45 protein-coding genes and 3 pseudogenes (1 of these 48 running past the window's edge) are annotated in these 57,529 nt (G+C 71.5%); 32 read left to right on the forward strand and 16 right to left on the reverse strand.

Annotated elements, in window-relative coordinates; translation table 11 throughout:
* Positions 1–578: APC family permease (locus tag ABT245_RS02270; protein WP_351727790.1), on the forward strand; the 578-nt coding region annotated here is incomplete at its 5' end.
* On the opposite strand, the gene ABT245_RS02275 is transcribed toward ABT245_RS02270, so the two are convergent.
* Complete coding sequence (locus ABT245_RS02275; protein ID WP_351727791.1) at positions 538–990, reverse strand: ATP-binding protein; 453 nt, start codon at positions 988–990, stop codon at positions 538–540. The two genes, ABT245_RS02270 and ABT245_RS02275, sit on opposite strands and share 41 nt — an antisense overlap.
* A 762-nt stretch (positions 991–1,752) precedes the next feature.
* Positions 1,753–2,565: a PaaX family transcriptional regulator gene (locus ABT245_RS02280; protein ID WP_351727793.1), complete on the reverse strand. Its 813-nt coding sequence runs from the start codon at positions 2,563–2,565 to the stop codon at positions 1,753–1,755.
* A 190-nt stretch (positions 2,566–2,755) separates the two neighbouring features.
* Here ABT245_RS02280 and ABT245_RS02285 point away from each other — a divergent pair, with 190 nt between their 5' ends.
* The gene (locus tag ABT245_RS02285; RefSeq protein WP_351727794.1) at positions 2,756–3,187 is read left to right on the forward strand and encodes a DUF6299 family protein; all 432 of its coding nucleotides are present in this window, start codon (positions 2,756–2,758) and stop codon (positions 3,185–3,187) included.
* 112 nt (positions 3,188–3,299) lie between these two features.
* On the opposite strand, the gene polX is transcribed toward ABT245_RS02285, so the two are convergent.
* Entirely contained in the window at positions 3,300–5,060 is a 1,761-nt protein-coding gene (gene polX, locus ABT245_RS02290) for a DNA polymerase/3'-5' exonuclease PolX (RefSeq protein ID WP_351727796.1), read from the reverse strand.
* A gap of 231 nt (positions 5,061–5,291) precedes the next feature.
* Between polX and ABT245_RS02295 the strand changes: the two genes are divergently transcribed.
* Complete coding sequence (locus ABT245_RS02295) at positions 5,292–5,507, forward strand: hypothetical protein (RefSeq protein ID WP_351727797.1); 216 nt, start codon at positions 5,292–5,294, stop codon at positions 5,505–5,507.
* Between the two features lie 401 nt (positions 5,508–5,908).
* On the opposite strand, the gene ABT245_RS02300 is transcribed toward ABT245_RS02295, so the two are convergent.
* The 4 genes from ABT245_RS02300 to ABT245_RS02315 all read right to left on the reverse strand — a co-directional run bounded on the left by ABT245_RS02300 (position 5,909) and on the right by ABT245_RS02315 (position 11,850).
* Positions 5,909–7,312, reverse strand: a complete 1,404-nt coding sequence (locus tag ABT245_RS02300) for a VanZ family protein (protein ID WP_351727798.1) — start codon at positions 7,310–7,312, stop codon at positions 5,909–5,911.
* An 87-nt stretch (positions 7,313–7,399) separates the two neighbouring features.
* A complete protein-coding gene (locus ABT245_RS02305; RefSeq protein WP_351727799.1) occupies positions 7,400–7,753 on the reverse strand; it encodes a hypothetical protein in 354 nt (117 codons plus the stop codon).
* Between the two features lie 329 nt (positions 7,754–8,082).
* Positions 8,083–8,370, reverse strand: coding sequence for a hypothetical protein (locus tag ABT245_RS02310; RefSeq protein WP_351727801.1), 288 nt, complete (start codon positions 8,368–8,370; stop codon positions 8,083–8,085).
* Between the two features lie 90 nt (positions 8,371–8,460).
* A complete protein-coding gene (locus tag ABT245_RS02315; protein ID WP_351727802.1) occupies positions 8,461–11,850 on the reverse strand; it encodes an AfsR/SARP family transcriptional regulator in 3,390 nt (1,129 codons plus the stop codon).
* A 182-nt stretch (positions 11,851–12,032) separates the two neighbouring features.
* Here ABT245_RS02315 and ABT245_RS02320 point away from each other — a divergent pair, with 182 nt between their 5' ends.
* From ABT245_RS02320 to ABT245_RS02335, 4 genes are all read left to right on the forward strand, one after another.
* Positions 12,033–12,581 carry an SDR family NAD(P)-dependent oxidoreductase gene (locus tag ABT245_RS02320; protein WP_351727804.1) on the forward strand — a complete coding sequence of 183 codons (549 nt, stop codon included), beginning with the start codon at positions 12,033–12,035 and terminating at the stop codon, positions 12,579–12,581.
* Between the two features lie 337 nt (positions 12,582–12,918).
* Positions 12,919–14,196 (forward strand): MFS transporter, encoded by a 1,278-nt coding sequence (locus ABT245_RS02325; RefSeq protein ID WP_351727806.1) that lies wholly within the window; start codon positions 12,919–12,921, stop codon positions 14,194–14,196.
* Between the two features lie 580 nt (positions 14,197–14,776).
* Positions 14,777–16,003: an IS701 family transposase gene (locus ABT245_RS02330; protein ID WP_351727808.1), complete on the forward strand. Its 1,227-nt coding sequence runs from the start codon at positions 14,777–14,779 to the stop codon at positions 16,001–16,003.
* 20 nt (positions 16,004–16,023) lie between these two features.
* Positions 16,024–16,722 carry a response regulator transcription factor gene (locus tag ABT245_RS02335; RefSeq protein ID WP_351727809.1) on the forward strand — a complete coding sequence of 233 codons (699 nt, stop codon included), beginning with the start codon at positions 16,024–16,026 and terminating at the stop codon, positions 16,720–16,722.
* A 43-nt stretch (positions 16,723–16,765) separates the two neighbouring features.
* On the opposite strand, the gene ABT245_RS02340 is transcribed toward ABT245_RS02335, so the two are convergent.
* Positions 16,766–17,521: a maleate cis-trans isomerase family protein gene (locus ABT245_RS02340; RefSeq protein ID WP_351727810.1), complete on the reverse strand. Its 756-nt coding sequence runs from the start codon at positions 17,519–17,521 to the stop codon at positions 16,766–16,768.
* Positions 17,522–17,857: 336 nt separating this feature from the next.
* Here ABT245_RS02340 and ABT245_RS02345 point away from each other — a divergent pair, with 336 nt between their 5' ends.
* The 12 genes from ABT245_RS02345 to ABT245_RS02400 all read left to right on the forward strand — a co-directional run bounded on the left by ABT245_RS02345 (position 17,858) and on the right by ABT245_RS02400 (position 30,753).
* Complete coding sequence (locus ABT245_RS02345) at positions 17,858–19,015, forward strand: hydroxymethylglutaryl-CoA lyase-like TIM-barrel protein (protein ID WP_351727811.1); 1,158 nt, start codon at positions 17,858–17,860, stop codon at positions 19,013–19,015.
* A 34-nt stretch (positions 19,016–19,049) separates the two neighbouring features.
* Entirely contained in the window at positions 19,050–19,235 is a 186-nt protein-coding gene (locus ABT245_RS02350) for a lysine biosynthesis protein LysW (protein ID WP_351727812.1), read from the forward strand.
* A 1-nt stretch (position 19,236) separates the two neighbouring features.
* A complete protein-coding gene (locus tag ABT245_RS02355) occupies positions 19,237–20,091 on the forward strand; it encodes an ATP-grasp domain-containing protein (RefSeq protein WP_351727813.1) in 855 nt (284 codons plus the stop codon).
* Entirely contained in the window at positions 20,088–21,143 is a 1,056-nt protein-coding gene (argC, locus tag ABT245_RS02360) for an N-acetyl-gamma-glutamyl-phosphate reductase (RefSeq protein ID WP_351727815.1), read from the forward strand. Before ABT245_RS02355 ends, argC begins: the two co-directional genes overlap by 4 nt.
* Positions 21,140–21,970 carry an amino acid kinase family protein gene (locus ABT245_RS02365; RefSeq protein WP_351727816.1) on the forward strand — a complete coding sequence of 277 codons (831 nt, stop codon included), beginning with the start codon at positions 21,140–21,142 and terminating at the stop codon, positions 21,968–21,970. The genes argC and ABT245_RS02365 overlap by 4 nt, the downstream gene beginning before the upstream one ends.
* Positions 21,967–22,530, forward strand: a complete 564-nt coding sequence (locus tag ABT245_RS02370) for a type 1 glutamine amidotransferase (RefSeq protein WP_351727818.1) — start codon at positions 21,967–21,969, stop codon at positions 22,528–22,530. The genes ABT245_RS02365 and ABT245_RS02370 overlap by 4 nt, the downstream gene beginning before the upstream one ends.
* Before the next feature lie 79 nt (positions 22,531–22,609).
* A complete protein-coding gene (locus ABT245_RS02375) occupies positions 22,610–23,728 on the forward strand; it encodes a Glu/Leu/Phe/Val dehydrogenase dimerization domain-containing protein (RefSeq protein ID WP_351727819.1) in 1,119 nt (372 codons plus the stop codon).
* Positions 23,725–25,479: an AMP-binding protein gene (locus tag ABT245_RS02380; RefSeq protein WP_351727821.1), complete on the forward strand. Its 1,755-nt coding sequence runs from the start codon at positions 23,725–23,727 to the stop codon at positions 25,477–25,479. The genes ABT245_RS02375 and ABT245_RS02380 overlap by 4 nt, the downstream gene beginning before the upstream one ends.
* Positions 25,480–25,553: 74 nt before the next feature.
* Positions 25,554–26,855, forward strand: coding sequence for a pyridoxal phosphate-dependent aminotransferase (locus ABT245_RS02385; RefSeq protein ID WP_351727823.1), 1,302 nt, complete (start codon positions 25,554–25,556; stop codon positions 26,853–26,855).
* A gap of 36 nt (positions 26,856–26,891) precedes the next feature.
* Complete coding sequence (locus ABT245_RS02390; protein ID WP_351727825.1) at positions 26,892–27,857, forward strand: fumarylacetoacetate (FAA) hydrolase; 966 nt, start codon at positions 26,892–26,894, stop codon at positions 27,855–27,857.
* A gap of 126 nt (positions 27,858–27,983) precedes the next feature.
* Positions 27,984–29,426, forward strand: a complete 1,443-nt coding sequence (locus tag ABT245_RS02395; protein WP_351727826.1) for an NtaA/DmoA family FMN-dependent monooxygenase — start codon at positions 27,984–27,986, stop codon at positions 29,424–29,426.
* 97 nt (positions 29,427–29,523) lie between these two features.
* The gene (locus tag ABT245_RS02400) at positions 29,524–30,753 is read left to right on the forward strand and encodes an LLM class flavin-dependent oxidoreductase (RefSeq protein WP_351727827.1); all 1,230 of its coding nucleotides are present in this window, start codon (positions 29,524–29,526) and stop codon (positions 30,751–30,753) included.
* A 326-nt stretch (positions 30,754–31,079) separates the two neighbouring features.
* Here the strand turns inward: ABT245_RS02400 and ABT245_RS02405 are convergent, their stop codons facing one another.
* The 4 genes and pseudogenes from ABT245_RS02405 to ABT245_RS02420 form a co-directional block, all read right to left on the reverse strand.
* The gene (locus ABT245_RS02405) at positions 31,080–32,318 is read right to left on the reverse strand and encodes a cytochrome P450 family protein (RefSeq protein WP_351727828.1); all 1,239 of its coding nucleotides are present in this window, start codon (positions 32,316–32,318) and stop codon (positions 31,080–31,082) included.
* Between the two features lie 160 nt (positions 32,319–32,478).
* A pseudogene (locus ABT245_RS02410) lies at positions 32,479–32,655 on the reverse strand (8-amino-7-oxononanoate synthase); the annotation flags it as partial.
* On the reverse strand, positions 32,656–32,835 hold the full coding sequence (locus ABT245_RS02415; protein WP_351727830.1) for a hypothetical protein: 180 nt from the start codon (positions 32,833–32,835) through the stop codon (positions 32,656–32,658). It lies immediately after the preceding pseudogene.
* A gap of 743 nt (positions 32,836–33,578) precedes the next feature.
* On the reverse strand, positions 33,579–35,108 hold the full coding sequence (locus tag ABT245_RS02420) for a helix-turn-helix domain-containing protein (RefSeq protein ID WP_351727831.1): 1,530 nt from the start codon (positions 35,106–35,108) through the stop codon (positions 33,579–33,581).
* A gap of 389 nt (positions 35,109–35,497) precedes the next feature.
* On the opposite strand from ABT245_RS02420, the gene acnA reads away from it, so the two are divergent.
* The 3 genes from acnA to ABT245_RS02435 all read left to right on the forward strand — a co-directional run bounded on the left by acnA (position 35,498) and on the right by ABT245_RS02435 (position 40,437).
* The gene (gene acnA, locus ABT245_RS02425) at positions 35,498–38,230 is read left to right on the forward strand and encodes an aconitate hydratase AcnA (protein WP_351727833.1); all 2,733 of its coding nucleotides are present in this window, start codon (positions 35,498–35,500) and stop codon (positions 38,228–38,230) included.
* Between the two features lie 293 nt (positions 38,231–38,523).
* Entirely contained in the window at positions 38,524–39,177 is a 654-nt protein-coding gene (locus tag ABT245_RS02430) for an ATP-binding protein (RefSeq protein WP_351727834.1), read from the forward strand.
* 321 nt (positions 39,178–39,498) lie between these two features.
* On the forward strand, positions 39,499–40,437 hold the full coding sequence (locus ABT245_RS02435; protein WP_351727835.1) for a carbohydrate kinase family protein: 939 nt from the start codon (positions 39,499–39,501) through the stop codon (positions 40,435–40,437).
* A 266-nt stretch (positions 40,438–40,703) separates the two neighbouring features.
* On the opposite strand, the gene ABT245_RS02440 is transcribed toward ABT245_RS02435, so the two are convergent.
* The gene (locus tag ABT245_RS02440; RefSeq protein WP_351727836.1) at positions 40,704–41,084 is read right to left on the reverse strand and encodes a winged helix-turn-helix transcriptional regulator; all 381 of its coding nucleotides are present in this window, start codon (positions 41,082–41,084) and stop codon (positions 40,704–40,706) included.
* 77 nt (positions 41,085–41,161) lie between these two features.
* Here ABT245_RS02440 and ABT245_RS02445 point away from each other — a divergent pair, with 77 nt between their 5' ends.
* Positions 41,162–42,088: an NADP-dependent oxidoreductase gene (locus tag ABT245_RS02445; RefSeq protein WP_351727837.1), complete on the forward strand. Its 927-nt coding sequence runs from the start codon at positions 41,162–41,164 to the stop codon at positions 42,086–42,088.
* Between the two features lie 122 nt (positions 42,089–42,210).
* On the forward strand, positions 42,211–42,561 hold the full coding sequence (locus tag ABT245_RS02450; protein WP_351727839.1) for a winged helix-turn-helix domain-containing protein: 351 nt from the start codon (positions 42,211–42,213) through the stop codon (positions 42,559–42,561).
* Positions 42,562–42,595: 34 nt separating this feature from the next.
* On the opposite strand, the gene ABT245_RS02455 is transcribed toward ABT245_RS02450, so the two are convergent.
* Positions 42,596–46,399 (reverse strand): GH92 family glycosyl hydrolase, encoded by a 3,804-nt coding sequence (locus ABT245_RS02455; protein ID WP_351727840.1) that lies wholly within the window; start codon positions 46,397–46,399, stop codon positions 42,596–42,598.
* 339 nt (positions 46,400–46,738) lie between these two features.
* Here ABT245_RS02455 and ngcE point away from each other — a divergent pair, with 339 nt between their 5' ends.
* From ngcE to ABT245_RS02470, 3 genes are all read left to right on the forward strand, one after another.
* A complete protein-coding gene (gene ngcE, locus ABT245_RS02460; protein WP_351727842.1) occupies positions 46,739–48,190 on the forward strand; it encodes an N-acetylglucosamine/diacetylchitobiose ABC transporter substrate-binding protein in 1,452 nt (483 codons plus the stop codon).
* Between the two features lie 81 nt (positions 48,191–48,271).
* The gene (locus ABT245_RS02465; RefSeq protein ID WP_351727843.1) at positions 48,272–49,198 is read left to right on the forward strand and encodes a carbohydrate ABC transporter permease; all 927 of its coding nucleotides are present in this window, start codon (positions 48,272–48,274) and stop codon (positions 49,196–49,198) included.
* A 4-nt stretch (positions 49,199–49,202) separates the two neighbouring features.
* Positions 49,203–50,126 (forward strand): carbohydrate ABC transporter permease, encoded by a 924-nt coding sequence (locus ABT245_RS02470; RefSeq protein WP_351727844.1) that lies wholly within the window; start codon positions 49,203–49,205, stop codon positions 50,124–50,126.
* A gap of 157 nt (positions 50,127–50,283) precedes the next feature.
* Here ABT245_RS02470 and ABT245_RS02475 read toward each other — a convergent pair.
* Together ABT245_RS02475 and ABT245_RS02480 are read right to left on the reverse strand one after the other, a co-directional pair.
* Positions 50,284–50,841, reverse strand: a pseudogene (locus tag ABT245_RS02475) (phosphatase PAP2 family protein); the annotation flags it as partial.
* A gap of 31 nt (positions 50,842–50,872) precedes the next feature.
* Positions 50,873–51,241, reverse strand: a pseudogene (locus tag ABT245_RS02480) (hypothetical protein); the annotation flags it as partial.
* A gap of 242 nt (positions 51,242–51,483) precedes the next feature.
* Here ABT245_RS02480 and ABT245_RS02485 point away from each other — a divergent pair.
* From ABT245_RS02485 to dxs, 5 genes are all read left to right on the forward strand, one after another.
* On the forward strand, positions 51,484–52,683 hold the full coding sequence (locus ABT245_RS02485; protein WP_351727846.1) for an ROK family transcriptional regulator: 1,200 nt from the start codon (positions 51,484–51,486) through the stop codon (positions 52,681–52,683).
* A 133-nt stretch (positions 52,684–52,816) separates the two neighbouring features.
* Positions 52,817–53,920 carry a substrate-binding domain-containing protein gene (locus ABT245_RS02490; RefSeq protein ID WP_351728216.1) on the forward strand — a complete coding sequence of 368 codons (1,104 nt, stop codon included), beginning with the start codon at positions 52,817–52,819 and terminating at the stop codon, positions 53,918–53,920.
* A 182-nt stretch (positions 53,921–54,102) separates the two neighbouring features.
* On the forward strand, positions 54,103–54,894 hold the full coding sequence (locus ABT245_RS02495; RefSeq protein ID WP_351727848.1) for an ATP-binding cassette domain-containing protein: 792 nt from the start codon (positions 54,103–54,105) through the stop codon (positions 54,892–54,894).
* Positions 54,891–56,186: a sugar ABC transporter permease gene (locus tag ABT245_RS02500; RefSeq protein ID WP_351727849.1), complete on the forward strand. Its 1,296-nt coding sequence runs from the start codon at positions 54,891–54,893 to the stop codon at positions 56,184–56,186. Before ABT245_RS02495 ends, ABT245_RS02500 begins: the two co-directional genes overlap by 4 nt.
* A 461-nt stretch (positions 56,187–56,647) precedes the next feature.
* Positions 56,648–57,529: the 5' portion of a 1-deoxy-D-xylulose-5-phosphate synthase gene (dxs, locus tag ABT245_RS02505; RefSeq protein WP_351728218.1), read on the forward strand. It continues 1,047 nt past the right edge of the window; 882 of the gene's 1,929 nt are visible here — the first part of the coding sequence; the start codon lies at positions 56,648–56,650; its stop codon lies beyond the right edge, outside the window.

The raw sequence follows: 57,529 nt of genomic DNA on the forward strand, positions 1-57,529 counted from the left end.
CGCCTGACCGCCGCTTCCCGTGTTCCCGTTCGCCCGCGGCCCCGCCTGACCGCCGCTTCCCGTGTTCCCGTTCGCCCGCGGCCCCGCCTGACCGCCGCTTCCCGTGTTCCCGTTCGCCCGCGGCCCCGCCTGACCGCCGCACCCGCCTTCCGCGTGTCTTCGAGAAGGTCTCCCCGCGCACCGCAACCCCGGTCGCCGGAACCCTGGTCGTCGCCGTCGTCTTCGCGCTCCCGGCGGCCTTCGCCCCGCTGGACGCCGTGATGAACCTGTGCACCATCGGCACGCTCGCCGTCATGGCCGTCGTCAACATCGCGGTGATCGCCCTGCGCCGCCGGGAACCGGGACTCGCCCGCACCTTCCGGGTGCCGCTGCACCCGGTGCTCCCGCTGCTCGGTGTCGGCTTCTGCCTCTATCTGATGTACGAGACCGGCCGGCGGACCTGGATCCAGTTCGCGGTGTTCCTCGGCGTGGGGCTGCTGGCGTACCTGGGCTACGGCTGCCGGCACTCCACGCTCGCCGGGGCCGCCCGGGCCGAGGTCACACCCGACGCCACTGACGCGGCACGGCAGGCAGTCTGAACCACACCGCCTTGCCGGAGCCGGTGGGGCGGTGGCCGCAGGACGAGCTGAGGGTCCGGATCAGCAGCAGCCCGCGCCCGCCCTCCTGCCACAGGTCGGGCTCCTCGACGGTCGGACGGGTCAGGTTGCCGGGCGGCGCCGGGTCCGGGTCGTGCACCTCGACCTGGCAGCCGGACGGCCGCAGCTCCACCACCAGTTCGATCGGGCCCCGCCCGGCGGTGTGCTCCACCGCGTTGGCGACCAGCTCCGCCGTCAGCAGCTCCGCGGTGTCCCGGTCGGCCGGGTGCTCCAGCTCCGCGAGGGCGTTGCGCACCAGGGCACGCGCGACCGGCACGGCCGCGGTGGTGTGCGGCAGCGCGATGCGCCAGGAGGCCGAGGCGGAGGGGCGTTCGTGCACGGTGGTTCCGTTCATGGAGCAGGCTGTCCAGCTTGCAACCTCAGAAAGGGTACGGTGCCGGTTCCCGGAGAGACTGGACGGGTACCGTTCGGCCCCGCTACGAGCCGGCCTACCCGGGCCGACGGTCCACCCCGCGCCTCCGGTCAGGTTGTTACCGCGCTCTTGTCGAGCCGTGACCGATGTGGCCGAATCCCGACGCTTCACGGTCCCGCCCGCCCCGCTCTCTGTCGCGTTCTCCTGACGGCGGTCGGAAATCGGTGATGACTTCTTGGGGCGGAGCCACGTGCGGAACCGGCCGCGCCCGAGGAGGCCGCACCTCATGAGCCCCTTCACCGGCTCCGGCGCCCGCACCACCATCCGGGACCAGCACAGGGGGGACCGCAGGGAGGGCGTCGCGAACGTCACCCTCGCCCGCCCCTTGGCAGACGGCCGCCGTGACGTCCTGGGTGAGCGCGGGCCCGTCGGCACCCGCGGTGATCATGCCACCGCGAGACGTCCCGCTGGTCGGCCGGCCGCGGTCCGGTCGACCGCGGCGCGTGGGCCGCGGCGGACTCCTCGTCCAGCGCGTCGTGTGGGGGCCGCGGCGACCTCTTCGTCCAGCGCGTCGATCGTGGTGATCTCGGAGGCGACGTCCGAGGGACGGACCGTCACCCGGTCGCCCACGCGCAGCGGGCCGGACACCAGATGCCCGGCGTAGCGGCGGGCGTCGCCGTGCCGGACGACGTACCGGACCGGGCAGCCGGCCGGGACGTCGAGCGGGCTTTGCGGCGGCCCGGATCACGGCTCCGTGAACTCGGCGCCCGCGTCCCGCAGTCGGGCGTGCAACTCGTGGAACACCTCTGCCGAACGGGCGCCCGGCCAGCCCGTGGGCACCAGGTGCGCCGGCAGCCCGGGGTCGGTGTAGGGCAGGCGCCGCCAGGAGTCCAGGGCCAGCAGGTAGTCGCGGTACGCCTCCTGGGGCGGGGTGTCCGAGCGCCGCTGCCAGGCGTGCAGCACGGGCGCGTGCGCGTCCAGGAACGCCTCGTGCTCCTTGGCGATGGCGGCCAGGTCCCACCAGCGGGTGACCGCCTCCACGGTGGGCGCGAAGCCCAGGTGCTCACCGCGGAAGAAGTCGACGTACGGGTCGAGGCCCAGCCGCTGGATGATGTGCCGGGCCTCCATGTGCAGCCGCGCCGGAGCGATCCACACCCCGGGCGCCGCCGTGCCGAAGCCCAGGCCCGCCAGCCGTGAGCGCAGCACATGCCGCTTCTGCCGCTCCGACTCCGGCACGGAGAACACGGCGAGCACCCAGCCCTCGTCACCGGGCGGCGCGGACCCGTAGATGCGCGGATCACCGTCGTCGAGCAACTGCCGTGCCTCCGGGGAGAGTTCGTACCCGGCCGCGCCCTGCTCCGTACGGGCGGGCAGCAGCAGCCCGCGCCGTTTCAGACGGGACACCGACGAGCGCACGGACGGCGCGTCCACACCGACCGCGGCCAGCAGCCGGATCAGCTCGGCGACGGGCACCGGACCGGGCATGAAGCGGCCGTACGCGCCGTAGAACGTGACGATGAGGGACCGGGGGGCGTGCTGCTCGGACACGTTGATCATCTTAGGTGTTCTTGATCATTGCGGGTCACCTTGGGTACGGAGGGTACGGAGTGAGGGCTGGCCGCGCAGTTGCTCGCGACCCGGTGGGGGTGTGACGCGCCACTGGTTGGGTGATCTCGCCGCAGCGGGTCCGGGCAGCCGGTATGACCTGAGGCAACCCCCACCACTCCACGATCTCGGGAGGTACCCCATGCCCGTACGCCCCGTTCTCGGCGCGGCCGTCGGTGGCGTCGCGCTGCTGCTCGGCGCGCTCGCGCCGGTGACCGCATCCGCCGCCCCCGCCGAGCGCGTCACCGTCGGCTCCGTCGGCCGGATCGCCGCCGACGGCACCGTCGTCCTCACCGGCACCTACCGGTGCCGCGCGGGCATCGGCCCCGTGTTCGTCAGCTCCTCGATCGGCCAGAGGTCCACGTCGGCCCGCTACGGCATCGGCGGCACCCGGGCGCTGTGCGACGGCGCCGAACACCGCTGGGTGAACTCCGGCACGGTGCCGTCGGACCGGATCGCCCCCGGGGCGGCGCACGTCGAGGCCACCGTCATGGAACTGCGCCCGCAGGGCGGCCTGCCGCTGCCGTACTTCCACGCCACCGGTCGGCAGGACGTGAGGCTCGTCGCGCGCTGACCCGCGTCGCCGGCGCCCGTCCGCCCCGGCTGGAGGCGCGCCGGTTCACGACTCCAGCCTCGACGGTGCGGGAGGCGAGCCGTCCTTCCTGCGGCTGCATGATCAGCCCTGGTCAGGCGTGGGGCTTTTGCTTGGTTCGTCCCTTGCGTAGGAAGCGCCGCAAGCGGGTCTCCGGCCAGGTGTTGATCACATCGTCCCGGGTGAGCCAGCCGCGCTGCGCCGTCCCCACGCCGTAGCGCATGTTGGCCAGGTGCAAAACGGAATGCGCGTCGCTGTCGACGGCGAACCTCACTCCGTGCCGCCGGGCCCGCAGGATGTCCTCGTCGCGCAGGTCCAGCCGGTCCGGATGGGAGTTGATCTCCAGGGCGGTGCCGGTGCGCGCGCACGCGGCGAAGACCTCGTCGAGGTCGGCGTCGAGGGGCGGACGCTTGCCGATGATGCGGGTGGTGGGGTGACCGATGATGTTGACGTACGGGTTCTCGCAGGCCCGCACCATCCGCCGGGTCAGTGCCCCGCGGGTCTGGTTGAAGTGCGAGTGCACCGAGGCCACGCACACGTCGAAGCCGGCCAGGAACTCCTCGGGCCAGTCGACGCCGCCGTCCGGGTCGATGTTCAGCTCCACGCCGTGCAGCAGCCGCATGCCGCGCCGCCCGCCCCGCCGGCCGAGCGTCCCGTCCAGCTCCCGCACCCGCTCGCGCTGGGCCAGCATCCGTTCCTCGGTCATCTGCTGCATGTACAGGTTCGGCCCGTGGTCGGTGATCGCGTAATAGGCGTAGCCGCGCGCGGCGGCCGCCTCGGCCATCTCCTCCAGCGGCGCGAGCCCGTCGGTCAGGTCGGTGTGGGTGTGCAGGTCACCCCGTAGGTCCGGCTCCCGCACCAGCTCGGGCAGCGCGTCGCGCAGCCCGGCCTCGATCTCCCCGCGGTCCTCGCGCAGCGGCGGCGGGATCCAGGGCAGCCCGAGCCGGGCGTAGACCTCCTCCTCGGTCTCGGAGACGATCTTCTGCCCGCTCTCGACGTCGAACAGCCCGTACTCGGACAGCTTCAGCCCCTGGTGCACGGCCAGCTCCCGGGTACGGATGTTGTGGGCCTTGGAGCCGGTGAAGTACTGCAGCGCCGCGCCCCAGGAGTCCGGCGGTACCACCCGCAGATCCACGGCCAGCCCCTTGACGGTGCGTACCGAGGTCTTCGCCCGGCCGTGCGCGATGACCTCGGAGACGTACGGCAGGCCGGTGAAGGCGTCCATCAGCGGGCCCGACTCCTCGGCCGCGACGAGGACGTCGATGTCCCCGATCGTCTCCCGCACGCGGCGCAGCGACCCGGCGTAGGTGCAGCGGCGGCAGCCGGTCACTCGGGACAGCTCCGCGACGATGTCGTCGGCGAGATCCATGGCCACGTCGAGCAGCACCCGGTCGCCGGAGGACTGCAACAGCTCCACGCCGTGCAGGATGTTCTCCTCCGTCCTGGGGCCGAAGCCCTTCAGGTCGCGCAGCTTCTCGGCGTGGATCGCGTCGACCAGCTCGTCGACCGAGGAGACGCCGAGTTCTTCGTAGACGGCCAGTGCCTTCCTCGGGCCGAGCGTCGGGATGGCCGTCAGCCGCCGGACCCCGGCTGGGATCTGCGCGCGCAGTTCGTCGACCGCGGACACACTGCCGGTGCGGAAGTACTCGGTGACCTTCTGTGCGATCGACGTGCCGACTCCGGGGATCTCCCGCAGCCCTTTGGCATCGAGGGTGGACACATCGGCGTGATAGCCGCCGATGGCACGCGCCGCCTTCTCGTAGACGCGTGCCTTGTAGGCGTCCCCGCCGGTGATCGAGATCAGGTCCGCGTACTCCTGGAACAGCGCCGCGACCTCGTCGTTGGACCGAGCCATGCGGTCCGAGTAGGCAGGAACGCCGGGTTCATTCCTTCCCGCGCGCGCCGGTCACGCCGGGGCGCGCGATGGAGCCCGGCGCGCCCGGTCGGTCCCGTCGATTTCCGCGTCGATGTCCGCCGTCGGTTTCTGCCCTCGATTCTCCCCTCCGACGGCGTCCCGAAGGCGTTCGACGGCGTTCGACGGGCGCGGACGGGCATGGGCGGGCGCGGCAGGGGGCATTCAGTAGCTATGGAAGGCGCGCCTGTGATTGTGCAGCCGCCGAGCCCTGACGGCGGCAGGCGGGTCACGATCCGCGGCGAGTACGTGGGCACCGCCTATCACCTCCTCGATCTGGTCGAGTTCCTGCGCCGGACCGGCCTGCCCGAGACCGACACGACGCTCGACGACCCGGACCTGATCGAGTGGCGCGGCGGCGGCCCGAAGGCATGGACCCCAGCCGAGTGACCTACCGCCCCGCTCCCCGCCCCCGGCGCTTGCGCGGCGCGGCTGGGTGGCACCACTCAGGAGAGGACTGAGAGATGAGCGAGCGGGTCAAGGTACAAGTACTACTGCTGTTCGGGGACCTCGCCGAGATCGTGGCGGACGCCCCCCGGAGGAGCGCGCGGAACCGTAGCGCCACCCGGCCGGGGAGATCGAGATGTCAGGGCGGGGGTGAGAGCCCCGCACCAGACGCCGGTCGAAAACTCCACAGAGATGAAAGCCAAAGGACGCGGACGCGGCCGATGTGCCCGGCCTTCCGGGCCTCCTGGACGAGGCGGGTGATCAGGATCCGGACAGGGCTGCGCTTGAAGTCCGATGTACACCAGGGGCGGCGGTCGAGGGTCGGGACTCATCGATAGTGGGCGTCAGCTGGCTTTGAGGGGCTCTCCGGCTGCGTCGTACACCTGCCCAGTGATGGCGTTCACGCGGTACATATCAACAGCCGCCTCCGCCTGCGAATCATCGCTCTTCCCATTGCTGGGCCACGTCACGTTCACAAGCCAATTCGGCTGCCAACTACCGTCCTGCTCGACCGCTTTTACAGTAACAGCTTTGGTGTTGAATTCTGCGCCAGTGTTTCCGTTGGCTCGGAGCAGTACGGCTACCGCCTCACTTACAGCCTTTTCGGCCTGCCTGGCGTCAAGCTTGGCTCTGGGGATCTCTGCCCGAGTCGGGCCAAGGGTGACGTCAATCTGAGATACATGTCCAGCCCTGTCTACCTGGACGTCCAGCATTCTGGGCATCAGAACATTGTTGTGAGTCCATCTCCAGTTCGTCATCCAGCCAAGTTCGGCATTTTCGCCCACGGCGGACGTTTGCTTCATGGTCGCACCCATAGCCCACGGATACTTTCGCTGGGCGTAAGACTTCGCGATTCGAGAGGCTTCTATATTGGTAGACGGGGCTTTCGCGCCTGCCACCGGATATCCCATGACAGTCGACCGGTCGCTGTTCTCCAACTGTACATTCAGGTGCTTTTTGTCCGGCCAGGAAAGGCTGCCGCTACCGAAGGCTTCAGGGTGTCCCTCTTCACGGCTGAGCAGGATGAAGGTGATGTTGGTGCATGAGGGGACCCCACAGGGCTGCTCGTACACCCGCCCGATCTTGTAACGGTCGCCGAATGCCTCTCTTACGGCGGTCTGAACGGCCTCCTTCTGCCCGGAGTCTGCGTCGGCGAGGCTGCTACCGTCCACGTTTATGAAGTCCAGCATCGGGCGCGCAACTCCCGTTCCCAAGAGGAGCAGTGCCGCGAAGGCAATCAAAGTCCCTTTCATGCCTGCCTGCCAGGCTAGCGAACTGCCGATTGTGAGGGAAATCGCAGCGATGGCGAGCCCTATCAAACCACCGATAATGTTCATCTCGGCGTCCGAGCTATCGCATACGCGCCCTAGGCCATTAACGGTGGCCTGAGTGAACTCAATGGCCAGGGGTAGCGCGACGACGCCGAACAGGACAGGAAGCGGGCGACGGATAGCTAAGAGCGCGCATGCCCCGACGGGCACCATCATCGCAAGGTTCCACAATCCTTGCGTGGTATGGAAGGGCTCGGCGAACTTATGGTTAAGGACGCATACGCCGCTAGCCGAGCCGCCGCCCATAAACGTGACCCCGAGGACGCCGGTGAGAGTAAAGACAAGTCCGGACCACCATGCGCCGTGAGGGTTTCTCCGTTTATGGGCGACCGTCCATGCCACGCCGCCGCAAATGAGGCCGATCAATGTGCACACGGCCAGATAGGCGATGTGGTGTTGGAAGATCGCGGAAAACATGGCGTGGTTCCTTGCGTGGTCAGGTCAAGGCGAGCGGTACTGGGGGCAAGGCCCCGCCCTGGCGGGCGGGGCCTGCAGGGCTCTGGTTCAGCAGTGCGAGGCAGGCGTCTGGTACGAGCCGCCGCTGTACTTAAGCAGGCCGATTATGCTCGAGCAGTAGGCCTCGGCCCCCAGCGACCACGTCTTACTCTTCTTCTGGCCCGCGCCGATGGAGACGGCGGCGGCGTAGTGGGCGGTTCCCCCGCGCGAGTAACCAAGCTGGGCGGAGATGGTAGATCCGCCCGTCTTGTCGTACGCGGTGCTGACGACGCCGTTCGAAGCCTGGTGGACGACCAGGACGCCGTTGGACAGAGTGGTGCACCGTTCGATGGGCTCGCCGATGGAGGTGTAGCCGGAGTTGTCGCAGTACGTGGCGGCCGAGGCGGCTGGCGCGCTGAACATGACAGATCCTGCTGCGATGGCGAGGGCGATGAGAGTGGCGTTGGCTCTGCGGCGCATGGAGTTTCCTTAGGTCATGGGCATGCCAACCTCTCGGATGTGGAGAGGTTGTGCCTAGATGGAACGTGTCGTGAGTATCTGATCACAAACCGTTCACTCAGTGGAGATCATCTATAGCCATTTTGGGATCATCATCTGAGGTTCCTCTGAGCTTTCTGTGAGTCTCGACTCGCCGACCCCGCCGTGGCCGCGGAGCGCGAACGGGTAATCGCCCCGTTGTCCGCGTTGGGGAGCATGGCCCGCTCTTCGATCCGGTCGATGAGGTCGCCGCATTACGGGCGACGGCTGGGTGCGTGTGTGGTCGTGTACGTGGGGCGTGAGGTCGCCGAGGTGGCGCAATCGAGCAGCAGGCGGGGGGCGAGCTGGATGCGGACGGGCAGGCTGCGCTGGGTGAGCGCCAGGCCGGCCTCGGTGTGGGGGACGGCGGTCGCGTGGTCGTCGTCGGGGGCGCGGATGATCGGGCCGGCCTTCTCCAGCGGTTCGGCCTGGTAGGGCAGACCGCTGCGGCTGTGGACGACGCCGCCCGCCATGCCCGCCCTCGGCCGCGCCGGGCGGATCACCCAGGCGCGGCGCTTCCTCGTGGTGGGGACCCCGTGCCGGGGGCAGGAACGAGTACCCGATCGCGCGTGGTCTGCCCGGATCGCCGGGGATCAGCCGCGCGGGGGGCCCGGCAGCGGCAGGGCTCCGGTCGTGCGGGCGTGCCGGACGGCCTCCTCCGGCGACAGTCGGGTACCGCGCGTGTACGCCTCCGTGAACGCGGACCCGCCCAGGACGGTGCGGGAAGCGGCGGTGACCCGGTCGACGTCGGTGCGCTCGGCGGGCGGCAGCGGCGCCCCGGCCCGGCCGCGGGCGGCGGCGGCCGCGCCCAGCAGGACGGCGGCGCCGGAGGCGCCCGGAACCGTGCGGGACAGGGCCGCCGCGCCTGCGAGGCCCTCCAACGACAGCGCCAGGGCGCGGGGCTCGGCGAGCGCGCGGGCGATCTCCAGCCCCTCCCCGTGGTGCGCCGCCGCGGCGTGAGCGTCTCCCCGCAGTTCGGCGACGAAGCCCAGCTCGGCCAGACGGAGGTGGTCGCCCGCCCGGGACGACACAGCGGCGTAGCCGTCGCGGATGCGCAGCAGATGCGCCTCGGCCCCGTCGAGGTCGCCGGAGCGGCGCGCGCCCAGCGCGAGGCCCATCTCGGAGTGGATCTCCCCGTACTTGTAGCCCTGCTCGACGGCGATCCGGCGCGCCTGCTCGTGCAGATCGCGGGCGCGGTCCCAGGCGCCGGCGAGCAGCGCCAGACGGCCGAGCCCCGACAGCCGGGCGGACACCTCGGCCTCCAGCCCCAACTCCCTGGCCATCCGCAGCCCTTCGTGCTGACGGCGCTCGGCCTCCGCGTAGGCGCCCTTGACCTCGGCGAGCGCGGCAAGCGCGGAGACCGTCTGCAACTCGCCCCACCTGTCGCCCAGTTCGCGGAAGATCAGGGCACTGCGCAGACCGTCGCGGCCGAGTCCGGCGAGGTCGCCGCGAACCAGTGCCAGCGTCGCGCGCAGCCCGAGTGCCGCGGCGGTGCCCCACTCGTCCCGCGCGGCGGTGAACAGGGCGAGGGCGTGGTCGTTCAGCTCCTCGGCCTCGCCCGCGTCGCCCGCGCTGAACAGGCCGTACGCGCACAGCCACAGCGCGCGGGCCCGGCGCACCGAGTCGGGTACGGCCTCGCCGACGGCGGCGAGCCGGCCGCCCGCGCCACAGCCGCCCGCCGGTACCGTGCCGCCGACCGCCGTGTGATCTCCGGTCAGCAGCGCGAACGCGGTGTGCAGCAGGCCGAGTTCGGCGTACGCGGGGGCGCCGGGGGACGCCGCCGGTACCGAACCCAGGCTGCGGCGGGCCTCGGTGAGCCGGCCGCGCAGCAGCCACCACCAGGCCAGGGCGGTGGCCAGCCGGACCGCCTCCTCGGGCTCGCCCGCCGCCGCGCGGCGCACCGCCTCGTCCAGCGCCGCCCGGAGGTTGCCCGCCTCGGCGTCCAGCCGGGCCAGCCACGACCGCTGCCCGGCGCCGCGCAACCGCGGCTCGGCCCGCTCGGCCAGCTCCCGGTAGTGGCGCAGATGCCGGTCCCGTACGGCGGTGAGGTCCTCCATCTCGTGCAGCCGCTCGGTGGCGTACGCGGCGACGGACTCCAGCAGCCGGTAGCGGGGGCCGGTCGGGCCGTCCACCACGACCACCAGGGACCGGTCGACCAGCCGGGTGACGAGGTCAGGTACCTCCTCCCGGCCGACGCCGTTTCCCGCGCAGACCGCCTCGGCGGCCTCCAGATCACAGCCGTCGCGGTGCGCGGCCAGCCGGCGCAGCACGATGCGCTCGGGCGCGCTGAGCAGCTCCCAGCTCCAGTCGATCATCGCCCGCAGCGTCTGCTGGCGCGCCGGGGCGCCGCGCCGCCCGAACGTCAGCACCCGGAAGCGGTCGTGCAGCCGCGCCGCCAACTCCCGTACGCCCAGGGCCCGTACGCGGGTGGCGGCGAGTTCCAGGGCGAGCGGGATGCCGTCGAGGCGGCGGCAGATCTCGGCGACGGCCCGCCGGTCGGGCTCGTCCGGGGCGTCGGGGTCGCGCGGGAAGCCGGGGGCCGCGGCGGCCGCCCGCTCCATGAACAGCCGCACGGCGTCGTCGGGCGACAGCGGCTCCACGAGGAACACCGCCTCGCCCGGCAGCCCGAGCGGTTCCTGCCCGGTGGCCAGGACCCGCAGGCCGGGGGCGGTGCGCAGGAGCAGTTCGGCGAGTTCGGCGGCGGCGTCGACCACATGCTCGCAGTTGTCCAGGACGAGCAGGGTGCGGCGGTCCCGCAGCACGACGGCGAGGCGGTGCGGCAGCGACGGGGTGGCGGTGCCGGTGCCCGGCAGCGGGGCGGGGGCGTCGTCCCGGATGCCCAGGGTGGCGGCGACGACCTGGGCCAGGTCGGCGGGGCTGCCGGCGCGGATGCCGGAGAACTCCACGAGCCATACGGCGTCCGCCGGTTGACCGGGCCGGGCGGTGCCGTCCCGCTCGCCGGTGGCCGCCGCCACGGCCAGCCTGGTCTTGCCGACGCCGCCGGGGCCGGTGAGCGTCACCAGCCGTGACTCCGCGAGCAGCAGGGAGAGGCGGGCGAGGGCGTCGCGTCGGCCGATGAGGGGGGTGAGGGGGACAGGGAGGTTGGAGGGGGCGCCGAGACTGACGGCAAGCCTCGCGGCTGCGGTCCCCGCCGCACCTGCCGAGCCGGAGGCGCCCGCTTCCGCGGCCCCCTTCGCACCCGGTGACCCCGAACCCCCGGCCGCGCCCGCGCCGCCCCCCGCGCCCGCGCTCAGCCGCGGGTCCTGGCGGAGTACCGCGCCGTGCAGGGCGGCGAGTTCGGGGCTCGGGTCGACGCCCAACTCGTCGGCGAGGCGGGCGCGCAGGTCGTCGTAGGACGCGAGGGCCTCGCTCTGGCGGCCCGCCGCGTACAGGGCCCGCATCTGGAGCGCCCGCAGGCGTTCCCGCAGCGGGTGCCCGGCCACCAGGTCGGCGAGTTCACCGGCGAGGAGCGCGTGCCCGCCCGCCTCCAGACGGGCCTGCGCCTGCGCCTCCAGCACCGACAGCCGCTGCTCCGCGAGCCGCTGCGCGGGCCCCCGTACGAACGGCTCGCCGGCGAAGTCGGCGTACGCCGGCCCCCGCCACAGCTCCAGCGCCTCGGTGAGCAGCGCGGCTCGGGCGTGCGGATCCCCGACGGTATGGGCCTCGGTCACCAGGGCGCCGAATCGCGCGGCGTCCACCTCGTCGCCGTCGTCGAGCCGCAGCCGGTAGCCCGGCGGCTGCCGCACTACCCGCTCCCGGCCGAGGACCCGGCGCAGTTGGGAGACCTTGGCCTGGAGGGCCCCCGAGGGGCGGCCGGGAGGCGCGTCGCCCCACAGGTCGTCGATGAGCCGGTCGGCGGAGACCGGCGCCCCGTCGTGCACGAGCAGGTCCGCGAGCAGCGCCCGGACCTTGGCCTCGGGGACCTTGACCTCCCGCCCCTCACCGTCCCACACCACCAGTGGCCCGAGCACCCCAAACCGCATGGGCGCCACCGTACCCGCCCGGCGACCGGCCGGCCCCCGGACACCACGACGGCCCCGTCCGGCCCGGCGGCGACCGTCCCGAAGGTTTTCCGAAGGTTCCCCGAAGCGCCCGGACGCAGAGTCGTCCCGTGGGCGGTACCACGCACCGGCGAGGACGGGCACCCGCGGAGGGAGCGGCAACCATGACCAAGTACGCGCGCACCGAAGCCCTCGTCGCCGGCGGGGCCGACGGTATCGGCCTGGCCATCGCCAAGCGCCTGGTGGAGGGCGGGGCCACGGTCCTGCTGACCGCCCGCACCGCCGAGGAGCGCGCGCACGCCGCCGGTGAACTGGGCTCGGCCGCCCGCGTCGTCGCCCCGTCCGGCGTCGAGGCCGCGCTGGCCGCGCGCGCCGGTGACGGTGTCGACCTGCTCTTCTGCGACGCCATCCCGATCGCGCGACCCCTGCTGGGCCACCTCCGGGACGGCGGCGCGCTGGTGCTCACCTCGCCCACCCCGTGCCCCGACGCCGTACGGGCGCTGGCCGCCGAGCTGGTGGCGCGGGGCATCCGCGTCAACGCCGTGGCGCCGGGCTGTATCGAGGCGCCGGGCGCCGGCGCCGCACCCCTGCCCCCGCTGGGCCGTCTCGGCGCCGCCGAGGAGGTGGCCCGCGCCGCGCTCTTCCTCGCCACCGAAGCGACGTTCACCACGGGCGCCCGGCTCCCCGTCGACGGCGGCCTCGGCTCCCCGTGAACTGGCCCCACCGCCCTGTGAACGGACCACCGCAGTCCTCTGGACCGGCCACGCCCGTACGCGAATCGCCTCCCACCGCCACCCGCGAACCGCCCATCCCGCGAGACGGCGACCGCCGCCCCGTGAGACGGCCGCAACCGCCCTGTGAACGGGCCACCGCAGTCCCCTGGGCCGGATACCGCCCGTACGCGAATCGCCCCCACCGCCACCCGCGAACCGCCCTCCCCACGAGACGGCCACCGCCGTCCCGTGAACCGGTCCCCACCGTGTTCGCCACCCGTCCCCGCCTCCCCACCGAGGCCCCCACCTCCGATCCGGAAGACCTGGAGCACATCCCATGAGCACCGCATCCGACACGGCACGCGACGCCGCGGCGGCACCGGACCCGAAGAGCAGCGCGGGCGAGGGCGGCGAGCAGAAGCTCCCGCTGTTCGCCCTGCTCGCCCTCGCCACCGCCGTCTTCATCACCAGCCTCACCGAGACCCTGCCCGCCGGACTGCTGCCCGCGATGAGCCGGGACCTCGGAGTGAGCGAGTCCGCCACCGGCCAGACCGTCACCGTCTACGCCATCGGCACCGCCCTGACCGCTCTTCCGCTCACCGCCGCCACCTCGGCCTGGCGGCGCAAGAAACTGCTGCTCACCGCCGTGGCCGGCTTCGCCCTCGCCAACACGGTGACCGCCGTGTCGTCCGTCTACGGGCTGACCATGGTGGCGCGGTTCGTCGCCGGTGTCGCGGCCGGCCTGGCCTGGGCTCTGCTCGCCGGCTACGCGCGGCGCATGGCCCCCGTGCACCTCCAGGGGAAGGCCATGGCCATGGCCATGGCGGGCATCCCCGTCGCCCTCTCCCTGGGCGTGCCCGCCGGCACCTTCCTCGGCGACTGGCTCGGCTGGCGCGTGGCGTTCCTGTCGATGACGGCGCTCACGGTGGTCCTGTTCGGGTGGATCCTGGCCGCCGTACCGGACTTCCCCGGACAGGCGCGCGGCGAGCGGCCCAGGATGCTGCGCACCCTGCGTATCCCCGGCGTCACCCCGGTCCTCTTCGTCACGCTCGTCTTCGTCCTCGCCCACACCATCCTGTACGCCTACATCGCCACCTACCTCGACGACATCGGCCTCGGCGGCAGCACGGGCCTGGTGCTGCTCGTCTTCGGCGGGGCCTCGCTGGCGAGCATCTGGATCGTCGGCGCGCAGATCAACCGCCGGCTGCGCGGGCTGACCGTCGGCGGCGCCGTGCTGGTGGCCGTGGCGGCCGCGCTGCTGGCCGTCCTGTCGGACAGCACCGCCCTCGTCTATGTCGCGGTGGTGCTGTGGGGCCTGGGCTGGGGCGGTGTGCCGACGCTGCTCCAGACGGCCGTGGGCGACGCCGGCGGCGACCACGCCGACTCGGCGCAGGCGATGCTCGTCACCCTCTGGAACGTGGCCATGGCGGGCGGCGGCATCGTCGGCGGCATCCTGCTGGACGCGGTGGGCAGCGAGTCGTTCCCCTGGACGGTGCTGCTGCTCCTGCTGCCGGTGATCGCGGTCGTCCTGTACGCCCGCCGGGCGGGCTTCCCGGAGCACCGTCCGGTGGCCCCGGCGGAGGACGCGGTACCCGCCCCGGACCCGGCCGCCTGACGCCTCGGAGGCCCGAGGACCGACCCCGGAGAGCCGGCCGCACGGCCCACCCTCCGGGGCCGACTCGGCACCCAGCACACACCCACCACCCGCCCACCACCCGCCCATGTTCGTCCGCCGCTCGCCCACCACCCGCCCGCCGCTCGCTCGGCCGCACGCCCACCGTTCGCCCGCTGGCCCGCCCGCCGCTGGCTCGACCACAAGCCCACCGTTCGCCCGGCCGCACACCGACCGTTCGCCCGCCGGCCCGCCCGCCGCTCACCCCACCACACACCCACCGCTCGCCCGTCGGCCGGGCCGTCGCGGTTCGGGTGGTCGCAAGTTCATGATTTGTTGACACTTCACCCTGCGACCCGCCGAGCAGCGCTCCGGTACTGGTAGAGCCGCTCCCGACCCCCCGCACGCGCTCTTCGCACACGCCCGGTGACAGAGCGTTTTTCGCAGGTCAGGGCGCGAGTTCGCGAAATCGGACGGCGAACCGGGCAAACCCCGGCCCGGACGGTACTTTCGCCTCGTACGTGTGTGCCATGCAGCCACCCGGATACGGACGGCGGCGGGGAACGAGGGGGAGTGACGACACATGTCGTCGAGTGAGGTGAGCGCGGCGGTGCCCGGAGAGGGCGCGGGTATGCCGAGCTTCATGGACGAGGTGTTCCAGGCGTTCCAGCGCTCCGAGCAGCGCCGCTGGGCCCAGGCGTACCTGTGGGCGCTGCTCCACGCGTCCGGCAAGAAGACACCGCGGAGCATGGCGCTGGCGACGTCCTTACCGCCGGCCGCGGCCCACGGCCTGCACCAGTTCATCAACGCCAGCCCGTGGGACTGGACCCCGGTGCGCCGCCGCCTCGCCCGGCGGGTGGCCGCGAGCACGACGCCGCACGCCTGGACCGTCGCCGAACTCATCATCCCCAAGCGCGGCGAGCACTCGGTCGGCGTGCACCGGAGGGTCGACCGGACGACCGGACGCACCGTCAACTGCCAGCGCGCGCTGGGCCTCTTCCTGGTCACCGGCGGCCACTGCTACCCGGTCGACTGGAGTCTGGTGCTGGGCGGTGGCTGGAACGCGGACCGTGAGCGCATGCGCCGCGCGCGCATCCCCGCCGCCGAGGCGGGGCGCACGGTCGTCGACCATGTCTTCGGATACGCCGCCGGCGCGGCCGCGCAGCCGTACCTCCCGCGCCTGCCCTGGGTGCTGGACCTGACGCGCTGCGACGACGCGGCCGGCGTCCTGGCCGGCCTCGCCCGGCAGGGCGCCGACGTGGTGTGCGAGGTCACCCCCGACCAGCCGGTGCTGGCGGGGCGGCACAGGCCCGCCGCGACCACCGTGCGCGCGCTCATGGAGGTCCGGCACGCCCGGCAGACGCACGTACTCCTGCGCCAGGCCCCCGACGGCCGGGTGCGGGCGGTGCCGGTCCACACATACGCGGGCACGGTGGGGCTGCCGGGGCCCGGCGGCGGGGACGACGCCGGCGCCCGCCCGTACCGCACGCTGGAGCGGCCCGATGCGGAGGGGCGGCCGGCCCGGTACTGGCTCACCACGCTCATGGACCACCGGGTGGAGGAGGTGCTGCGGCTCGCCCGCGGACACGCCACCGCGCTCACGGCCGTGGCCACGCTCGGCCGGCGGTTCGGCGTCCTCGACTTCGAGGGCCGCTCGTTCCCCGGCTGGCACCACCACATGACCATGGCCTCGGCCGCCTACGTCTACCAGCGTCTGACCGGCGCGCCCGGCAAGGGCCCCGCGCCCCCGGACGCGCCGGCCCGCGCACCGGATCCGCAGGCCGCCGCACTCACCGGCGCGCCGCACTGACGCAGAACCGAGGAGAAAGGGTGGGCTACGTGAGACGGGTACTCGTGGTGGAGCCGGACGACGCCGCCGCCGCGGCCATGGTGCGCGATCTGCGGCGGCAGGGATTCGCCGCGCGCGGCACCGGCACCGGGGAAGAGGCACTGCGCGGCTGCGGCGACGCCGATCTGGTGCTGTTCTCCCTGGAGTTACCCGATATCGACGGACTGGAACTGTGCCGGTCCCTGCGGAAGAACGGCGACACCGCGCTGATGGCCGTCACCGACGCCGACGACGAACTGGAGCGCGTTCTCGTCCTGAACGCGGGCGCGGACGACTGCGTGGTGAAAACCTGGGGATTCCGCGAAATGGTCGCCCGGATCGAGGCGGTACTGCGCCGTTCCCAACCCCGGCAGGCCCTTTTGGAGACCATTTCCCTGCACGATCTGCAGATCGATCCGCGGCGCCGGGAAGTACGCCTGCGCAATCGGCTCGTCGGCGTCACGTCGAAGGAATTCGAGCTGCTGTACACCTTGGCCGCCACCCCCGAAGAGGTCGTCACGCGCAAGGAATTGATGGCGCGGGTCTGGGGGAGCAACTGGGGCCACACCAGCCGTACCATCGACACCCATGTCAGCAGCCTCCGGGCGAAACTCGGCTCCAGCGGCTGGATCATCACCGTCCGGGGCGTCGGCTACCGCATGGGGTACGCCTGGCGCATGCCCGAGACGTCCGCGGGCTGAACGGGCGGGCGGCCCCCCGTCGGGCCGCCCGCGCCGCCCCGCGTCACACCGGCGCGTGCTCCAGCCGCCGCAGCAGCGGGTGGCGCACCGCGCCGGTTGCCCCCGCCACCCGCCGCGCCCACCAGGCCGACGCCAGGTTCGACGACAGCAGCGTGCGGCGCGGCTCCCGCCGGGCCAGCTCGGTGAGCGCGGCAAGCGTGCCCATGCCCGTACCGGTGAACAGCAGTGCTGTGCCGGCGGGCAGCTCCCGCTCCCGTATCCGCCGCAGGATCGCCCCGGTCGTCACCGCGTACGGGTCGTAGCGCGCCCCGCCGTCCGCGTCCGCGTCGGCCGCCGGCACCGCCACCACCCCGTCGACCCTGAGGCCCGCCTCCTCCCAGAAGGCGCGGGAGGCGTCGGTGAGCCACGGCTCGTACGGGGAGACCAGCGTCAGGCGGGTCACCCCGAGCGCCGCGCAGGCCGCGAGGATCGCCTGCGTGGAGGACCCGACCGGCGATCCGGCCCGCCGGGACAGCTCGTCGCAGAACTCCCGGTCGCCGTCGGGCCCCAGCAGATAGTGCGAGGCGCTGCACGCCACCACGGTCGCGTCCAGCCGCAGCGCCCCGAAACTGCCGAGCAGCCCCGGCAACACCTCGTTGTACGTCTCCAGCATCTCCCTGAGATCCAGACCCGGCGTCACCGGGAAACGGGTGGTGTACACATTCGTGCCGGCGCCGAGCAGATGGTTGAACTCGGGTTCCGCCGTCGGGTTCTCCGGCGGCACGACAACCCCCAGCCGGGGCAGCGAGAAGAGATCCATGACCGCACCGTAGGACGCGCGTCACATCAACGGGACGCGGTCGCCCGTTAATTGGCGCTCCCGCCACCCACGCCTTGCACTCCATTTCCTTCCTGACATTCCTTGACACTCCACCACACAGTCCTGACACGACCGCTGTTGTGATTTCCGTGCGGGCCGCCAAGGATATGGATCAGCGATCGGCGCCCGACGCCACGCGGGGCGCAGCACAGACCCCTTTCGAGAATGCCGAACCTTTCGGATTCCCTCGGGAACTTCGGGCACGGGAAAGTTCCCGAACTTCGGGAACTCGGGGAAGTTCGGGAATTTCGGGAACAAGGAGTGAAGGACAAGGACATGGCATTGGCAGAAAATCCCGAGGCGTTGCAGACGCCGCCCCGCATATCCGACGCGACCCTGCGGGACTCAGCGCACATGGCCGGCGTCGAGTTCGGCCCCGAGGACGCCGCCGCCATCGCCGGCCTGCTGGTGCGCACCGGAGTCGAGCTGGTCGAGGTCGGCATGGTCTCCGGACCGGACTCCAAGGACGCCGACCTCGTCCTCGCCACCCACGAGGCCGTCGGACCCGAGCGCAGTATGACGCTCCTCGTCGTCCGCGACCGCCGCCAGGTCGCGCGCGCCCTCGACGAGGCCGAACGCCTGGGCGTACGGCACATCATGTACTCCATCCCCACCTCCGAGCAGCACGCGCGGCTCAAGCTCGACTCGCCCAGCCCCAAGTTCCTCCAGTCGCTGGCGCGTTCGGCGATCAGCCAGGCCAAGGAGCGTGGCTTCCACGTCACCTTCAGCGGAGAGGACGGCGCCCGCACCCCCAAGGAGCGGCTCGTCCCCTATGTCGAGGCCGGGTTCGCGGAGGGAGCCGACCGGTTCCGGCTCGCGGAGACCGTCGCCTTTCTCTCCCCCTGGCAGATGGAGAGCGTGATCGGGGACATCGCCGCCATCGACGGCTCCGAGATCGAGATCCACTCGCACAACATGCTCGGCATGGCCGTCGCCAACTCCCTGGCCGCCGTCCGCGCCGGCGCCCGCTGGATCTCCGCGACCGTCGGCGGCATCGGCGAGCGCGGCGGCAACGCCCCGCTCGCCGAACTGCTCACCTCGCTGCGCGTCATCCACGGCGACACCCGCTTCGACCTGACCCACCTCACCGAGCTGTCCCGGCTCGCCCTCAGGGGCGCCGGCCTCGGCGACGCCTTCCAGTCCGGGCCGACCACCCCGCACGCCTTCGCCTACGAGCTGCCCGGCCAGCTCAGCCACCCCGAGGCATACGAGACGCTGCCAGCCGAACTCGTGGGCAACCGGCGCGAGTTGCGGGTGCGCAGCCGCCTCACCGCCGCCCTGGTCGGCTGGGCCCTGGCCGACTCGGGCCTCGACGTCGACATCGACGCCTTCACCCCCTGGCTGGCCAAGCGGCAGGAACGCGAGGGCCGCCCGCTGCTCGACCGCGACGCGATCCGCAAGGCCGCCGTCGACTTCCGCCCCGTACCCGCCTGACCCCCGTCCCTCCCACCACCACGGAGCTGAACCCATGTCCACCGCCACCCTGACCGGCGTCTGCCCCGAGTGCGAGACCGACCTGACCGTGCCCCCGGTCACCGCGGGCGAGACCCTCTCCTGCCCCGAATGCGTCCTGACCCTGCGCGTCGAGGCCGTCGAGGACGGCCGGCTGTCGCTGGAGACGGTCGAGGTCCAACTCCGCGACTGGGGCCAGTGACATGGGCGCCACCCGCACCGCGGCCATCGTCGCGGACCGTGTCGCCTGGGAGGAACGCCTGCTCATCGAGGCCGCCCCGGCCTTCGGCCTCCGCCTCGACTGGGTCAACGACGAGTCCCTCGCCCTCGGCCACCCCGACGCCCCCGCCCTGCGGGGCTACGACACCGTCCTGATCCGCAGCCGCAGCTACACCCGCGGCGGACTGATCGCCACCCTCGCCGAGGCGGCCGGCGTCCCCACCCTCAACACCGCCCGCGCCATCCACGCCTGCGAGAACAAGGCCGCCCTGCGGGCCCTGCTGCACACCGCCGGCGTGCCCGTGCCCGACCACCGGCTGGTGCTCTCCCGCAAGGACTTCGACAAGGCGCTCGCCGAACTGCCGCCGCCCGTCGTCCTCAAGCCCGTCTTCGGCGGCATGGGCAAACGGGTCACCCTCATCCGGCACGCCGACACCGCCCACTCGGTCTACGACTACGTCGAGGACCTGGCCCACGCCTTCGAACAGGCCAGCCTCGTGGAGCCGTACCTCGGCGGCGGCTCGGTGCGCTGCCTCGTCGTGGGCCGCGAACTGGTCGGCGCCGCCGAGTTCGAGAGCGTCGGCACCGACTGGCGCAACAACGCGGCCCTCGGCAACAGGAACCGCGCCGCCGGCCACGACCCCGACATCCTCAAGACCGTCGACGCCGTGCTGGACGCCCTCGGGCCGGGGATCTACGGCATCGACCTCTTCCGCACCCCTGACGGCCTCGTCGTCAACGAGGTCAACCACGCGCCCGGCTTCCGGGCGGTGGCCGCCGCCACCGGAGCGGACATCCCCTCGGCCGTCGGCCGCTACGTGCAGGAGCTGCTCGCATGATCCGCGCAGGAGTCGTCGGCGCCTCCGGGCTCGCCGGCGGCGAACTCATCCGACTCGTCACCCAGCACCCCGACCTGGAGCTGACCTTCCTCGGCGGCTCCTCCAGCATCGACAGGCGCCCCGCCGAACTCCACCCCGGACTGCGCCTCGGTCAGCACCTGACGGTGCGGCCCGTCACCGAGGAGACCGCCGACGAGGTCGACGTCCTCTTCCTGGCCACCCCGGCACCCGTCTCGGCCGAACTGGCCGCCCTGCTCGCCGACCGCGTCCCCGCCGTCATCGACCTCAGCGGCGCCTTCCGTATCCGCACCCCGGAACTGCACGACCGCTGGTACCCGAAGGTGCGCCGCCGCCCCGACCTCGCCGACCGGTTCGTCTACGGCGTACCGGAGCTGATCGGAGACCGGCTGCGGGACGCCCCGCTGATCTCGCTGCCCGGCTGCTACGCCACCGCGATCACCCTCGGCCTTGCCCCGCTCACCCTCGGCCTCGGCCTCGACCTGAAGACGGTGGTCGTCGACGGCAAGAGCGGCTCCAGCGGCGGCGGGCTGCAACTGCGCACCTCCGACCTGCACCCCTTCCGCGCCGGGGCCATCGCCCCGTACTCCCCGACCGGGCACCGGCACGCCGCGGAGGTCGCCGACTTCCTGGAGCGCGGCCGCCCCGGCGCCGTCGGCAACCTGTCCATGTCGGCGTACGGCGTCTCCCACGTACGCGGACTGCTCACCTCCTCCTACGTCTTCACCGACGCGGCGATCGACCAGCGGGAGCTGGCGCGGGCCTATCTGCGCTTCTACCGCGGCAAGCCCTTCGTGCGGGTGCGGCGGCACGAGGAGACACTGATCCCGGTGCCCGACCCGCAGGCCGTTCTCGGCTCCAACTACGCCGATGTGACCGCCCTGTACGACGAGGACGGCGGCCGGATCGTGGTGCTCGCCGCCCTCGACAACCTCGTCAAGGGCGCCGCCGGACAGGCCGTGCAGGCCGCCAACCTGCGGTTCGGCCTGCCGGAGGAGACGGGGCTGACACAGCAGCCGGTGGTGCCGGCATGAGCGCCCGTGACACCGTCCCCACGGTGGTGAAACTCGGCGGAAGCTGCCTGGACGACCTCGACGGCCGCTGGTGGGACGACCTGGCCCGGCACGGGCGCAGCCACCCGCTGATCCTCGTGCACGGCTGGTCCAAGCCGCTCAAGCGGCTCCGCCCCCACTACGGCGAACCCTCCGCGATCCTGCGCGACCGCTACGGCAACCAGAGCCGCTGGACCACACCCGAGGTCATCGAGGACATCAAGACCGTCAGCGCCGGGCTCGCCGAGGACGTCCTCGGGCGGCTCGCGGACCGCGGCATCACCGGCGAACGGCTCGTCGGCAGCGATGGCCTGGTCAACGCGGGCGAGGGCGAGCGCTGGTGGTGGCGGGAGAAGGAACTGGTCGAACTCGAGAACCTCGTCGGACCCATCACCGGCGTCGACCCGGCGCCCCTGAAGGACCTGCGGCCCGGCCACGCCCATGTGGTCACCCCGCTCGCCCGCAACGCGGTCGGCCGGGAGGTCAACACCGACGCCGACCGGGCCGCCGCCGCGATCGCCGCCGCCGTCGGCGCCACCGACCTCGTCCTGGTCACCGATGTCGGCCACCTGCTGATCGACGACCGGCCGGTGCGCCGGATCAGCGCCCGCGAGGCGGCCGCCTTCCGTGACGGCGGCGCCAAGGGCGGCATGCGCAAGAAGCTGCGGGCCGCCGGCGAGGCCCTGGACGGGGGTGTGGCGCGGGTCGTCATCGGCAGCGCCGCCGTCACCCCGCTGCTGGCCGGCCGCACCGGCACGCTCATCACCGCCGCGCCCGCCCCGACCCACCCCGCAGGAGCGAGCGCATGACGCAGCCCCGTGTCCTGGTCGTCAACAACGGCACCCTCTCCCTACCGCAACTGCGCGGCAGATTCGAGCAGTTGGGCTCGCTCACCGAGACCGTCGACGCCGCGTCCGTACCCGCCCGGCTGAACGGGCGCTACCAGGCGATCGTGCTCAGCGGCACGAAGGTGCGCGCCTACGACCGGGCCTACTACCGGCCGCTGATCGACCTCGTCAGCCACGCCGACGTACCCGTCTTCGGCATCTGCGGCGGCATGCAGATCCTCGCCGTCGCCGCCGGCGGCCGGCTCGCCGAGGGGCCGCAGCGGGTCGGCGGCCACGAGGCGCAGGTCGACACCGCGGAACCGCTGTTCAGCCACGTCAAACCGACGGTCACCGTGTTCCACCGGCACACCCTCTACCTCCAGGAGGCCCCGCCGGGCTACCGCGCCATCGGCCGCTCCGCGCAGGCACCCGTGGAGTTCCTGCGCTCCGACGACGGCCGCATCCTCGGCTCCCAGGCCCATCTGGAGTTCCGCAGGGACGGCCTGGAGATCCTGCGGGGCTTCACCGAGCTGTACCGGTGACCCCGCGCCGCGACCGCCCCCGCCGGGCGCATGCGACACACCCCTTCCCCCCTTCCGCACCGGACCCGAGGAGTACGCCATGAGCGCATCGGAAGACCCGCAGGACCCCGCCCTCACCGTCCACCTCCATGGCAGCGGCGGCACCCTCACGGGCTGGGTGGTCGTCGACACGCTCGTCGACGGCCTGGCGATGGGCGGCACCCGGATGACCCCCGGCGTCACCGAGGGGGAAGTCGCCGGACTGGCCCGCGACATGACCGAGAAGTTCACTCTGGCCGGGCTGCGCATCGGCGGCGCCAAGGCCGGGATCGTCTCCGACGGCACCGACCGGGAGACCACCTTCCGCACCTTCGGCCGCACCGTGAAGCCGCTCCTGCACGGCGGCATCCACCTCGGCATCGACATGGGCGTCACCCCCGCCGACCGGGCCGTCTTCTTCGACGAGGCCGGCTACGACCCCCGCTACCGCCTCGGCGCCCCCGACATGCCGATCGACTGGCGTACGTACTACGAGCCGCTGATCGACGCCACCGGACACGGCGTCGGCGTGGCCGCCCTCACCGCGCTGGAGGCGAGCGGCCGCACCGGAGCCGCGCGGGTCGTGGTGCAGGGCTTCGGCGCGGTGGGCCGGGCGGTGGCGCGGTTCCTCGAGGACCGCGGGCACACCGTCGTCGCCGTCGCCGACGTCGAGGGCACCATCGGCGCGGACCGGCTTCCGGTGGCCGAACTGACCGCCATCACCGACCGGTTCGGACGCATCGACCGCACCCGGCTGCCGGACGGTGTGACCCTCTCCGGGGAGCCCGACGCCTGGCTGGACGTGGACGCGGACATCCTCGTGCTGGCCGCGCAGAAGCACGCGCTGACCGCCGAGAACACCCACCGCCTGCGGGCCGGGCTGGTCGTCGAGGGCGCCAACCTCGCCTCCAGCGCCGCCGCCAAGGAGAAGGTGGCCGCCTCCGGCGCCGCGCTGGTGCCCGGTGTCATCGCCAACATCGGCGGCGCCGCGTCCGCCGCGCTGGCCGTCACCCGCGTCGTCCCCTTCGACCTGCCGGCCGAGGCCCGCAAGGCATGGGTGTTCGACTGGGTCAGCGACCGGGTCCGGCACAACACCCGCGACCTGCTGGAGATCGCCTCCGCCCGCGCGGGCAACCCGCTGCCCGAACTGCTCGCCGCCCGCCGCAAGGACCTGCGATGAGCGCCGCCGCCGCCGAACGGCCGGCGCCCGCATCGAAGGAGGCCGCGTACCGGGTGCCCGCGGAGCGCGCCGCAAAGTACCGGCTGCGCGGCTGGTGGCGGGACGAGACCTTCCTGGACGACCTGCACCGCCAGGCCCGGCTCAACCCGCACCGGACGGCCGTCGCGGGCCGGCGCGTCGCCGAGTCCCGCACCGACACACTCGACTACGCCGAACTGGACCGCCTCACCGACCGGTTCGCCCTGGCCCTGCTCGAACTGGGAGTCGAACGCGGTGACTTCGTCGCCGTGCAGCTCCCCAACCGCTGGGAGATGGTGCCGCTGATCTTCGGCTGCCTCCGGGTCGGCGCGGTCATCGTCCCCATCTCGCCGCTGTGCGCCGGGGAGGAGCTGCGCCACCGCCTCGCGCTCACCGGCGCGCGGGTGTACGTCACCCTGCCCGGCGCGGCGGGCGAGCCGTCGGCAAAGGCCGCCGTCCGGCTCCGGGACGAACTGCCCGCGCTCGCCCATGTCCTGGTGGCCGACGGTCCCGTGCCCGAGGGTGCGCTCGGCTTCCACGAGCACTTCGTGGCGGTGGAGCGGGAGACGAGCAAGGGCGCCGCCGCCCGGCTGGACGGCCTGGCGGCCGGGGCCGACGACCCCTTCGTGGTGCTGTTCACCTCCGGCACCACCGGCCTGTCCAAGGGCGTCGTGCACAGCCCGAACACCGTCCACTCGGCCGTCCGCGGCTACGTCGACGCGTTCGGCGCCGGCGACGACTGGGTGGCAGCCGTCTCGACGCCGCTGGTGCACTACTCCGGGTTCGCGCAGGGCGTCCTCGGCTCGGTCCTGCTGGGCGGCACCGTCGCCTTCCAGGACGTACGCCGCAACGAGGCCCTGCTCGACCTGGTGGAACGCTACGGCGCCACCCTGCTGTACGGGCCGCCCGCCACCCTCGCGGACGTCGCCGCGTCGCAGCGGGCCCGGCCGCGCGACACCCGCACTCTGCGGCACGTGGTGATCGGCTCGGCACCGGTCCTGCCGGAGCTGGCCGACGAGGTGTCCACGACGCTGGGCGCCCGCGCCCACTCGCTGTGGGGCATGTCCGAGAACGGCCCCGTGACCACCACCCGGCCCGAGGACCCCGAGGGCTGGGCGGCGCGCAGCAACGGCCGCGCGATCGACGCCATGGAGGTCCGGATCGAGACGTCCGGCGCCGCCGGGGGCGAGGGCGTGGGCCGGCTGAAGGTGCGCGGGGCGTCGCTGGCGCTCGGGTACCTTCGGCGCCCGGAGGCGTTCGCGGCCGAACTCGACGCCGACGGTTGGTTCGACACCGGCGACCTCGCCCGGGACGACGGGCGCGGCGGTATCCGCATCCTCGGGCGGGCCCGCGACGCGATCGTGCGCGACGGGCGGGTGGCCCCGGTGGCGGAGCTGGAGGCGCTGATCGGCAGCCACCCCGAGGCCGTCGAAGCGGCCCTGGTCGGCCTCGAACCGACGGGCGGCGGGGGAGCGGGGAACGCCGAAAGCACGGAAGGCTCCGGGGGTTCCGGGGGCTCCGGCGGCGGGATCGTCGCCATCGTGGTCGGCCGCGACGGCGCAGGCCCCACCCTCGAAGACGTCCGCGCCCGGATCACCGGGGCAGGCCACGACCCCCGCTTCCTCCCGGACCGCCTGGAACGGGTCCCCGTCCTTCCCAAGACCCTCACCGGCAAGATCCGCAAGGCCGAACTCCGGGCCCGGTTCGCCGACGTGCCGGCGACCACCACCTGATCGCGGCCCGGCCGCCCTCCCCGACGGCCGTGCCACACCTGCCGACCGACCGCACCTCACCCTCTGGAGCCGTCATGCCCCACCTCGCACCGGTCCCCATGTCGGCGACGCTGGCCGCCGACGCCGTACTGGCCCGGCGGCGGGAGGCCGGGGAACGGGTGCTGTCGCTGGCGAGCGGAGAGATCGGGCTGCCGGTGCTGCCCGAGCTGGTGGCGCGACTCGGTGCCGCGGCCGGGGAGAACGCGTACGGCCCCGTGGCCGGGAGCCCCGCCCTGCGCAGCGCGGCCGCCGGGTACTGGGGGCGGCGCGGGCTGGACACCGAGCCCGGGCGGGTGGTGGCGGGGCCGGGCAGCAAGTCGCTGCTGTTCGCCCTGCTCCTCGCCCTCGGCGGCGATGTGGTCGTGCCGGTCCCGAGCTGGGTCAGCTACGCCGCCCAGGCCCGTCTCGCCGGGGCGCACCCCCTGCCCGTACCGATCCTGCCCGGTGAGGGCGGCGTGCCCGACCCGGACCGGCTGCGCGAGGCGGTCGCCGACGCCCGCGCCGCCGGGCGCACCCCCCGCGCCGTGGTCGTCACCGTGCCCGACAACCCGACCGGCACCATCGCGTCGGACGGCACCCTGCGGCGACTGGCCCACGCCGCCCGCGACCTGGACCTCGTCATCGTCTCCGACGAGATCTACGGCGACCTGGTGTACGACACCGCCGCGCCGGCCGTCTCCCCGGCCGTGCACGCACCCGAGCGGACCGTCGTCACCACCGGGCTGACCAAGAACCTGGCGCTCGGCGGCTGGCGCACCGGCGTGGCCCGGCTGCCGGACGGCGAGCTGGGGCGCGACCTGCACACCCGGCTCGTCGCCGTCGCCAGCCAGATCTGGTCCAGCCCGCCGGCGCCGGTGCAGACGGCGGCCGCGTACGCCTTCGCAGAGCCGCCCGAGGTCCTGGAGCGGGTCGCGGCGAGCCGGCGGCTGCACGAGCGGGTGGTGCGCGCGGTCGCCGACCGTTTCGCCGCCGCCTGCGCGCGGACGGCGCCGGTCGCCGCGACCTGCTACCTCTACCCGGACTTCGAGCCCGTGCGCGACCGCCTGGCCCGCGCGCACGGCGTGCGCGACGGTGACGCCCTGGCCGGGCTGCTGCTCGACCGCCACGGGGTCGGCGTCCTGCCCGCGAGCGCCTTCGGGGAGCCGGGGCGCCCGCTGCGGATCCGGGTGGCGACCAGCCGCCTCTACGGCGACACCAACGAGCGGCGCACCGCCGCCCTGACGGCCGCGGACCCCCTCGCCCTGCCGTGGATCCGCGCGTCCGTGGACCGCCTCGGCGAGGTCCTGGCCGACCTCACGGGAGCCGACGCGCCCGCGGACCCCGCCCCGCACCCCTGAACGCCCGAACACACCGACGCGACGAAGGAGTCATCCATGTCCAGCCCTCATCTCCCCGTCCTCTTCGAGGCCGAGTACGGCGGCGCCCGCCATGTCGGCTTCGGCCGCCCCGAGGCCGGCGCGCGGCAGACCCTCCACCGGGTCGGGGACGGCGCGGTGGCCGCCGCCTTCATCGCCACCGACGGCTCGGAGCCGGCCCTGCGCGCGGCCCTCACCGAGGGCGCGGAGAGCGTCGTCGTCACCGCCGGCGACCCCGGACTGCGGCTGCTGCCCCCGCTGCTGCCGGCCGCGTCCGGCAAGGCGCTGCTGAGCGGCTTCATGGGCACGCACAAGAAGAAGTGGGGCGGCCAGACCGCCCCGGCGGACGGCGAGTTCACCCCGCCCAAGTGGTTCTTCAAGGGCTTCGGCGACTGGGTGCGGCTGCCGGGCGAGGACCTGACCGTGCCCGCGCGGCCGGTCGCCCTCATCGAGGAGCCGGAGGTCGCCCTCGTCTACGTCAACGACGCCGACGGCACCCCGCACTACGCGGGCTACACCTTCGGCAACGACCTGTGCGACATCGGCCTGCACCGCCAGGACCCCGGCTACAACCCGTACTGCAAGCTGTGCGACACCGCGCTCACCCCGTGGCTGTTCCTCGGCCCGCCGCCGCGCACGGTGACCGGGCGGGTCACCATCGTCCGGGACGGCGCGACCGCCTGGGAGGGCGGCTTCGACTGCGGCGCCGACGCGCTCTACCACCGGGTGCAGGACATGGCCGACCATCTGTTCACGTACCCCGCGGTGCGGCGGCCGGGACTGGTCAACTACGTGCTGCTGGGCGCCGACGAGGCGAGTTTCCACGACGGCTTCCGGATCGCCGACGGCGACCGCATCGCCATCGACGTGAAGAGCCACGGCGTCGCCTTCGACAACACCGTGCGGTTCGTCTCCCCGGCCCCCCACGTCACCCCCGCGGCGGCCCCCGCCCCCGGCGCGCAGGCTTCTGTCGCGGGCGCATGAACACCTCGTGAAGCGCGGCCGGCCGGACTGTGCAGCGGACGGCCGGCCCGTGCAGGCTCGGACCACCACCCCCGGTCCATCCCAACGCCCGTGACCTCGACCGGACTTCGCAGGAGGAGACGCACCGTGCCCGCAACCCGTCAGAAACAGGTGCACCTCGCGGCCCAGTTGCCCGGCATCCACAATGTGACCGTCTGGTCGGACCCGCGCTCCGAGAGCCAGATCGCCATCGACTCGTTCGTCCGGCTCGCGCAGACCGTCGAACGCGGCCGGTTCGACTTCTTCTTCCTCGCCGAGGGACTGCGGCTGCGCGAGCACAAGGGGAAGGTCTACGACCTGGACATCGCGGGCCGCCCCGAGAACCTGACCGTGCTCAGCGCCCTGGCCGCCGTCACCACGCACCTGGGCCTGGCCGCCACGGTCAACGCCACCTTCAACGAGCCGTACGAGGTGGCGCGCCGCTTCGCCACCCTGGACCGGCTCAGCGGCGGGCGGGCCGCCTGGAACGTGGTCACCAGCTACGACGCCTTCACCGGCGAGAACTTCCGTCGGGGCGGCTTCCTCCCCGAGGCCGACCGCTACACGCGCGCCGCCGAATTTTTCGCCACGGCACGGGAGTTGTGGGACAGCTGGGCCGACGGCGACCTGCGGGCCGACGCGGCGTCGGGGGAGTACGTACGGGCCGGGGCCGGCCGATTCGCCCATCGGGGCCGGCACTTCGACATATCAGGCCGGTTCAGCACCCCGGGCGGGCCCCAGGGCCACCCGGTGGTCATCCAGTCCGGCGAGTCCGACGCGGGCCGCGAGTTCGCCGCCTCCGACGCCGAGGTCATCTTCAGCAAGCACAACCGGCTCGACGCCGCCCGCGCCTTCTACCGGGACGTGAAACGCCGCCTGCCCCGCTACGGCCGCCGCCCCGAGGACCTGCTGATCCTCCCCACCGCCAACGCGGTCGTGGCCGATACCGACGAAGAGGCCGCCGCCTATGCCGACGAGATCAGCCGGGAGCTGGTGAGCCCGCAGACCGCGATCGCCCATCTGGAGGCCGTCTGGGGCCGCGACCTGTCCGGATACGACCCCGACGGTCCGCTGCCCGACATCGAGCCCGAGGACGACGCGCACTTCCTCAAGGGGCACTCCGTGTTCCGCAAGGGCCGCGCCGAGACCGCCCGCAAGTGGCGCGAACTCGCCGAGGAACGCGGCCTGTCCATCCGGGAACTGGTCATCGAGGTCGGCGGCCGCCCCACCTTCACCGGCAGCCCCTGCACGGTCGCCGACGCCATCGACCACTACGTCCAGACCGACGGCGCCGACGGCTTCGTCCTCGTCCCGCACCTCACGCCGGGCGGCCTGGACGACTTCGTGGACCGGGTGGTGCCGCTGCTCCAGGAGAAGGGCGTCCACCGCGCCGACTACACCGGCACCACCCTCCGCGACCACCTCGGCCTCTCCGACGCCCCCCGCCCGGCCTCCTGGGGCGGCGGCCGGCGCGGCCGCCCTGACGAACACGGCGAACACGGCACACACGGCGAACACGACGCGCACGACCTGAAGGAGACCTCCGTATGACCGGCATGACCGGCGCCCCCGGCGGCCGGCGTGGCCGCCCTGACGAACACGGCGAACACGGCGAACACGACGCGCACGACCTGAAGGAGACCTCCGTATGACCGGCACGACCGGCGCCCCCGGCGGCCCGCTGCACCTCGCCGTCGCCCTCGACGGCGCCGGCTGGCACCCCGCGGCCTGGCGCGAGGACGGCGCCCGCCCCGCCGAACTGCTCACCGCCGGCCACTGGGCCGGCCTGGTCGCGGAGGCCGAACGGGGACTGCTCGACTTCGTCACCCTGGAGGACGGCCTCGGCCTCCAGTCCGCCGCCTTCCACCGCCCCGACGACCGCACCGACCAGGTCAGGGGCGCGGTCGACGCGGTGCTGCTCGCCTCTTACCTGGCCCCGCTCACCACCCGCATCGGCCTGGTCCCGACCGCGAACGTCACCCACACCGAGCCGTTCCACCTGGCCATCGGCATCGCCACCCTCGACCACGCCGGCCGGGGCCGGGCCGGCTGGCGCCCGCAGATAGCGTCCCGCGCGGCCGACGCCGGCCTCTTCGGCCGCCGCACCACGCCTCAGCTCACCGACGAGGACATCACCGACCCGGAGCGGATCGCCGCCCGGCTGCGCGACCTGTTCGCCGAGGCCACCGATGTGGTGGAGGCGGTGCGGCGGCTGTGGGACAGCTGGGAGGACGACGCCGAGATACGGGACGCGGCGACCGGCCGCTTCCTCGACCGCGACAAGGTCCACCACATCGACTTCCAGGGCCGGTACTTCAGCGTCAGGGGCCCCTCGATCACCCCGCGCAGCCCCCAGGGCCAGCCGCCCGTGGTCAGCCTCGCCCACGCCTCCACACCGTACGAGTTCGCGGCCGCCGCCTCCGACGCCGTCGCCGTCACCCCGCACGACCGGGCGGGCGCGGCGGCGATCCTCGCCCAGGTGGACGCGGCGGTCCGGCAGTCCGGCCGCGACCTGGCCGAGCGCCCGCTGCGGACCTTCGCCGACCTCCTCGTCCTGCTCGACGAACGGCCGGGCGTCGCCGCCCGCCGACTGGCCCGCCTGGACGAGCGGGCCGGCGCGGAACTCCGCTCCGACGCCGAGATCTTCACCGGCACGCCCGGCGAACTGGCCGACCTGCTGCTCGACTGGCGCGCCGCCGGACTGGACGGCTTCCGGCTGCGCCCGGCCGTCCTCCCGCACGATCTGACGGCGATCACCCGTGACTTGGTCCCCGAACTGCAGCGCCGCGGCGCCTTCCGCACCGCGTACGACAGCACCACCCTCCGCGGCCATCTGCGCCTTCCGCGCCCCGCCAGCCGCTACGCGAACGCGGGGTGAGGGCCCCGCGGCCACCGCAGCTGTCGACGCGCTGTTCCAGACCTTCTGCGTGGTGGGCGCCCGACCGAAGGCGGCACCGGCCCCGCCCCGCCCCGCTGCGTTCCGGGGCGGGGACGGGCGGGCCGGATGCGGAGGAGAGCCCTCAGGAGATCTCGGCGATCAGGGCGCCCTCGTCGAGGACATCGCCCTCGCTCCTCGACGGCGGGCAGGACCACCACCACGCGTCCGCGGGCGTCGCCGGCCACCAGCGCCGAGACGATTCCCTGACCGTCCGTGGTCCGGAGGGACACCTGTCCTCGGCACGGCAGGACCTGGGAGTCCCCTCCTCAAGGCAGCCTGACGGGAAGGCGGCGAGGACCGCGGACCAGCAGGCCGGGACGATAGGGGAAGTCCGTCGGGTCCCCGGCGAGCCGGAGGCCGGGAAGGGCGTCGAAGAGGAGCGGCAGCGCCACGACGGCCTCCAGACGCGCGAGCCGCGAGCCGACGCAGAAGTGCGGGCCGTGCCCGAAGGCCGTGTGCGGCGCGGCGCGGGTCCCGTCCGCCGAGGGCAGATAGCGGTCGGGCCGGAAGGCGTCCGGCTTGGGAAAGTGCGCCGGGTCGCGGTTCGCCGCAGCGAGTACGCCGAGGACCGAGGCGCCGGCCGGGATGACCGTGCCCCCGCCGAGGTCCACCTCCTGCGTCGTACGCCGCCATGTCGTGGCTTCCAGGGGGCTGGCATGCCGCAGCGCCTCCTCCACCACGGCCTGCCAACGCCCCGGATCCCGGCGTGCGGCGGCAAGTTCGCCCGGGTGCGTGAGCAGCAGCAGCGTCGCCGACGCCAGCAGGTTCATCGTGGTCTCGTAGCCCGCGAACAGCAGCAGGAACGCCATGGCAAGCAGCTCGCCGTCGTCGAGCCCGCCCTCGGCCGTGTCGTGCACGAGCGCGCTGAACAGATCCTTTCCCGGTTCCCGCCGCTTCTGGCCTATCAGGCCCGTGAAGTAGGCGTGGAGCCGTGTCCACGCCTCGTCGACCGCGCTGGCCGGCAAGGCGTTTGCGGGTGAGCCGACACAGTAGGTCCACTTCCTCAGATCGTCCCGGTCGTCCTCCGGCACCCCCAGCACCTCACCGATCACCAGCACCGGCAGGGGGAAGGCGAACGCGTCCACCAGGTCTACCGGGCGGCCGTCCCGCTCCAGCCGCATCGCCAGCTCCGTGACAAGCCCGTCGGCGAGCTTCTCGATCCGCGGCCCCAGGGCGTTGACGCGGCGCGGAGCGAAGGCGGCCGACGCCAACCGCCGCAGCCGGGTGTGGTCGGGGGCGTCGGAGTTGAGCATGTGCCGGGCGAGACAGGCCCGGGCACGCTGCGCCGGCGAGTCGGGCTTGGGCCGGCCGGCTGCCTGCGGCGGCACGTTCGAGAAGCGGGGGTCGGCGAGCACCGCACGAGTGTGTTCGTAGCCGGTGACGAGCCAGGCGTACGAGCCGTTGGCCAGCGCGACCCGGGTCGCAGGGCCCTGCGCCCGCAGGCGTGCGTAGTACGGATACGGGTCGCGTGCGAAGGCCGGGTCCGAGGGGTCGAGCACGTGCATGCGTCCTTTCGTGGGGCGCCGGGGCGATGGCTGCCGTCAGGAAACCAGGAGGGGCGTGACGATGAGCTTGCCCCATGAGCAAGTCACCGCGTCGCTGCTCGCATGATCGATGTCCGTCCGGACGCCGTACAGAGTCCTCAACGATCAGTGTCTTCGTGTATCAGCCCGCCGGGGCCGCCCGCACGATGGCCTCGACCGCCGCCGCGATCTGCTCGTCCGTCAGGTCCGCCCGGGCCGTCAGACGCAACCGCGAGATGCCGTCGGGCACGGACGGGGGCCGGAAGCATCCTACGATCAGCCCCGCGGCCCGGCAGTCGGCGGCCCGCCTCAGCGCCGCTCATCCGACGACCCGGAACACCCACAACGTCACGACCTTGCGCACACAGGTGGAGACCTGGGCCTCCGACATCATCCGTCCCATCAAGATCACTGCGCAGTGGCCGCCAGGCATCACGGCGAGCACCGTCCGTTTCCAGGCACCGGGACTGCTGAGCGAGCCGATCCGCCCGGCCAACATGGGCTTCGGCTTCTCCTACGCCTTGCCGGTGATCGACGCCGGTCTTTTCACCGGTCCCGGAGACCTGCTGATCGTCGAGAACCCGGAGGCGCACCTCCATCCCGGTGGTCAGTCCAAGCTGGGCCGTCGGCTCACCAGCCCCGACCGGCATCGTCAGGAGGAACAGCGCGCCAAGTCACTGGTGTTCGTGGCGGCCACTCACACCCGCGATGAACTCGCCGTTACTTGGGATGGCGTCCCGCCCAGTGGTGTAGCCGATCAAGGGACCGGAACTCGCAGGCCACCGCGGGAACTTCGAACGACCGGGGCGCTCCCGGCGCCTGACCGGGCCGCTTCGCGTGCCGAGCCCAACGGAGAGATCCTCGCAAGCCAGGTTCCGGGGGCGAGGCGCGTGATCGCTTACACCACCCGGCGGGACACGACCTTACTCGGAGCGGCCGCCCGAGCTGCTTCCTGCCCAAGGACGCCACTCGCACGGCAAACAACGCCGCAGAACTTCTCTCACCCGACGGGCCCTGGTAGGGGCGGCGGCCTGACGGAGGGAGCGGTCGGAATTCTTGCAAGGCGCGTTTCGTCGACCGCCATCCGGGCCGGTCGACGCGATGACCGGGCACCGGACGACCGGGGTAAGCCCGGCTCCGGTCAAAAGTCCCAGAAACGTCCCAGAGGTGCCGCCACCTCCCTTCCCGCCTCGCATTCATGCAGGTCAACAGGGACGGTGACGGCGCTTTTCCTGGAGGCTTTCAGATGTCCCGGAAGATCTCGATCTGGGCGCCGATCGAGTTGAGGCGTTCGGCGAGGTCCTCGTAGCCGCGGTTGATGACGTAGACGTTGCGCAGCACCGACGTGCCCTCGGCGGCCATCATCGCGAGCAGGACGACCACGGCGGGGCGCAGGGCGGGCGGGCACATCATCTCGGCGGCGCGCCAGCGGGTGGGGCCCTCGACCAGGACGCGGTGCGGGTCGAGGAGTTGCAGCCGGCCGCCCAGGCGGTTGAGGTCCGTCAGGTAGATCGCGCGGTTGTCGTAGACCCAGTCGTGGATCAGTGTCTTGCCCTGGGCGACCGCCGCGATGGCCGCGAAGAAGGGCACGTTGTCGATGTTCAGGCCGGGGAACGGCATCGGGTGGATCTTGTCGATCGGCGCCTCCAGTTTGGAGGGCCGCACGGTCAGGTCCACCAGCCGGGTACGCCCGTTGTCGGCGACGTACTCGGTGGTGCGGTCGTGGTCGAGGCCCATCTCCTCCAGGACCGCGAGTTCGATCTCCAGGAACTCGATCGGCACCCGGCGCACGGTCAGTTCCGACTCGGTGACCACGGCGGCGGCCAGCAGGCTCATCGCCTCGACCGGGTCTTCGGAGGGCGAGTAGTCGACGTCGACGTCGATGGTGGGCACGCCGTACACGGTCAGCGTGGTGGTGCCGATGCCCTCGACCCGCACACCGAGTGCCTCCAGGAAGAAGCACAGGTCCTGGACCATGTAGTTGGAGGAGGCGTTGCGGATCGTGGTGACGCCGTCGTAGCGGGCGGCGGCGAGCAGCGCGTTCTCGGTGACCGTGTCGCCGCGCTCGGTCAGGACGATCGGGCGGGCGGGACGCACGGACCGGTCCACCGTGGCGTGGTACTGCCCCTCGGTGGCGGCGACCTCCAGACCGAACCGGCGTAGCGCGATCATGTGCGGTTCGATGGTGCGGGTGCCGAGGTCGCAGCCGCCGGCGTAGGGCAGCTTGAAGGCGTCCATGCGGTGCAGCAGCGGGCCGAGGAACATGATGATGGAGCGCGTGCGGACGGCCGCCGCCGCGTCGATGGCCTCAAGTTCCAGCTCGGCGGGGGGCGCGATCTCCAGGTCGACCCCGTCGTTGATCCAGCGGGTGCGGACGCCGATGGAGCTGAGCACCTCCAGCAGGCGGTACACCTCTTCGATACGGGCGACCCGGCGCAGCACCGTGCGGCCCTTGTTCAGCAGGGTGGCGCACAGCAGGGCCACACAGGCGTTCTTGCTGGTCTTCACGTCGATGGCGCCGGACAGGCGACGGCCTCCGACCACCCGGAGATGCATGGGGCCCGCGTAACCCAGCGACACGATCTCGCTGTCCAGGGCTTCGCCGATTCGGGCGATCATCTCAAGGCTGATGTTCTGGTTCCCGCGCTCGATCCGGTTGACGGCGCTCTGGCTGGTGCCGAGTGCCTCCGCGAGCTGTGCCTGTGTCCAGCCGCGGTGTTGCCGGGCGTCACGGATGAGCTTGCCGATGCGTACGAGGTAATCGTCTGCCATGAGGTTGAGGTTATCTCAGATATGAGATGGCACCCGCTGGGGGGTCCACCAGGGTGATGGGACGTCAGTGTCCCCTGATGCCACGGGAGATGCGGCGAGTTCAGGGTAACCAGACGGGGGTGACAAATCATTAGATATCCCGCTATGTCGCGCACGCGTGTCGGCTTCGAACGGCCGTGCGCATGGAGTGGTCCGAGATGGCCCGGTCCGGGCATGACCATCCGGGCCCCATGTACTAGAGTTATCTCGACATCGAGATATCCGCCGAGGGCACCACAGTCGCCACTCCGGGTAAGGGTTACCTAACTAAGGCTTACCTTAGCGGATCGGCCCCGTGGCCGTGGCGGCAGGATCGTGGTGATACGCGCACATCAATGAAGGAGACTGTCGTGTCGGCGAACAGCTTCGACGCCCGCAGCACACTGCAGGTGGGCGACGAGTCGTACGAGATTTTCCGGCTGGACAAGGTGGAGGGCTCGGCCCGCCTGCCGTACAGCCTCAAGGTCCTGCTGGAGAACCTGCTCCGCACCGAGGACGGCGCGAACATCACCGCCGACCACATCCGCGCCCTCGGCAGCTGGGACTCGAAGGCCCAGCCGTCGCAGGAGATCCAGTTCACCCCGGCCCGTGTGATCATGCAGGACTTCACCGGCGTCCCGTGCGTCGTGGACCTCGCCACCATGCGTGAGGCCGTGAAGGAACTGGGCGGCGACCCCGCCAAGATCAACCCGCTGGCCCCGGCCGAGCTGGTCATCGACCACTCCGTCATCGCCGACAAGTTCGGCACCAACGACGCCTTCAAGGCGAACGTCGACCTGGAGTACGGGCGCAACAAGGAGCGCTACCAGTTCCTGCGCTGGGGCCAGACCGCGTTCGACGAGTTCAAGGTCGTCCCGCCCGGCACCGGCATCGTTCACCAGGTGAACATCGAGCACCTGGCCCGCGTGGTGATGGTGCGCGACGGCAAGGCCTACCCGGACACCCTGGTCGGCACCGACTCGCACACCACGATGGTCAACGGCCTCGGCGTGCTCGGCTGGGGCGTCGGCGGCATCGAGGCCGAGGCCGCCATGCTCGGCCAGCCCGTCTCCATGCTCATCCCGCGCGTCGTCGGCTTCAAGCTGACCGGTGAGCTGCGGCCCGGCACCACCGCCACCGACCTCGTGCTCACCATCACCGAGATGCTGCGGGCGCACGGCGTCGTCGGCAAGTTCGTGGAGTTCTACGGCGAGGGCGTCGCCGCCACCTCGCTCGCCAACCGCGCCACCATCGGCAACATGTCGCCGGAGTTCGGCTCCACCGCCGCGATCTTCCCGATCGACGACGAGACCCTCAACTACCTGCGTCTGACCGGCCGCAGCGACCAGCAGGTCGCGCTGGTCGAGGCGTACGCCAAGGAGCAGGGTCTCTGGCTCGACCCGAAGGCCGAGCCCGACTTCTCCGAGAAGCTGGAGCTGGACCTGTCGACGGTCGTCCCGTCGATCGCCGGCCCGAAGCGCCCGCAGGACCGCATCGTCCTCGCCAACGCCGCCCAGCAGTTCAAGTCGGACGTCCTCAACTACGTGGACGTGGTGGACGAGGCGGGCAAGGAGTCCTTCCCGGCCTCCGACTCCCCGGCGGTCGCCCCGAACGGCGCCCCCTCCAACCCGGTCCAGGTCACCGCCCCCGACGGCACCACCTACACCCTCGACCACGGTGCGGTCACGGTCGCGGCCATCACTTCCTGCACCAACACCTCCAACCCGTACGTCATGGTCGCCGCCGCCCTGGTGGCCAAGAAGGCGGTGGAGAAGGGCCTGACCCGCAAGCCGTGGGTCAAGACCACTCTTGCCCCGGGCTCCAAGGTCGTCACCGACTACTTCGACAAGGCGGGCCTCACCCCCTACCTGGACAAGGTCGGCTTCAACCTCGTCGGCTACGGCTGCACCACCTGCATCGGCAACTCCGGCCCGCTGCCGGAGGAGGTCTCCAAGGCCGTCAACGACCACGACCTCGCGGTCACCTCGGTCCTGTCCGGCAACCGCAACTTCGAGGGCCGGATCAACCCCGACGTCAAGATGAACTACCTGGCCTCCCCGCCGCTGGTCGTCGCGTACGCCATCGCGGGCTCCATGAAGGTGGACATCACACGTGACGCCCTGGGCACCGACCAGGACGGCAACCCGGTCCACCTGAAGGACATCTGGCCGAGCGAGGCCGAGGTCAACGACGTCGTCGCCAACGCCATCGGCGAGGACATGTTCGCCAAGTCGTACGAGGACGTCTTCGCCGGCGACGCCCAGTGGCAGGCGCTGCCGATCCCGACCGGCAACACCTTCGAGTGGGACGCCGAGTCGACGTACGTCCGCAAGCCCCCGTACTTCGAGGGCATGGGCATGGAGCCGGCCCCGGTCGAGGACATCGCCGGCGCCCGCGTCCTGGCCAAGCTGGGCGACTCGGTCACCACCGACCACATCTCCCCGGCCGGCGCCATCAAGGCCGACACCCCGGCCGGCAAGTACCTCACCGAGCACGGTGTGGAGCGTCGTGACTTCAACAGCTACGGCTCCCGCCGCGGCAACCACGAGGTCATGATCCGCGGTACGTTCGCCAACATCCGTCTGCGCAACCAGATCGCGCCGGGCACCGAGGGCGGTTACACCCGCGACTTCACGCGGGCCGCCGAAGGCGACGCGGGCGCCCCGGTCTCCTTCATCTACGACGCCTCGCAGAACTACCAGGCCGCCGGCATCCCGCTGGTCGTCCTGGCCGGCAAGGAGTACGGCTCCGGCTCGTCCCGTGACTGGGCGGCCAAGGGCACGGCCCTGCTGGGCGTCAAGGCCGTCATCGCCGAGTCCTACGAGCGCATCCACCGCTCCAACCTCATCGGCATGGGCGTGCTGCCGCTCCAGTTCCCGGAGGGTGCCTCCGCGGAATCCCTCGGCCTGACAGGCGAGGAGACCTTCGCCGTCTCCGGCGTCACCGAACTGAACGACGGCACCACGCCGCGCACGGTCAAGGTGACCACCGACACGGGCGTCGAGTTCGACGCGGTCGTCCGCATCGACACCCCCGGTGAGGCCGACTACTACCGCAACGGCGGCATCATGCAGTACGTGCTGCGCAGCCTGATCCGCAAGTAGGCGCCGGGCGCACCGGACGCCGGGCGGCGGTCCCGGCGGCCGGCGTCCGCCACTCGCAAGGGCCGCATCCCCGCTGAAGGGGGGTGCGGCCCTTCGGCGTGTCGCCTGCGCGGCGGCCCCCTCGGCGGCTCATGTCCCGGTCATCACCGGCGCTCAGGCTGAACACAGGGTTCCCCCAGCGGACCGGGACAGGATCGGTACATGGCTGAAAATCATGGGCCGCGAACCGGCCGTCCCCGTGCGCTGACCATCCGTCGCCCCGGCTATGCCGTCGGGGACGAGGAGGGGCGAAGATGACCCGCGACCGATCGGGTACGCCGCCGGGGGGCCGTTCGCTGGGTACGCGGCTGCTGGTCGTCGTCATCGCCACGCTGGTGTCCCTGACCGCCGCGCTGACCGTTGCCACCGTGGTCGTCCAACACGCCCGGCTGTTCGGCGAGTTGGACCAGCGGGTGACGGCCGCCGCGGAGCGCGGCGTGGCCCGCGCGGCGCGCCACTCGGAAGGGGACCTGTCCTTCCTCGGCGACGGCGGGCAACCGGCGGGCATGCTCGCGGCCCGGTTCGACCCGAACGGGAAGATCCTGTCCGCGGCGGTGCTCGAACGGACCGGCGGCGACGCGGGCGGCGGCGGGACCGGCCGGGCCGGCGTGGCGGGGGAGACGGGGACGACCGGCCAGTTCGGCGAGGCAGGTTCCTTCACCCGCGCGGATCCCTCCCGGGCGCGTGCCGACGGCGCGGCGGGCGGCGCGGGACTGGGCCTGGCGATCGCGGCGGCGGTGGTGACGGCACACGGAGGCCGCATCACGGTGGAGAGCGCCCCCGGACGGACACGGTTCACGGCACGGCTGCCGAGAAAGCGCACCGCCGGCCCGACGAAGGTTCCGGTGCGGGCGGTGCAGGCGCCCGGGGGCCGGGCGGCGGGGGAGAAGCACTTGGCCGATGCGTGACGTGAGGGTCGCGCACGGGAGATCCGAGTGCGCGGGACGCAGACCGCCCGTCCCGGTGCCTCATGCCGTGGAATGGGCGAGTTCACGTGGTCGGACGGGGAAGTCACGGCAATCGGCGCCTTGTTGGGGGATGCTGAGGCCGTCGGGTGGCTTGCTCGGCGTCTGTCGTCCATGGACCGGGGGTAGGTGACCCACGGGCGCCGACCCCGGCGACCGGGTGCCTGGCGCGCCGCCCCGCCTGCCTCCGCGCGGGTCCGAGGGCGGCTCCCGGTAGCTACCCGAGTTCCGACCGGCCGAGGGCACGACGAGGGGAACGGCATCATGGCGACGGCCCTGTTCTGCGGAGACATAGCGTTCGATGTGGCGCTGCGCGTGCCCCGCTTTCCCGACCCGGACCAGAAGACGCACGCGTTCGAGCACCTGGTGAGTGCCGGAGGGGTGGCCGCCAACGCGGCGGTCGCCTGCGCCCGGCAGGGCGTCGACGCGGCGCTGCTGGCCGTCGTCGGGGACGATGTGTTCGGCGCGTACGCCACAGGCCACCTCGCGGCGCGTGGGGTCGACGTCACGGCTGTCACCACCACACCGGGCATGACCGCGCTGTCGGTGTGCACCCTGGCCGAGGACGGGGAGAAGCGACTCGTCTACACCTCGTCCGTCTCGCAATACCCCCCGCTGGAGCGGGTCCGCGACGCCGAACTGGGCGCAGTGGACTGGATCCACACCTCCTGCCTGCACCCCGAGGGCGCGGCGGTGCTCGCGGAGCGGGCGCGCACCGCCGGCATTCCGATGTCGATCGACCTGGAACCCCTCGCGCTCGCCCACGGCATGGACGCGCTCGCCCCGGCCCTGCACGGGGCTGCGGTCGTCTTCCTCAACGAGGGGACCACGGCGGAGATAGGCGATGTGCACGGCTTCGCGGCGCGCCACCGGCTCAAGTCGGTGGTACGCACCGGGGGAGTGCGCGGGGCGACGCTGACATACGGTTCCGGCGAGATCGCCGTGGCGCCGCCGCCCGTCGGCCGGATCATCGACACCACCGGTGCCGGCGACTGCCTGGCCGGCGTCTATATCGCCCGTGCCCTGTCCGGCTCGGACCCGCGCTCGGCGCTGCGCGCGGCGGTGGCCTCGGCGACGTACGCCTGCGGCCACCTCGGCGCGCAAGGCGGATACCCGGACAGACCGACGACGGACGAACTCCTCGCGGCCACGAACGCCCGGCGGCAGGAGCGAGACACGGACCTAGGGAAGCCGCAGCCCTAGAGCGCCGCCCCGCCCGACGGCGGGCCCATCGGGACGGCGCCAGGACGGTGCGTGGGCGGTGCGGCCGGCGCTTCGCGGTCATACGTGAGGCGGTACGCCGCGGGCCGTGGGCCAAGGCGGGCCGAAGGCGTCCAGCGGGCGGTCCAAGTTGAGGGCGTGCCCGTCGTGCCCCTTGTCGCCGGGCGGCTTGCCGGGCTTGTGGCGGTGCGTGGCCGGGTCGGTGCCGAGCAGCGGCCGAGAGGATGCTCAGTGCCCTGGCGGGGGCCTCAGTCGCTCTGGGCGACCGGCTCGGGACCGGCGTCGAGCGCATCGAGCACCGCGTCGCCGTTCGCCCTCGCCCACTCGGTCAGCATGTGGATCGGCTCGATCAGCGTCGCCCCGAGCGGGGTGAGTTCGTACTCGACGCGGGGCGGCGCCTCGGCGTAGGCGTGGCGGCGGATGAGTCCCTGCGCTTCGAGCCGTCGCAGTGTCTGGGTGAGCATCTTGCGGGAGATGCCGCCGATCAGCTCGATCAGCTCGCCATGGCGCACCGGGCCCCTGCTGAGGCCGTAGAGCACGACCACCGTCCACTTGTCGGCGATCAGCTCGACCGCCAGACGCGCCGGACAGTCGGCGAGAAAGGGATCACCGGGACCGAAACCGCTCATGGCGCCAAAGGTTACCTGCTGGTTCCTGTCGGAAACCTAGCCTGGGTTCTCTCCCCCCTTCCAAAGCCAGGAGAGTCATGCGAGTCATCACCCAGCAGACGTTCGGCGGTCCCGAGGTGCTCACCGTCGTGGACGCGCCCGAGCCCCGGCCCCTCCCGACCGAGGTTCTCGTCCGGGTCAAGGCGATCGGGCTGAACCCGCTGGAGGCGCGGCTGCGCGCCGGCGAGTTCCCGCTGATCGGCCGGCCGCCGTTCATCCTCGGCTGGGACATCAGCGGCGTGGTCGAGGAGGCGCAGACGGGGCGGTTCAGGCCCGGCGACGAGGTGTTCGGGATGCCGCTGTTCCCGCGGGCGGCGAGCGCGTACGCCGAGCTGGTGTCGGCGCCGGCGTTGCACCTGGCGCGCAAGCCGGCGTCGCTCTCGCACGTCGAGGCGTCGGCGTTGCCGATCGTCGGGCTGACGGCGTGGCAGGGCCTCGTCGATCTCGGCGGTGTGACCGAGGGCGACCGCGTCCTGGTCCACGGCGGTGGTGGCGGGGTCGGCCACGTCGCGATCCAGATCGCGAAAGCGCTCGGCGCGCATGTGACCGCGACCGCAAGCGGGAGCAAGCGGGCGTTCGTCGAGGGGTTGGGCGCCGACGAGGTGATCGACTACACGGCGGTCGACTTCACCGAGGCGGTCCGCGACATCGACGTCGTGCTCGACACGATCGGCGGTGACACCGTCCAGAGGTCGCTCGAAGTGCTCCGCCCGGGCGGTCACTTGGTGACGGCGGTCGCCGAGGAGGATGCGAAGCTCGTCGCCACGTACGAGGCGGCCGGCATGCGCTTCACCGGCATCGCGGTCGACCCCGATCCGGTCGCCCTGCGAGGTCTCGTCGAACTCGTCGAACAGGGCAGGCTCCGGGTCCATGTGCAGGAGACGTTCCCGTTCGAGTGTGTCGCCGACGCGCACCGGCTGCTCGACGGCGGTCACCTCCAGGGCAAGCTCGTCCTCACCGTCTGATTCCGACATGGGCCTCGCGTGCCTCCGTTCGGATCGTCGGCATCAACCGCCGCACCCGCACGTCTTCACCCTCGCCGTCGGCTGACCGTACGGCAGCGCGGGCGGCCTGCGACGATGGTGCGATGACCGACGGACCTCGCCCCGCGGGCCGCCTCGCGCTGCACCCGGACACCCGCGGCGTCACCCTGGACGGCCGCACGGTGCGGCTGAGCCGCAAGGAGTTCCAGATCCTCGCGCTCCTCGTGGCGGAGCCGGACACCGTGCACACCGCGGCCGAACTGGCCCGGCGCGTCTGGGACTTCCTGCTGCCGCCGGGCGGTGAGCCGGCCATCGACGTCGAGGTCGCCCGGCTCCGCGCCAAGCTCGGCCACCCGCCGTTCCTGCACAGTGTCCACGGCGAGGGGCACCGACTCGTCTCGTCCGCGCTGTACACGGCGGGGCCCGCACAGGCCGAAGGGGCGGACCCGGAGTGATTCCGGGTCCGCCCCTCGCTGCCGGCGGTGCGGGTCAGGCCAGCAGTTCCACCTCCGCGAGCGTCGACTGACCGTCCAGGACCAGCCGGTACCCGGTGTAGGTGCCCGGCGAGAAAATCGTGAACGCCCTGGTCTGCCGGTTCCAGCTGAACGACTCGCCGGAGCGCTTGTCCAGGGTCCGCCAGGTCGTGCCGTCCGTGGAGCCCTGGAGGGTCCAGCCGGCCGGTGCCTTCGTGCGGTCCGTGGACGAGGTCAGCGTGTACTGGAGCGCCTTGGCGGCGGCGCCGACCGGCAGGTCGACGGTGGTGACCGCCGCGTCCGTCGCCGATGTGTCGTCGAACAGCGCGCCCTCCCCCTTCAGCACGTCCGCGCGCGGCGTCGGCACCTTGTCGTCCTGGGCGATGGAGACCGGGCCGGCGTTCTTGCCCGTGCCCCACCTGGACGGCTTGGCGCCCATGTCGAAGCTGAGCACCCCGCCCTTGGCCAGCACCGAGTGGGGCAGCGAAGTCGACGTCCAGGAACGGCCGTTGACCTTCAGACCCTGCACATACACGTTCTTCGCGCTGTTCTTGGGCGCGTCGACCACCAGGTCCCGGCCGTTCTCCAGGTGGACCGTGACCTTCTTGAACAGCGGGGAGCCGATGGCGTACTCGCCGCTGCCCATGACCAGCGGGTAGAAACCGAGCGCGGAGAACAGGTACCAGCCGGACATCTCGCCGTTGTCCTCGTCGCCCGGGTAGCCCTGGCCTATCTCACTGCCCACATACAGCCGGGACAGCGCCTGGCGCACCAGCGCCTGCGTCTTCCACGGCTGACCCGCCGCGTCATACATGTACAGCGCGTGGTGCGAGGGCTGGTTGGACTGCCCGTGCATGCCCATGCGGACGTCGCGGGCCTCGGTCATCTCGTGGATGATCCCGCCGTACGAGCCGACGACCTCGGGCGAGGCCGTCTCCGGTGTGGAGAAGTATGTGTCGAGCTTGTCGGCGAGAGCGGACCGGCCGCCGTAGAGGCCCGCCAGGCCCCGGCTGTCCTGCGGCACGGTGAACGCGTAGCCCCAGCCGTTGGTCTCCGTGTAGTCGTAGCCCCACACGCGCGGGTCGTACTTCGCCGAGTCGATGCGCCAGTCGCCCCCCGCGTCACGGCCCTGGAAGAAGCCCGCCCGGGAGTCGAAGAGGTTCACATAGTCCTGGGCGCGGTCGAGGAAGTACTGCGACTCCTCCTTGTAGCGCTTCTCGCCCGTCTTCCTGTACAGGGCCTCGCCCATCTTGGCGATGCCGTAGTCGTTGAGGTAGCCCTCCATCGCCCAGGACAGGCCCTCGCCGGTGGCGGTGCTGGTGTAGCCGAGGAACGGCGAGGTGGCCATGCCCTTGCGGCCCACGCCGGAGGACGGCGGCACGACGGTCGCGTTCTTCAGGGCCGCCTCGTAGGCCGCCTTGCCGTCGAACTTCACGCCCTTGACGTAGGCGTCGGCGAACGCGACGTCCGAGGAGGTGCCGGTCATCAGATCCGCGTAGCCGGGGGAGGACCAGCGGGAGGTCCAGCCGCCGTCCTTGTACTGCTGCACGAACCCGTCGACCATCTCCCCTGCCTGATGGGGCGTCAGGAACGAGTACGCGGGCCAGGTCGTCCGGTAGGTGTCCCAGAAGCCGTTGTTGATGTACACCTTGCCGTCGACGATTTTCGCACCCGTGTGGGTCGGGGTGTCCTGGCCCGGCATCGGGGAGAACGGCGAGGCGTACTGGTACTTCGAACCGACCTTCTCGAAGCCGGAGTTCGGGTACAGGTACAGCCGGTACAGGCTGGAGTACAGGGTGGTCAGCCGGTCGGGTGTCGCGCCCTCCACCTCGACGCGGCCGAGCACCTTGTCCCAGGCGCGCTGGGCCCGCGACCTGACCGTGTCGAAGGACGTGCCGCCGGGGATCTCCTGACGCAGGTTGTCCTTCGCCTGGTCGACGCTGATCAGCGAGGTCGCCAGGCGCAGTGTGACGGTGCGGTCGGCACCCGCGTCGAACCGCAGATAACCCTTGACCCCGCCCACGTCGCCCGCGGTGACCGGCTTGTCGAAGACGCCGTAGACGAACAGCCGGGCGGCGCCCGCCGACAGGCCCGACTTCACGTCGGAGTAGCCGGTGACGATCCCGTGCTCCTTGTCGAGCGTCAGGCCCGCCTGGTCGGTGACGTTGTCGAAGAGCACGCTCGCGTCGTCGCCCGGGTAGGTGAAGCGCAGCGCCGCCGCGTGGTCGGTCGGCGCCATCTCCGCCTTGAGGCCGTTCTCGAAGCGGACGCCGTAGTAGTACGGCCGCGCGGTCTCGTTCTCGTGCCGGAACGCCAGCGCCCGTGCGGTGCGGCCGGTGTCCGGGGTGCCGGCCGCGGCGGACGGCATCACCTGGAAGGTCTGCCGGTCACCCATCCAGGGGCTCGGCTCGTGGCTCGCGCTGAACGCCTGGATCGTCGGCAGGTTGGCGTCGTTGTTCGCCCGGGCGTACTCGTACAGCCAGCTGAGCGAGGACGCGTTGGTCACCGGGGTCCAGAAGTTGAAACCGTGGGGCACCGCGGTCGCCGGGAAGTTGTTGCCGCGCGAGAAGCTGCCGCTGGAGTTGGTGCCGCGGGTGGTCAGCGCGTAGTCGGACAGATGCGCCTTGGGCTTGTCCGGGGCGGCCTCCCGCAGTGCCACGTCGTCGAGCCAGCCGCGGAACTTCGCCGGTCCGGTGGGGGAGTCGTAGGCCAGCAGGATCCGGTCGACGGTCCTGCCCGCGGCGACCGAGCCGATCCGCGACTCCACGTTGTTCCACTGGTTGACGTACAGCACCTTCGCCGCGCCCTGCCCCCGCGGGGACAGCGCGAAGCCGTGCTGGTCCCTCGCGCCCAGACCGCTGAGGTGGGTGCCGTCGGTGAAGGCCAGGTCCACGGAGACATTGGTGGCGTCGTAGTCGCGGTCGCCGTCGGCCATGGCCGGGAAGATCCGGTACGACAGCCGGGTGTCGCGGCCGACCTTCACGTTCACGTCGAAGACCTTGTTGTACGAGTAGGCGCGCCCGTCCGCGGTGTGCCGTCCCGCGTATCTGAGGGCCCGTTTGCCGGTGAATCCGGCACCCGCCTTGGCGGTCGGCGAGCCGCTCGGCCCGCGGTCGATCAGCGAGAGCATGTCCTGCGGGACCGGGTTGTCGCCGCCGCCCGTGGAGAACTGGACGTCCGCGAGCTGCAGGATCCCCGACGCGCCGTTGTTCTTCGTCACGTCGAGCCGGAAGTGCCGGTACTCGGCCGGCTCGGCGAGGTCGTACGACTTGGTCTTCAAACGCTCCGAGAAGGTCTCGCCGGAGCGGGTGTCGAGGGTCTTCCAGTCCTTGCCGTCCGTGGAGCCCTCAAGGGTCCAGTCCCTCGGGTCGCGTTCGGCGTGGTCGTTGGCCGATGTCAGGGCGTACGTCACCAGCTTGACCGGCTTGTCCAGGTCGAACTCCACCCAGCCGGCCGGCTGGAAGGCGAGCCACTTGCTGCTCGGCTCACCGTCGACGAGATTCTCCTTCACCTCCCCGCCGCCGGTGTTCTCGGCGCTCGCGCGCACCTCGGTGACGTGGTCGGTGACGTTCCCCGGGATGCCGGTGCTGTAGCCGCCGTCGACGCCCGAGGCGCGCTTGGCCCCGTCCGGTCCCGTGTCCACCGTGTTCAGCCAGTCCGGCGCCGGATCGTCCGCCTCGAACGAGGACGCGAACTCCCGGTCCGCGGCCGGTGCCTCGGCGGGCAGGGCGACGGCCGCTCCCTGCGCACCCGCTGCCATGACGAAGGCGGTCGTCAGCACGACCGCCGGTCCCCATCTGTACCGAGCTTTCCGCTGCATCTACGGAAACCCTCCCTGCGCTGATCAGACAACGTTGTCCAACTTGCTGCGCAGGAACCAGTAGGGAGTCAAGTGACCGATGATGTCAAGGGTGTTGCCTGCGGCATTCGGGGCTTTATGTCGCGGATTTTTCCGGCAAGGCATCCACAGGCGGCGCATATTTCCGTGAGGTCTCAACTCGGAAAAGACCCATGGCCAACCTTGCGTTCGATCTTGCTCAGCCGACGGGAAGTGGACTATACCTGTCGGCGTTTCCTGCACGACCCAGCGCTACCCGACCGCGGTGCCGGGGAGGATCCGGTTCACCGCCTGAGTCCTGGAGAAGGCGAGGACTTGAGCATGGGATCCACTTCCGCAGCGAACCACGGTGACGGTGGCGTAGGCCGCCGCGACCTCATCAGGCGGTCCGCCGCACTCGGTCTGCTCACCCTTCCCACGGCGGGCTTCCTGTCCGCCTGCGCGAGCAGCGGTGGCGACAGCCAGGACAAGGCGAAAGCGGGCAAGAAGTCGGCGAAGAACCCGCTCGCCGTCAACGACACCGCGCAGATGGAATTCGTCCTGTTCGACGGCGGCTTCGGCAAGGAGTACGCCGAGGACGCGGTGAAGATCTACGAAAAGGACTTCCCGAAGGCCACGGTGAAGTTCTCCGCCACCCAGAAGATCCAGTCGACGCTCCAGCCGCGCTTCAACCAGGGCAATCCGCCGGACCTCATCGACAACTCGGGCGCCGAGCAGATGGACATGGGCGTCCTGGTCGGCAAGAACCAGCTCGCCGACCTCACCCCGCTGCTCGACGCCCCCTCCTACGACGACCCGGCCAAGAAGGTCCGCGACACGCTGCGTCCCGGCATCGTCGAGATGGGCCAGTTCGACGGCGACCCGGTCTGGATCTTCTACTACGCCTACACGGTGTACGGCGTCTGGTACTCGCAAAAGGCCCTGGACACGCTCGACGAGCAGTACCCCGAGACCTGGGACCAGATGCTCGCGGTCTGCGAGAAGGCCAAGAAGAAGGGCATGGCGGGCTGGACCTACGCGGGCAAGTACCCGTACTACATCCCCTTCTCGCTCTACCCGATGATCGGCAAGGTGGGCGGCCGGGAAGTGCTCGACGCGATCGACAACCTCGAACCGAACGCCTGGAAGCACCCGGCGGTCAAAGCCTGTTTCGAGGCCTACCACGAGCTGTACAAGAAGGGCTACATCCTCAAGGGCACCCCCGGCCTCGACCACATCCAGTCGCAGACCGCCTGGGCCCAGGGCAAGGCCCTGTTCCTGCCGAACGGCTCCTGGGTGGAGAACGAGTCGGCGAACGTCATTCCGAAGGACTTCGACCTGGCCGTCTCGGCGCCCACCGGCCTCGACTCCTCCGACAAGATGCCGTTCGGCACGATCTGGGCCTCCGGCGGCGAGCCCTTCGTCGTTCCGGCCAAGGCGAAGAACGGCGCGGGCGGCATGGAACAGCTGCGCATCATGCTCAGCGAGGCCTCCTCGAAGAACTTCACCGCCAAGGTGAAGTCGCTGACCGCGTTCAACGGCGGCACCACCGGAATCACCCTGACCCCGGGCCTCGAGTCCGGTGTCGCCGCACTGGACAAGGCCGGCCAGAACGTGGTCAACCCGCGGCTCCAGGACTGGTACGTGAAGCTCCAGAAGGAGCAGATCGGGGTGTCCGGGCTCGGCGAGATGATGGCGGGCCGCATGACCCCCGCCGAGGCCATCAAGAAGATCCAGGGCTTCGCCGACGAGGCCGCCAAGGACACGTCGATCAAGCACTACAAGCACCAGTGACGATCCGTCACCGGGGCCTGTCCGGCGGCACCCGCCGGGCAGGCCCCGGCGGCGCCCGCGCACAGATCGGGGTCGGCAGTAATGCAGCACGGTAAATACCGGTTCATCGTGGGGTTCCTGGCGGCGCCGCTCGGGCTCTACGCGCTCTTCGTCGTATGGCCCTTCATCCAGTCCATCTACTACTCCTTCACGGACTGGACCGGGCTGAGCCCCGACTTCAAGATGGTGGGCTTCGACAACTACCAGCGGATGTTCGACGACGAGATCTTCTGGAAGTCGTTGCAGCACAGTCTGCTGTTCGCGGTCCTGCTCCCGCTGGTGACGATCAGCCTCGCGCTGTTCTTCTCCTTCATGATCAATGTGGGCGGCCGGCGCCGCAGGGGCGGACCGGTCGTCTCCGGCGTCCGCGGCTCCTCCTTCTACAAGATCGTCTACTTCTTCCCCCAGGTGCTGTCCATCGCGATCGTCGCGCTGCTGTTCGCTTTCGCGTACAACCCGGACAGCGGCGCCCTCAACTCGGTGCTGCGCGGCCTCGGTCTCGACGGCGTCCAGCCGCTGTGGCTGGGCGACCCGAACCTCGCGCTGTGGTGCGTGATGGCGGTACTCGTCTGGTCGACGGTCGGCTTCTTCGTGGTCCTGTTCTCGGCGGGCATGGCGTCGATCCCCGCCGACCTGTACGAGGCGGCCCTGCTGGACGGGGCGAGCGGCTTCACCACGTTCTTCCGCATCACCCTTCCGCTGCTGTGGGACACCGTGCAGTCGGGCTGGGTCTATATGGGCATCCTCGCGCTGGGCGCCGAGTCCTTCGCGGTCGTGCAGATCATGACGACCGGGCCGGGCGGCCCCGACTACTCGACGACCGTGATGGTCCTGTACGTGTACCAGAAGGCGTTCCGGGACGGTCAGGCCGCCTACGCCACCACCATCGGCGTCGCCCTGCTCGTCGTCACCCTCGCCTTCGCGGCGATCGTGATGCGGCTGGGCCGTCGCGAGCGGCTGGAGTTCTGAGCATATGAAGACGACCGAGACCCCCGCCCTCCCGCCGGCCGAGTCCGGCGCGCCGGTCGGCAAGGCGGACGTGCCCTCCGCCGGGCGGCCCGGGCGGAAGAAGGAGGGCCATGTCCTCAACGCCTTCTCGCACGGCTTTCTGATCCTGTGGGCCGTCATGGTGGTCATGCCGCTGCTGTGGGCGGTGATGACGTCCTTCAAGGACGACCGTTCGATCTTCAGCTCGCCGTGGGCGCTGCCGGACAAGCTGCACTTCGACAACTGGTCGCGGGCCTGGACGCAGGCCAACATGAGCGACTACTTTCTCAACACCGTTCTGGTGGTGGGCGGTTCACTGATCGGCACGCTGGTCCTCGGCTCGATGGCGGCGTACGTCCTCGCCCGCTTCGACTTCCCCGGCAACCGGTTCATCTACTACCTGTTCATCGGCGGCATGAGCTTCCCGATCATGCTAGCGCTGGTCCCGCTGTTCTACGTCGTGAACAACATGGGGCTGCTGAACACCATCCACGGCCTGATCCTGGTCTACATCGCGTACTCGCTGCCGTTCACGGTGTTCTTCCTGACGGCGTTCTTCCGTACGCTGCCGACGTCGGTGGCGGAGGCGGCCTTCGTGGACGGTGCGTCCCACTCCCGGACGTTCTTCCAGATCATGCTGCCCATGGCCAAGCCCGGCCTGATCAGCGTGGGCATCTTCAACTTCCTCGGCCAGTGGAACCAGTACATGCTCCCGACGGTGCTCAACACCGATCCGGACAAGCGTGTCCTGACCCAGGGCCTGGTCCAACTCGCCGCGAGCCAGGGCTACAAGGGCGACTGGTCCGGCCTCTTCGCGGGCCTGGTCATGGCGATGCTGCCGGTGCTGGCGGCGTACATCGTCTTCCAGCGCCAGGTGGTGCAGGGGCTGACCGCCGGGGCGCTGAAGTAGCGCACCTGAAGCCCGACCCCCGGACGGCGATTCCAGCCGCCCCGGGGGCGTGCCGTGCCCCTGCCGGCGGCGCCGTGCGCACCCGGCCCCGGTGCGGGTCTCTGGGGCGGCCCGTGAGGGCGGGGCTTGCCCGGCTGGGGTTCGCGCGCCGCGGTTAGGGGCGGATGCGGGGGGACGCGACGAGGATGACGCCGAGGGTCAGCGCGGCGGGGATGGCCGCGTGCCCGCTGGGGAAGCTCCCCTCAAGGAGGGTTTCGGGCGCGCCCACCAGATCGGGGCGGGGCAGGAGGGCCTTGAGCACTTCCTTGCTCCCGATCGTGACCACGACGACCGCGACCGCCGCGCACCCCTGCCACCAGCACCTGCGCACCACGGTCACGAACGCGATGACACCCAGGCCCACGACCAGGGTTTTGATGTGGCTCAATTCCAGCGGTGGCAGGGGCGTCGAGCCGTAGGCAGCTCCCGACCAGGGATAGATCCATGCATGCTTCCGGGTGTCTTCACCGAGATCGAACAAGGCGTTCTCCGTTCGTTGCCCGAACGGAGTGCAGACAGCGAGCAGGTAGACCGCCAGGAACCCCAGGGAGTACAGCAGAGCCGGGGTCCACGACCGTGTCGCCCGCGAGGGGCAGGGGCCGGCCGGCGCTTCCGGGGCCGCGCCGGGGCCGTCCGGCCCGTGCGTGGAGAGGGCCGAGCGATCTTGCTGGGTCATCGCCTTCTCTGTTCTTCCCGGGGGAGAGAGGTCACTGTTCGTGGAGCGACCGGCTCTGCCGGCGCTGGGCGGCGATCGCCAGGACCGGGAGGGGTGCGATCAGGACAGGAGGGGGAGGACCACCAGGTCCGGCAGGGACTGCATGAACCCGTCCGGCTGGGCGACGATCGCCTGGATACGGATGAAGGCCACCGTCGCGACGGGGATCAGCCATCGGTGGTCGCCGGTGGCGGCCGTCGCCACCCACGCGGCGATCAGCGCGGCGACCTCGAGGGCGAACAGGCCGCGTTGGAAGGCCGGGCTGACGGCGGTGATGTGCAGGCTCCCGGCGACGGACATGGCGAGCACGACGGGGGGCCGGCCAGCGGTACGGGTGGCGCCGCAGCCGGCCAGGACGGCAGACCGGGTCGGCGGAGGGGGTCGATGGGGGCGCCGCCCTGCTCCGGGGTGGCGTGAGCATGCCCGGAGGATGTCCGGGGCGCGACCGACCAAGTGCCGGCGATTTACGTCAAGGACTTGACGGCGGCAACCCCTACAGAAGAGCTTGGAGTTCATAACTTGTAAGTGGCCCGGTTCGTGGATGTGACCTGGGCCACGGGTGGCGCAGGGGCCGCCCGGCCGATGGCGGGAGTGGATGAGTCGATGGAGACTCCGGGGTCGCAGTCGTCGCTGCACCGAGCCAACCTGGAAAGAGTCGTACGGGCGGTGCGACTGGCCGGGTCGCTCACGCAGGCGGAGATCGCGCGGACGACCGGCCTGTCCGCGGCGACGGTCTCCAATATCGTGCGGGAACTCAAGGACGGCGGAACCGTCGAGGTCACACCGACGTCGGCGGGCGGCAGGCGGGCCCGCAGCGTCTCGCTGAGCGGAGACGCCGGGATCGTCATAGGCGTGGATTTCGGCCACACCCATCTGCGCGTCGCGATCGGGAACCTCGCGCACCAGGTACTGGCGGAGGAGTCCGCGCCGCTGGACGTCGACGCCTCCTCCACGCAGGGCTTCGACCGGGCCGAGCAACTGGTCAACCGGCTGATCGACGCGACCGGCGTCGACCGGTCCAAGGTGGCGGGTGTGGGCGTCGGCGTGCCCGGCCCCATCGACGTCGAGTCGGGCACCCTGGGCTCCACCGCCATCCTTCCGGGCTGGTCCGGCACCAGGCCGGCCGAGGAGCTGCGGGGGCGGCTCGGCGTACCGGTGCACGTGGACAACGACGCCAACCTGGGCGCACTCGGCGAGCTGGTCTGGGGCAGCGGCCGGGGCGTGCGAGACCTGGCGTACATCAAGGTCGCCAGCGGCGTCGGCGCCGGTCTGGTGATCAACGGCAAGATCTACCGGGGCCCCGGCGGCACCGCGGGCGAGATCGGGCACATCACGCTCGACGAGGGCGGCCCGGTCTGCCGCTGCGGCAACCGCGGCTGCCTGGAGACGTTCACGGCCGCGCGCTATGTGCTCCCGCTGCTCCAGCCGAGCCACGGCACCGGCCTGACCATGGAGGACGTCGTACGGCTGGCCCGGGACGGCGACCCGGGCTGCCGCCGGGTGGTCGCCGACGTGGGCCGCCACATCGGCAGCGGGGTGGCCAACCTGTGCAACCTGCTGAACCCCAACCGGGTGGTGCTCGGCGGCGACCTCGCCGAGGCCGGCGAGCTGGTGCTCGGGCCCATCAGGGAGTCGGTCGGGCGCTACGCCATCCCCAGCGCCGCGCGTCAGCTCTCCGTGCTTCCCGGCGCGCTCGGCGGGCGCGCCGAGGTGCTCGGGGCGCTCGCCCTGGCGCTCAGCGAGATGGGGGATTCAACCCTTTTGGACGGCACCTTGTCGACGGCTACACCCGCCTTCACTTAGAAAACGGCTGACACCGTTGCCATCTCGTTAAGGATTTACTTCTTGACGTCCCACGGGCGGCCGAGTTGACTGCCAGCCACCTCGGCCGCAACGACGCGGCCTCGTCAGGGAGGTTTCTGAAGTGAACACGCGTATGCGTCGTGCCGCCGTTGCCGTGGCCGCTGGTGCGATGGCCGTTTCGCTTGCCGCCTGTGGTAGTGCCAAGGACTCGGGCGGCGACGATTCTTCCTCGTCGTCGCCGGTCAAGAAGGGCGACGACATCAAGGTCGGCCTGCTGCTGCCGGAGAACAAGACCGCGCGCTACGAGAAGTTCGACCGCCCGCAGATCGAGAAGAAGATCAAGGAACTGACGAACAACAAGGCGGAGATCCAGTACAACAACGCCCGCCAGGACGCCAACCTCCAGGCCCAGCAGGTCGACACGATGATCACCAACAAGGTGGACGTGCTCATCCTGGACGCCGTGGACGCCAAGGCCATCCAGAACTCGGTCCAGAAGGCCGTGGACGCGGGCATCAAGGTCGTCGCCTACGACCGTCTGGCCGAGGGCCCGATCAGCGCCTACACCTCGTTCGACAACGTGCAGGTGGGCAAGACCCAGGGCGAGGCCCTGCTGAAGGCCCTGGGCAGCAAGGCCACCAAGTCCTCCAAGGTCGTCATGATCAACGGCTCGGTCACCGACCCGAACGCCAAGCAGTTCAAGGAAGGCGCCCACTCCGTCCTCGACGGCAAGGTCACCGTCGCCAAGGAGTACGACACCAAGGAGTGGTCGCCGGACAACGCCAACTCCGAGATGGAGACGGCGATCTCGGCGATCGGCGCGAAGAACATCGCGGGCGTCTACTCCGCCAACGACGGCATGGCCGGCGGTGCCATCACCGCCCTCAAGGCCGCCGGCGTCTCCGTGCCGGTCACCGGCCAGGACGCCGAACTCGCCGCGGTACAGCGGATCGTCACCGGTGAGCAGTACATGAGCGTCTTCAAGTCCTACCCTCAGGAGGCGCAGATCGCCGCCGAGATGGCGGTCGCGGTCGCCAAGGGCGAGAGCCTCGACTCCATCGCCAAGGACAAGGTCTCCAGCGACAGCGCGAAGGACGTCCCGTCCGTGCTGGTCCCGGTCGTCTCCCTGACCACGGACAACATCAACGAGACGGTCGTCAAGGACGGCTTCTACACCGTCGCCGAGATCTGCACGGCCAAGTACAAGTCGGCCTGCGACAAGATCGGCCTCAGGTAAGCGGTCCCAGGTCCCTTCCCGAGCACGGTGATCCGCCCTTGAATCCCCGTGCGGGACAGGGCTGCTCCAGGCTCCACCGGCGTCCCGCGCCTCAGTCAGCCCCGCAAGCTCGGCGCGGGGCGCCGGATGGAATTCCCCCCCAATTTCTGCACAACCTTCCGCCGGGTCAGGCGGCGAAGGAGATGGTTCACGTGTCCGCTACGCCCGTGCTGGCGTTGCGCGGGGTCTCCAAGCGGTTCGGTGCCGTTCAGGCGCTCACCGACGTAGAGCTTGAGGTCCATGCCGGTGAGGTGGTCGCCCTGGTCGGCGACAACGGCGCCGGAAAGTCCACGCTGGTCAAGACGATCGCCGGCGTGCACCCCATCGATGAAGGCGTCATCGAATGGGACGGCAGGCCCGTCCAGATCAGCCGGCCGCACGACGCCCAGAGCCTGGGCATCGCGACGGTGTACCAGGACCTGGCGCTGTGCGACAACATCGACGTCGTCGGCAACCTCTTCCTGGGCCGCGAACTGAAGCGGCGCGGCGTCCTCGACGAGGTCGAGATGGAGCGCCGCTCCCGCGAGCTGCTCACCACCCTCTCGATCCGCATCCCCAGCGTCCGCATCCCGATCGCCTCGCTCTCCGGCGGTCAACGCCAGACCGTGGCGATCGCCCGGTCGATGCTCGGCGAGCCCAAACTGGTCATCCTCGACGAGCCCACCGCGGCCCTCGGCGTCGAGCAGACGGCCCAGGTCCTCGACCTGGTGGAGCGGCTGCGCGAACGCGGCCTCGCCGTCGTCCTCATCAGCCACAACATGGCCGACGTCAAGGCCGTGGCGGACAAGGTCGCCGTGCTGCGCCTGGGCCGCAACAACGGCGTCTTCGAGGTCAAGACGACCTCGCAGGAAGAGATCATCTCCGCCATCACCGGCGCCACCGACAACGCCGTGACCCGCCGTGCGGCGCGCGCGAACGGGGAGGTTTCCCAGTGAGCATCGACAAGACCTCCGCGATCCCGCAGGACGAGACCGCCGTCGAGAACCCCGAGGCGGCCGCCGCCGCGGTCACCGCGGTCGACCCGCGCCTCCTGGTGCGCGAGCAGGGCCTGGCGGGCTACCTCGGCGAGTTCCGGCGCAAGATGAAGGCCGGTGAACTGGGCTCCCTCCCGGTCGTCATCGGCCTGATCGTCATCTGCATCGTCTTCCAGAGCCTGAACTCCAACTTCCTGTCCGCGCAGAACCTGAGCGACATCACCGTCACGATGGTCGGCACGGGCATGATCTCCGTCGGCATCGTCTTCGTGCTGCTGCTCGGCGAGATCGACCTGTCGGTCGGCTCGGTCAGCGGCGCGGCCAGCGCCCTCGCGGCCGTCCTCGCGGTCAACCAGGGCTGGCCCGAGTGGCTGGCCGTGCTCACCGCCATCGCCGCGGGCCTCGTGATCGGCGCGGCGCACGGCTTCTTCTTCGCGGTGCTCGGCGCCCCCGCGTTCGCCGTGACCCTGGCCGGGCTGCTGTTCTGGCTCGGCTTCATGCTGAAGGTGCTGGGCGAGAACGGCACGATCAACCTCGACGGCGACGGACTGATCGGCAAGCTCACCACGTACTTCTTCTCCGACGTGGCCGCGGCCTACGGTCTTGCCCTCGTCGTGGTCGCCGTGTTCTTCATCACCTCGTTCCTGAGCAACCGCCGCCGCGAGGCCGCGGGCATCCCGTCCCGGCCGCTCAGCGACACGCTGGTGCGCACGGTGCTGCTCGCGGTGGCCTCGTTCGCCGCGGCGTACATGTACAACCAGTACAAGGGCCTGCCGCTGGCCACGGTGATCTTCCTCGCCTTCCTGATCGGCACGGACTTCCTGCTGCGCCGCACCGCCTACGGCCGCAAGATCTTCGCCCTCGGCGGCAGCGTGGAGGCGTCCCGGCGTGCGGGCATCAACGTCACCGCGGTGCGGATCTCCGTCTTCGCCATCTCGGGCGGATTCGCGGCGATCGGCGGTCTGTTCCTGGCGTCGAAGATCGCCTCGGCCAACCAGAGCGCCGGCACCGGCGACCTGCTGATGAACGCGATCGCCGCGGCCGTCATCGGCGGGACCAGCCTCTTCGGCGGGCGGGGGCGCACCTGGAACGCGCTGCTCGGTGTCCTGGTCATCGTGTCGATCCAGTACGGGCTCCAGCTGGAGTCCATCGCCGAGCCGGTGAAGTACATGATCACCGCGGCGGTGTTGCTGACCACCGTGGTCATCGACTCCATCACCCGCAAGACGCAGAAGACGGCTGGCCGCGCGTAGCGCTCCGCTGGGTTTGGCCGTAGTGCGGTGCTGACTGTGCCCGGTGCCTTTGGGGTGCCGGGTGCGGTCGTGTTCGCGCGGGGTTGTTGTTTGTCTGCGGGTGTGTGGGGGGTTGGGTGCGCAGTTCCCCGCGCCCCTGGGGGGTGGCTGTGCCCGCTGGCTTTGGGGTGCTGGGTGCGGTTGTGTTCCGCGGGGTTGTTGTTTGTCTGCGGGTGTGTGGGGGCTCGGCGCGCAGTTCCTGGCGCCCCTGGGGGGGCTGTAGGGGGTGGTTTTGGGGTGCCGGTGCTGTCGCGTTCGCGCGGGGTTGTTGTTTGTCTGCGGGTGTGTTGTGGCTGGGCGCGCAGTTCCTCGCGCCCCTTTCGGGGGCTGTTGTACGTGCCCCTTGGGGGGTGGGTCTGGGGGGAACATTAGACTCGGTGGGCCCGGTAATGCTCGATCAGCTCTACTGCAAGGAGGCACGGGTGCCGCTGCTGACCCGCATCAGGGGACCGCGCGATCTGGACCGGCTCAGCCTGGAGGAGCTGGACCAGCTGGCGCAGGAGATCCGGACCTTCCTCGTGGACGCGGTCGCCAAGACCGGCGGCCACCTCGGGCCCAACCTCGGTGTGGTCGAGCTGACCATCGCCCTGCACCGGGTCTTCGAGTCCCCGAAGGACAAGGTCCTGTGGGACACCGGCCACCAGTCATATGTGCACAAATTGCTCACCGGACGGCGGGACTTCTCCAAGCTGAAGATGAAGGGCGGCCTGTCCGGCTACCCCTCGCAGGCCGAGTCCGAGCACGACGTCATCGAGAACTCGCACGCCTCCACGGTCCTCGGCTGGGCCGACGGCATCGCCAAGGCCAACCAGCAACTGCGGCGCGACAGCCACGTCGCCGCCGTCATCGGTGACGGGGCGCTCACCGGCGGCATGGCCTGGGAGGCCCTCAACAACATCGCCGCCGCCAAGGACCGCCCGCTGGTCATCGTCGTCAACGACAACGAGCGGTCGTACGCGCCGACCATCGGCGGCCTCGCCAACCACCTCGCCACGCTGCGCACGACGGACGGCTACGAGCGTTTCCTGGCCCGCACCAAGGACCTCCTCGGGCGTACCCCGGTCGTCGGCAAGCCGCTGTACGACACGCTCCACGGCGCCAAGAAGGGCCTCAAGGACTTCATCGCGCCGCAGGGCCTGTTCGAGGACCTGGGTCTGAAGTACGTCGGCCCGATCGACGGCCATGACATCGAGGCGCTGGAGTCCGCGCTGTCCCGCGCGAAGCGGTTCGGCGGCCCGGTCATCGTGCACTGCCTCACCGAGAAGGGGCGCGGCTACCAGCCCGCCCTCCAGGACGAGGCCGAC

Source organism: Streptomyces sp. NPDC001508, from assembly GCF_040298665.1.
Taxonomy (GTDB): Bacteria; Actinomycetota; Actinomycetes; order Streptomycetales; family Streptomycetaceae; genus Streptomyces.

Excerpts from the sequence above, each read along its gene's own strand:
- ABT245_RS02275 (WP_351727791.1), bottom strand. The coding sequence starts at position 990 with ATGAACGGAACCACCGTGCACGAACGCCCCTCCGCCTCGGCCTCCTGG.
- ABT245_RS02280 (WP_351727793.1), bottom strand. The coding sequence starts at position 2,565 with ATGATCAACGTGTCCGAGCAGCACGCCCCCCGGTCCCTCATCGTCACG.
- ABT245_RS02285 (WP_351727794.1), top strand. The coding sequence starts at position 2,756 with ATGCCCGTACGCCCCGTTCTCGGCGCGGCCGTCGGTGGCGTCGCGCTG.
- polX (WP_351727796.1), bottom strand. The coding sequence starts at position 5,060 with ATGGCTCGGTCCAACGACGAGGTCGCGGCGCTGTTCCAGGAGTACGCG.
- ABT245_RS02295 (WP_351727797.1), top strand. The coding sequence starts at position 5,292 with ATGGAAGGCGCGCCTGTGATTGTGCAGCCGCCGAGCCCTGACGGCGGC.
- ABT245_RS02300 (WP_351727798.1), bottom strand. The coding sequence starts at position 7,312 with ATGTTTTCCGCGATCTTCCAACACCACATCGCCTATCTGGCCGTGTGC.
- ABT245_RS02305 (WP_351727799.1), bottom strand. The coding sequence starts at position 7,753 with ATGTTCAGCGCGCCAGCCGCCTCGGCCGCCACGTACTGCGACAACTCC.
- ABT245_RS02315 (WP_351727802.1), bottom strand. The coding sequence starts at position 11,850 with ATGCGGTTTGGGGTGCTCGGGCCACTGGTGGTGTGGGACGGTGAGGGG.
- ABT245_RS02320 (WP_351727804.1), top strand. The coding sequence starts at position 12,033 with ATGACCAAGTACGCGCGCACCGAAGCCCTCGTCGCCGGCGGGGCCGAC.
- ABT245_RS02325 (WP_351727806.1), top strand. The coding sequence starts at position 12,919 with ATGAGCACCGCATCCGACACGGCACGCGACGCCGCGGCGGCACCGGAC.
- ABT245_RS02330 (WP_351727808.1), top strand. The coding sequence starts at position 14,777 with ATGTCGTCGAGTGAGGTGAGCGCGGCGGTGCCCGGAGAGGGCGCGGGT.
- ABT245_RS02340 (WP_351727810.1), bottom strand. The coding sequence starts at position 17,521 with ATGGATCTCTTCTCGCTGCCCCGGCTGGGGGTTGTCGTGCCGCCGGAG.
- ABT245_RS02345 (WP_351727811.1), top strand. The coding sequence starts at position 17,858 with ATGGCATTGGCAGAAAATCCCGAGGCGTTGCAGACGCCGCCCCGCATA.
- ABT245_RS02350 (WP_351727812.1), top strand. The coding sequence starts at position 19,050 with ATGTCCACCGCCACCCTGACCGGCGTCTGCCCCGAGTGCGAGACCGAC.
- ABT245_RS02355 (WP_351727813.1), top strand. The coding sequence starts at position 19,237 with ATGGGCGCCACCCGCACCGCGGCCATCGTCGCGGACCGTGTCGCCTGG.
- argC (WP_351727815.1), top strand. The coding sequence starts at position 20,088 with ATGATCCGCGCAGGAGTCGTCGGCGCCTCCGGGCTCGCCGGCGGCGAA.
- ABT245_RS02365 (WP_351727816.1), top strand. The coding sequence starts at position 21,140 with ATGAGCGCCCGTGACACCGTCCCCACGGTGGTGAAACTCGGCGGAAGC.
- ABT245_RS02370 (WP_351727818.1), top strand. The coding sequence starts at position 21,967 with ATGACGCAGCCCCGTGTCCTGGTCGTCAACAACGGCACCCTCTCCCTA.
- ABT245_RS02375 (WP_351727819.1), top strand. The coding sequence starts at position 22,610 with ATGAGCGCATCGGAAGACCCGCAGGACCCCGCCCTCACCGTCCACCTC.
- ABT245_RS02380 (WP_351727821.1), top strand. The coding sequence starts at position 23,725 with ATGAGCGCCGCCGCCGCCGAACGGCCGGCGCCCGCATCGAAGGAGGCC.
- ABT245_RS02385 (WP_351727823.1), top strand. The coding sequence starts at position 25,554 with ATGCCCCACCTCGCACCGGTCCCCATGTCGGCGACGCTGGCCGCCGAC.
- ABT245_RS02390 (WP_351727825.1), top strand. The coding sequence starts at position 26,892 with ATGTCCAGCCCTCATCTCCCCGTCCTCTTCGAGGCCGAGTACGGCGGC.
- ABT245_RS02400 (WP_351727827.1), top strand. The coding sequence starts at position 29,524 with ATGACCGGCACGACCGGCGCCCCCGGCGGCCCGCTGCACCTCGCCGTC.
- ABT245_RS02405 (WP_351727828.1), bottom strand. The coding sequence starts at position 32,318 with ATGCACGTGCTCGACCCCTCGGACCCGGCCTTCGCACGCGACCCGTAT.
- ABT245_RS02415 (WP_351727830.1), bottom strand. The coding sequence starts at position 32,835 with ATGTTGGCCGGGCGGATCGGCTCGCTCAGCAGTCCCGGTGCCTGGAAA.
- ABT245_RS02420 (WP_351727831.1), bottom strand. The coding sequence starts at position 35,108 with ATGGCAGACGATTACCTCGTACGCATCGGCAAGCTCATCCGTGACGCC.
- ABT245_RS02430 (WP_351727834.1), top strand. The coding sequence starts at position 38,524 with ATGACCCGCGACCGATCGGGTACGCCGCCGGGGGGCCGTTCGCTGGGT.
- ABT245_RS02435 (WP_351727835.1), top strand. The coding sequence starts at position 39,499 with ATGGCGACGGCCCTGTTCTGCGGAGACATAGCGTTCGATGTGGCGCTG.
- ABT245_RS02440 (WP_351727836.1), bottom strand. The coding sequence starts at position 41,084 with ATGAGCGGTTTCGGTCCCGGTGATCCCTTTCTCGCCGACTGTCCGGCG.
- ABT245_RS02445 (WP_351727837.1), top strand. The coding sequence starts at position 41,162 with ATGCGAGTCATCACCCAGCAGACGTTCGGCGGTCCCGAGGTGCTCACC.
- ABT245_RS02450 (WP_351727839.1), top strand. The coding sequence starts at position 42,211 with ATGACCGACGGACCTCGCCCCGCGGGCCGCCTCGCGCTGCACCCGGAC.
- ABT245_RS02455 (WP_351727840.1), bottom strand. The coding sequence starts at position 46,399 with ATGCAGCGGAAAGCTCGGTACAGATGGGGACCGGCGGTCGTGCTGACG.
- ngcE (WP_351727842.1), top strand. The coding sequence starts at position 46,739 with ATGGGATCCACTTCCGCAGCGAACCACGGTGACGGTGGCGTAGGCCGC.
- ABT245_RS02465 (WP_351727843.1), top strand. The coding sequence starts at position 48,272 with ATGCAGCACGGTAAATACCGGTTCATCGTGGGGTTCCTGGCGGCGCCG.
- ABT245_RS02470 (WP_351727844.1), top strand. The coding sequence starts at position 49,203 with ATGAAGACGACCGAGACCCCCGCCCTCCCGCCGGCCGAGTCCGGCGCG.
- ABT245_RS02485 (WP_351727846.1), top strand. The coding sequence starts at position 51,484 with ATGGAGACTCCGGGGTCGCAGTCGTCGCTGCACCGAGCCAACCTGGAA.
- ABT245_RS02490 (WP_351728216.1), top strand. The coding sequence starts at position 52,817 with ATGCGTCGTGCCGCCGTTGCCGTGGCCGCTGGTGCGATGGCCGTTTCG.
- ABT245_RS02495 (WP_351727848.1), top strand. The coding sequence starts at position 54,103 with ATGGTTCACGTGTCCGCTACGCCCGTGCTGGCGTTGCGCGGGGTCTCC.